Raw genomic sequence first — 57,671 nt, forward strand, 5'->3', positions numbered from 1 at the left:
GGATTTTGCATTGGAAAAAATCTATCCGGTCTTTTAACAAAATAAGCATAATTTACGGCGGGCAACTTGCCCGCCGTTATATTCAACTATTCGTCAAATAAATATATGCATCTTCCAAAGTGATATCATTATCCAGGACACAATTCTCATTTGGCTTTCCTTTGCTTAATACTTTCATATGAATTCCATTTTCTACATACTGCTTAGATGATATAGAATAATTGGCTTCTAACAAACGGGCTTCTTCTGCATTTTGTACCGTACAATTCCAAACACAGCCCTTTGCATTTTCCAGCAACCCACTCACGCTTCCAGAATATAAAAAACTTCCCTTTTTCATAATGGCAAGCTGTGTACAGGTTGCTGCTAAATCTTCTACTACATGAGTGGAAAACAGCACAGTTCTATCCTTTGAAAAATCAACCAAAAGATTGCGGATCCTGATTCTTTCTTCCGGATCTAACCCGGTGGTAGGTTCATCAATAATCAAAAAATCCGGATTATTAAGAAGTGCCTGTATGAGTCCGACACGTCTCTTCATACCACCAGATAATTGCCGCATTTTTTTATTCTGATGCTCTGTAAGAGAAGTCTTTTCCAGATAATAGGTAATTCTTTGTTCGAGGTCATTTCTGGCTACTCCTGACAGTCCCCCCATATATACAAGACATTCTTTCACCGTAAGATTCGGATATAAGTCGATTTCCTGTGGAAGATAACCAATCTTTTTCTGTATTTTCTCATAATTTCCCTCGTTATACAGAATTCCATCAAGGGAAACCATTCCTTCCGTTTGTTTTAAAACAGTTGTAAGAACCCTCATCAAAGTGGTTTTTCCGGCACCATTCTCACCCAAAAGTCCGTAAATTCCCTTAGGTATTTCAAGAGATGCCTTATTTACTGCAACTACACCATTTTTAAATCTAACTGTTAAATCATTTATTCTAATACTCATAATCTATCCTCTTTTCTTTAAAGTCATTGGTAATACTGCAAATAAAAACAGCCCCGCTATAAAAGACACAAGCGTTCCATAAATCCAACTCTCGGACATTAATTGAGTAGGTTCACAAAAGCTGAAAGAAAACAATCCCAGATTTCCGAAAAATGAACTTCCCGCTTTTGATATAAGTCCAATGACAATTCCAAATAAACATCCAATACCTGCCCACATATTTCGAAGCAATGTACACAAAATCACAGAGCATATACTCCAAAGCCAGATAGTTCCAAACATTGCAATGAAATATAAAAGAAATATCTGAATACCCGAAATGCCTTCGTTTACACTGCCCGGTTTTTGCCAGAAAAACAAAACATATCCAACACAGGAAAGTATTAATAAATATAATATTTGAACGCCCACTCTCTGCGATATTACTTTTAACTGCTTTTTTTGATCATACAAATGAAATACATCGGCACGCTTACTTTTTACTTCCATCAAATATGTGTCACTACAAAAAATAATTGTTAAAAATGCTATTGGCGACTGAATCGCTGAACCGATTTCTTCATAGTATATAATCGGATGAATAGCACACAATATCAGTATAAATGCACATGAATAAAAAATCTTATATAACGACAGGCAGTTTTTTAGTTCCGTTTTCAATGAACCCTCCTCCTTTTCCAGATTGTAACAGAAATACATACTAATATAACTGATGAAATTACAAGAATAATCTGATTTATGTTTGACATTTTGGCTACATGTGTTTCAAAAAATCTGCCAGGGAATCGCACCATAATAGAGAACGGTCTCATATAATAAATATCATTCTTCATGGTCAGCATATTTGAATATATAATGTGTAAAAACAAGATTGGTGCTGCCGGAAGCGGATTTTTAAATATTACTGCTGTAATTGTATAGACACAACATATCATCAAAAGATTCGGAATAATATAGATCAGAGAATTCACGCAAAAATCAATTGGTGTTACTGGAAAGCCCGATTCTAAAGACGTTTTCAAACACAGCATAAAGAATATAACATTCAAAATCACTAATACTCCCAGCATACTAATGAATCCGCTTATTACTTTCCCACATATATATTGGACTGCCGTAACAGGCTTTGTATGTAATAATTCATAGGTACTTTTTCGTGTATCCTGAATAAATAAAAATGATAGCAAGACTGTTGCAAAAAAGGCCATATGCAATCCTGCAAAATCCGTAAATTTTTTGGCAAAGTACCAGGAAAAAGAATGTTCGGATAATTTCCGCTCGATATAATGATTGATTTCTTCTGCTGTCCCCTTATGAATTTCAAGGTCCTCATAAGCATATATTGCATTATAATAGCCATATTGGGATTCCAAAAACTCAGAAGCAGTCTTTACATCCATATTCTGAATTTCTTTCATTACATGATCTGCTTCCTGCCTGCTAAATCCAAAACCATTTTTGGAGGTGTCCATTAACGTCTCTTTGATCGTATCTTCCCACTCCCTTCTTCTTTCTTTATCATCAGATGTGGGAATGTACCCATCCATGACATCAGCATCTTCCAATGCTACGTCATTTTGTGTGATCTGTTCATTCTGTTTGATATAATGAATTTGCAAATACGATGACAGACATTGATACATACTGGCAACTATAATAATCAAGCCAATCCACAAAACAGGGTTCTTTAAATAATCAAGTATACTTCTTTTTATGATTGTTTTCATTGTATCTCTTCCTTTCTTTATTTCTTTAACAACATCATACAAATCAATTCTCAATAAATTCACAACAAAAAAGACTAAAACCACTTTATTTGCGATTTCAGCCTTATAAAGTATTTTTATTCAGCTTTGAAAAGAGCTTCTACATGAGCACCGCCTTGTCTGGCATTATATATTTTCAAATTTCCTCCATGCTTTTCACAGAAAATACGAGAAATATACATACCAAGGCCAAAATGCTTTAAATCATCTTGTGGATTCTTATGATAAAATGGCTCTGTTACTTTTTCCTCAGTATCCACAAATCCTATTCCATCATCTTCAACAGAAATTATAAGAAAACCATCCTTTTTCTTTATCTGCAAAGCAATACTTTTTTGTGCATATCGAACCGCATTTTCCAGTAAGTTGTCTGTCACTTCCATGACAAGTTCCTCATCCACTTTCACAATGTTTTGTTCCTGCACTCTTTCTACCTTACATAATTTACTTTCCTTCTTGGACAGCATGGCAGCTTCTGCCTCAATCTTTTTTGCCAGTTCCGATAACTCTATCTCTGAGCATTGCAGTTCCCTCTGTTCTAAATGGGACATTTTTCTCATGTTTTCCGTGAAATGCTCTATACGGTCAATCTGATACATGCCTGTTTGTAAGATATCAATAACATCCTCTGTTTTTATACTCTCGGCAGAAACAAACTCTAAGAGCATTTCCTGATACCCACGCAATATGGAAAGTGGAGAACGTATATCATGTGCAATTGCATTCCGCAAAGCCTTCTCGTCATCAATCATTCGCCACATCTTTCTGTTGTTATCTGCTAAATCACTTCGCATCATTTCAAATTCTTTACACAAAGTTCCCATCTCATCTTTATTTTCATAGGACACATGAAAATCCAGTTCATTATCTGCAATCATTTGTGAGGCATCTTTTAGTTCCTGTAGAGGTGTCTTTAACTTATTTTTATAAAAAAAGAATACCGCAACAACACTCCCAACAATCGAAAAAATCAGTACCGAATATGTTTCCATAAAGTCACACATTTCCGAAAGATGATAGTCCAAACGATTCATCTGCGATTGATTAGGTCTTGATATCTCAATCTCGTATTTCTTTCCATATTGCTGAAACACGTCCGTATAATCTGCATAATCAATATATTTTTCCCATATTTTATTCTGCATATTTCCTGCAAAATGAACTGTAAATCCAGATAACAGAAATGCTGCCGTTAAGCTGATCACAAAATAAAGCAGAATTGTTTTTTTCAGTGACAAGTTTCTTATTTTTTCCATCGGTATCCAATCCCCCATACAGTTTCTATGTATTCTTTTTCTGAATAATCCGCTATTTTTTTCCTTATACGCCGTACTAATTCCGTTATCGTTCTACTGTCCCCTTCCGCATCATATCCACAGACTTGTGCATATATACGTTCTTTATCAAACACCTGCCCTGGATGCATGGATAAGAATTCAATAATCTGATATTCAATTTTTGTGAACTCCATCCTGTGTCCAGCTATAGCTACTATTTTTTCAGAATAATCAATCAGCATTTCATCCATGAAACGGTATTCCGTTTTTTGTTGATGCCTTTCTTCTCTCTTTATGTTTGTGACAATCCTTGCTTCCAACTCCCGAAGACTAAATGGTTTCGTAATATAATCATCCCCACCTGAAAGCAACCCATTAATTTTATCATCTTCGTCAACTCTTGCTGTCAGAAATAAAATTGGACATAACACTTTACTGCGTATCAGACGACATACTTCAATCCCATCCATGCGTGGCATATTGATATCCAACAAAATAATATCCGGTTTCATTTTTATTTTATTTAATGCCTCCATTCCATCTGTAGCCGTAATGGTTTCATATTGTTTCATATTAAAATAACTACAAAGCATTTTCACCAATTCTTTATCATCATCGACAACTAAAATCTTGTATTTCATCCAAACCACCTCCAGTATCCATATTATACGATAAAAAACAATGAAATCACAACAAGAGTACATGAAGAACGTAAGCACAATATATCTTTTTTCTCAATTCCTGCTCAATTTCCCCTCAATGCCTTTTTCCTCCGATTTTCGTATGCTTATCCCACAGCAGAGCAGTACCACACCGGTACGACCTGCTGAATCAATCAATACGAAAACGGAGGTATTTTTTATGCGAGAACTCAGAAACACCAAAATCATTGCTGTAGATCATGGCTACGGCAATATGAAAACAGCAAACACCGTCACCCCAACCGGCATCAAAGCCTATGAAACTGAACCAATCTTCACCGGGAATATTCTGGAATACAACGGCATTTACTACCGGATCGGCGAAGGACACAAAGAATTTATCCCGGATAAAGCTATGGACGAAGAATATTATCTTCTGACGCTAATGGCTATTGCAAGGGAACTGAATGTCTTTTCCATCCGTGAAGCAGATGTTCATCTGGCTGCCGGACTTCCTCTGACATGGATCAGAAATCAAAGAGAAGCTTTTCGTTCCTATCTGCTCCAGAATCCAGAAGTCCATTACCGTTTCAACGGCAAAGAATATCATCTCCGCTTTGTGGGATGTAGCCTTTACCCACAGGGATATCCGGCTATTGTAAACCACCTTGGAAATTTCAAGGGAACTAATCTCCTTGCAGATATCGGAAACGGAACCATGAACATTCTGTATATCAACAATAAGAAAGCACAAGAAAGCCGATGCTGGACAGAAAAACTTGGTGTAAACCAATGCATGATTGCTGCAAAGAACGCTGTTCTGGACAAATTTGGAGTGAAGATTGAAGAATCTACAGTAGAACAGATTCTGCGGTTTGGAACAGCTGACATTTCAGCACCATATATGGATTGTATCAGTTCTATTGCCAGACAGTATGTGGCAGAACTTTTTTCCACACTCCGCAAATATGAATACAATCCTGACCTAATGCACCTGTATGTAGTTGGCGGCGGTGGATGCCTGATCCGTAACTTCGGAACGTATGACAAATTACGAGTCACCATCATTGATGACATCTGCGCCACCGCCAAAGGTTACGAATCTCTGGCTTATATGAGCCTGAAAAGGAGGGGATAAACCATGCAGAACAATATCCGCAACACAAACCTGCGCTTTAATCTGGACAAAGAACAGCAACGGAGAGCCTGGGAATATTTACAGACGATGGACAGGCAGGATTTTAAATCTTACAGTCAGGTAATCTCTCTTGCACTGGTAGATTATTTTGACCGCTACTACCGCACACAGGCTGATCCTTATCTGGAAACAAGAGAACGGGAAGAACTTTTTGTGAAACAGATTGTAGATGCAGTGGAAAACAGTCTGAAACAGGCATTGCCACTTTTTCTTTCCGGACTGACTGCAGGCATGGCGCAAAGGGAGCCCCAAATCAGGGCATCCTTTCCAGCACCTGAAAATTCACAGCCAGATAGTGATGTAGACTGGGATTTTCTTGGGGAATAAACCCTTTTGATTGGAGGTGAACACATGACTGACTTTCTGACAGCAGACACCAACCTGCCATCTTATATGATGTTTCCCCGTTTCCTTCTGGACATGGAAATAAACGAAACTGCCAAAATGCTTTATATTATCCTGCTCGACCGGGCAAGGCTTTCCCAGAAAAATGAGGGGTGGTCAGATACAGACGGTCATGTGTTCATTTACTTTACGATTGAAGCACTGGCAGAAGTTCTCCACAAAAGCCAGATGACGGTTAAAACTGCTCTGGCAGTACTGGAAAAACAGGAGCTTATCTTCCGAAAACGGCAGGGTCCCGGACAGCCCAATCGGATTTATGTAAAACTCCCAAAAGAAACCATCCACTATACAGACAGATTTCTTTCCCTAAGACAGACAAAAAACTGTCCTATTGACAGACAGGATTCTTTCCCTGATACAGACAGAAAACTGTCTGGTAATAAGAAAGAGATAAAAAAGAACAATTTAGCAATAAGAGGGAGTAAGGAGCCACTCTCACCCTATGGAAAATTTCAAAATGTTTTTCTGTCAGAAAAAGAGCTTGAAGATATCCGGCAGACAATCCCTGACTGGAAGGATTATATTGAACGCTTATCCGGTTATATGGCTTCTACCGGAAAGCAATATCAGAACCACGCAGCTACCATCATCAGTTGGGCAAGACAGGATCATCCTGCTTCCCGACAACGAAATTACGAAAGTGAGGAATACGAAACATTATGACAAAATTTATAGAAAAACCAACAGCTATAACCCCAAACAGAGAGCTTCAGTCTGATGAATATTTTAACGAAACAGACCACCTGATCTACTGTTCCAAATGCAATACGCCAAGGCAATGCAGGCATGAATTACAGGGAAAGGTTCTTATTCCTTCCATCCGCTGTAAATGCCAGCAGGAAATCTTTGAGCAGGAAGAAGCCCAGAGAAAACTTCATGAAAAACAAATGGAAATAGAGCATCTTAAAACCAGCGGCTTACAGGACAAAGCACTCTATGACTACACTTTTGCCAGGGATAACGGCATCAATCCGGAAATAAAACTGGCACACAATTATGTAAGCAACTGGGAAGAGATGAGAGCAAATGCTTCCGGACTTCTCATCTGGGGTGATGTCGGTACTGGAAAATCTTTTTTTGCAGGCTGCATTGCCAATGCCCTTCTGGAAAAAGGCGTTCCTGTACTGATGACCAACTTTTCCCGAATTCTAAATACCCTTACCGGAATGCATTTTGAAGACAGAAACCAGTTCATCAACAGCTTAAACCGCTACAGTCTTCTGATTATTGATGATCTCGGAATTGAGCGGAACTCTGACTTTGCACTGGAACAGGTATTCAATGTGATCGACAGTCGTTACCGAAGTAAAAAGCCCCTGATCATAACGACCAATCTCACTTTATCAGAGCTGAATAACGCCGCTGATATCGCACACAAACGAATTTATGACCGTATTCTGGAGAGATGTATTCCTGTCCGTATCAATAACCGGAATATTCGTCAGGACAATGCAACAGCTAATTTAAAACAGGCAAAAAGAATTCTGTTAAACAATCATGCTCCGAACCAGAACTGAAGCAAAGAAGCATAACACGATAATTATTCTTCACTGACAGTGGTACTACTTTCTTTCCTTATTTATCACCAGAAACATGCCACTGTCAGTTATCCGAAACTATAGTACCAAACCATAAGATTTTAAAACCAATACTGCCCGGATACGGGCATAAAAAGGAGGTGCCAGATATGGCAGATAAAAAAATCATGACACCGGAAGAAAAAGCACTTTTACAGGCAAGACACCGCCAAGAAGAAGCCGAAGCAAGAAATCGCAAAAAAGAACGTGATGCCAGAACACACCGATTAGTCCAGGAAGGAGCCATTTTGGAAAGTATTGTTCCCCATATTAAAGAAATGGATTTGGATTCCCTGAAACGGGAGCTGATAATCCGGCTACGAGGAATGTAAACGCACAAGTTCTACTCCCGAAGGGCGCACTTACTCACCACCCGATAAATCGGGCGGTGGTATCCCCTACGGGGCTCGTGCGCTCTGCCGAGGGATTTTCCACTGTTGCAGGCAACATCGAAAGGAGGTGCCAGATATGGCAATTTATCATATGCAAGCCAAAGTTGTCAGCCGTGGTTCCGGACGTTCCGCTGTCGCAGCTTCTGCTTATATGAGCTGCAGCCGGATGTACAATGATTACGATGGCATCCAGCATGATTACACCAGAAAGCATGGACTCATTTATCAGGAAGTATTGCTTCCACCGATGGCTTCACCAGAATGGAAAGACCGTGAACAACTCTGGAATGCTGTGGAAGCTGCAGAAAAAACAAAAGACAGCCGACTGGCAAGGGAATTTGTTGTCGCACTTCCCGTTGAATTAGATAAGGACAGTAATATTTCTCTTCTAAAAGATTTTATTCAAAAGAACTTTGTAGATATGGGCATGTGCGCTGACTTTGCTATTCACGATACGGATGGACACAATCCTCATGCACACATTCTGCTTACCGTCCGTCCACTGAACGAAAACGGAACATGGCAGTATAAAACAGAAAAAGAATATCTCTGCATAAAAAATGGAGAAGAAAAAGGATTTACAGCTACTGAATTCAAAGCTGCTCAAAAAGATGGCTGGGAAAAGCAATACAGATATAAAGTTGGGAAAAAGAAAGAATATCTGACTTCCTCTGTTGCACAGGAAAAAGGATATGAACGGATTGATAAACACCCCAAGAGCAGCCGATATGGCAGACAGAATCCTATTTCCGAACAATGGAACAGTGATGAACAACTTTGCATCTGGCGGGCAAACTGGGCAGATGCCGTAAATGAAATGCTTGCACGTAATCAGATAAATGCTACCATTGATCACCGCAGCTTTGCAGATCAGGGAATCACCGAACAGCCAACCATCCATGAAGGCTACATTGCCCAGAATATGGAAAAGAAAGGCATGATAGCAGACCGCTGTGAAATCAACCGTCAGATTCGTGTGGATAACAAAATGCTCCGAGAATTAAAAGCAAAAGTAGCAAAACTGGCTGAAGCTGTAGAAAAGTCTATTCCAATAATTGCAGAAACATTGGAAGCAATCCGAAATCACATGATTTTTACACAATATCATTTGCTCCACAATGAGATGCAAAAAGAAGTGATCCATGACTGGATGAATCATTTTAATCCAATACTGAATAAATACAACACCGTTAAAAAGAAACTCAAAGCTAAAGTTACAGAGCGGAAAGAACTGAATGTGAAAAAAGAGAAAACCAGTATTTTGAATCCCATCCAGCATATAAAATTGAATCAACAGCTTACCACTATTACCGAAGAAATCGAAGAACTGAAATCAAGGAAAGAGCAGCTAATCTTCCAGGCAGAATGCTCTACCGATAAAGATATGACGAATCTATCCAAGAAATACGACCAGATGAATAACAATCTTGATATCCTAGATTCTCAGGACATCTCGCTCAAAAAACAGCTTGAAAAAGATGCCGCCGCTTTCCGGGAAGAAAAATTTCGTCCTGAACCTGAACAGTATACAGAATTGCTGGACACCAGAATCCAGATACGTCCTGATTTCCGGGATAAGCTGATCGAGCAGCTCAAAGGTACTTTTGGTAAGTATTATGACTATCACCGCCGTGATATTGCAGCCAATGAGGTGGATTATCTCAATGTGGAGGATCCTGATGTTTTTTCCCATTGTACCTGGGAACTTGAATATCAGAGGAAACAGGAGATGCGGCGAAATCAGCCTGCTCGATCTAAGAAAAAGTCACATGATATGGAATTGTAATTCTTCCTAACCCATAAATAACGAAAGGCCCCTATAAGGAGCCTTCCGGACTATGGGCTTCTCAAGTTTCCATAGTGCGATCACTGGATATATCTTAATCTCTATAAGCATACCCTGCCAAGAAATTATTAAATATACACAATTTCTTTTAACACAATCTCTTCCGCAGCATTCCGAATATTATTGACAGCACCAACCCATGCCATCTGATCACGGACTTTCGGTTCTTCTGTAATTGCCTGTCTTTCCATCATCTGATCTACCAGCACTTCCATTCTTTCATTCGCCTGTTGATCTACTTCATTCAAATGTGCTGTTAATTTGCCCGTCAGCAGATAAGAGGAATATAACCCTGGTCGATGTTCTTTTAGAAAACTTTTTCTAAGCATTCCGTATTTTCCATAATGTGATTCTTCCTGTTCTTTCAATTCCAGATCCGGCAAATAATAATCTCCGCATAATGTATAGCTGATTCCTGTTTTCTCATCTGTAATATGTTTTTTCATTTTATATTCCTTTCCGGCAAGTGTGCCCTGTAATAAATCGTGCTCCGTTTCCCGGTTAACATTGCCCCCTCCCATGAAGTATGGTAGAATAAAGCTATTAAAATGAAACCGGAGGTGCCACATGGCTATCAGTTCCAATAATGTTCAGGTCTATACTACCCTTTCCAAAGAACTTGTCGCTGAGATTGATAAGGATGCGAAAGAGAACTTTCGTACACGTTCCCAGCAGATCAATATGATCTTAACCGAGTATTATAAAACCAGAATGACAACCAATCATGAATCCGAGTAAAACACTGAATCTCCTGAAAGCACCGGAAATATCAGTGTTTTCTTATGTTTTCCCTTAATTATAAGGTTCATGCGATCCATAATTGTTTCCAAAACTGATATTCACTACAATAGGTTTTCCAAGACGGATGGACTGGCGGATCAGATAATCCACCCCTTCCATCAGTTCTGTTGTCCTGGGGAAGGAATTTTTGTCTGCATTTTTCATCTTTACAACCAGAAGTTCACTTTCATAAGCGACTCCACGATTGGCTCCACCGGATCCCCTGCCATTCCCTGCTGCGATTCCAAGCACTGCAGTGCCATGGCCAGTGTAATCTCTGGACGGAACAAGGCGCCTGCCCTGGATTTCACCCAGTGCAAGCGCCTTATTGATTTCTTCTTTTGTATATTCTGTTCCGATAACATAACCCTCCGGAGGATTGCCAGGAATGCTTTGGTCCCACAAACTGAGAATCCGGCTGCTGCCATCCTCTGTTCTAAAATCCGGGTGAAAAAAGTCAATGCCCGAATCTACGATTCCCACCAAAACTCCTCTTCCTGTAAGCCCGCTTACTCCATTTTGCAAAGGCAGGATACAACTGGCTTCCTTTCCCTGAAATGTTTCAAAATATAACTGTTTAGGCTTTTCAATAAATTCGATCTGTTCCCTGTGGGAATAACTGTCTATTTCTGATTCCGGCAAGGTTACAACTGCATAGCCTCCCAGAAGAGGGACTGCCAGGATCTGCTCTCCTGCCAGTCCACTCTGGGGACCACTGTACTTTACGATCACGTCCCATAATTTTTTCTCAGGATCATATCCTACATTCAGGTTCTTTGACTTGATCCGCTCTTCTGAAGCAGCTTCCATAGCAAGATTGAGAAGATTGTCAATTTTCTGGTCTGCCATACTTTTCTCTTTTCAGAATGATACTTACTTTATCCTATTCAAACCTGTCTGTTTCTATTAGTCTGTTTCTATTAGTCTGTTTCTATCAGTCTTTTGCAGCAGGATATTCTGTGCAAAGCAATCTGTATGCAGGCTCATCCTCCTCGATGGTTGGAAATCTTCCCAGTGGCTCATAGAAGAAATTGTCTGTATGATCGTCATTAACCATAGAAACTTCTCCGATCAGGGCTGGACCGCCCTCCGGAATAACAAATTCATGATACTGGAACGGTACCAGTGTAATAGATTCTCCATTATGGATCCTTACCGGCTCTCCTGCTTTTACTTTATACTGACGGCCGTCTCTGTAAATAAGCACATCATTTACCAGATCCTTTTCGTAAATGTTTCTTCCATCTTCTGTACGATGAACCTTTGACTGATCTGCATTGTAGAAAGTAAAGACTACATCGTTTCCACCACGGTTGATGATATCCTCTCTTTTATTCTCATGATAATGCATAGGGGAAACCTGTCCGCTATCACACATCATGATCTTCTCAGCATAGGTTTTCGGATATTTAGGATTGTGAATGTTTCCGTTACGGATGGTGATCAGGGCAAGCCCCAGTGTATCAAATTTCCCTTCGCCGTAATCTGTTACATCCCAGCCAAGCTCACACTCACGGATCTCATCATATTCATGATTTTTATCTGCCCATTCTTCCGGAGTAAAATAGAGGTAGGGCGGCAGTTTAAATCTGCACTCATCTAATAAAGCTTCCATTTTCTTGATTGTTGCATTAATTTCAGACCGTTTCATAGTTATATCTCTCCTTTTTAATATTTATTATGCCAAATTATACCAAAACACCCTGCTGCATCTTTTGAAACTCCCGGATTGCTTCCTGGATCTCTGCCTGACCGTCAAGAATGGTAAAATCCAACACATTCTTTTCTTTTGCAAACGGTGCCAGCTTATGGACTGTACCTCTTTCCTCATGGTAAGGCCTGCCATATACACTGGAATTAGCAGGCTCCAGACCGATCACATAATCTCCGGATGCGGTAGACTTCCATTCCATAAAGTATGGCAGATATTTCATATTGTAAGAAATGCGAAGACCAATTCCAAGAGGCTCATTCACCACCAGGACCTGGGTATCACCATCCGCATCTGACTGCATATCATGGATAAATACATACTCCGGTTCATTGTCCTTTGGAGGATCCATTTTATCATAATCTGCTTCGTGTCCTTCCCCGTCTTTATCACGGGCAGTCACCTTTGCAGTAGGGATATAAAGCCTGGTATTCTCATCCAGGAACGGATATCCCATATTAATATGATAAAGAAGCATTAATGGCTCATCTCTGTAGCCTTCATTTTCAAATTCATCTGTAACAGTAAAGGTTTTGCTTCCATATGTAGTGGAAATGCTTCTCCGTAGAACCATATTTTCCCCAAAAAGTGCCGCTTCCCGCATTTCGCCTTTTACCAACAGCTTGTACTGGCCATCTTCCCAGTAAGCGTCCGCCCCAAGATGCTCTGCCGGTGTGGTACGCATACGGCCATGCATAGGATAATCCACATGATCAATGGTACATGGTGCACAGATACTCTCAATACCGGAGGTAAAAAACAGCCCTCCCATAATGGAACGGATCGCCTCATCCCCATTTGTATCATATTGATTTCTGCCCTGCAGCCCTGGCTTGGAAAGGAAATTAATATTGATCCCTTTATAGCTTAACTGGTTTACATCCAAGGCTTTATCTGCCATTACCTGCAGTTCCATACACCCGTTTTTGATCTCATAAGCCGAAAGCCCATGGCTTCTGCCTTCTGTATATGTGATAGGACGTACATAAGCAACCTGCTGCATGCTGCCTACATATTTCATTAAGTTCTCTTTTTTCATTTTGTACCTCCTGTAACCGATTGGTTACTCAAGATTTGCATGATACTGCCAGAGAGCCTTCATATCAATATTGCGGCTTTCCACGATCATCTTTGCCAGAATATCCCCAAGAAGCAGTAAACACTGTTCAAACAGGGAAGTCATGATCTGGCAGGAATCGATTTCATCTTCCAGATACAGCTTTGTACGTACCGGGATCCTTACCATATAATCTGCAATCTCTTTCATCTCGCTGTTTGGGTTAGAGCCAATATGTACAATCTTGCAATCCACGGTTTTTCTTGCCTTTTTTGCAATTCCAAGCGGAAAAAGCGAGCCGCCGGAGCCTGAGCCAACAATCAGAAGATCCTTCTTCGTGATAGCCGGTTCTGTAATCTCACCAACATAATGAGCTTTGATTCCCAAATGTGCCAGCCTTTTGCATACGCATTGAAGAGCCAGCATCACACGGCCAACTCCCACAAAAAATACCTGGTCTGCGTTTAAAATGTCCTCTGTCAATCGTTCCAGTGCAGCAGCATCAATGCTGGCCATGGTTTTTTCCAGTTCTGCAAAAACATCTTTACAGGTTTTTTCATAATCCTCTTTGAATCCCATCTTGTTCCCTCTCTTTTATGTTATAAAATTTATCCACTGATCAGAGCCGGCTTATGCTAGATCAGGCCTTTTAAGTCTGGCATCATAAGATTTCCCTGCGAAGCTGCTCTAATCTGGCAAAGCTTCCTGAAAGATCATTTCGATCCAGACAGGTTGTACCTGTTACAAATACATCTGCCAGATCCTTTCCATAGGTACGGATATTATCTGGTGAAATACGTCCATCCAACTCGATCTTGGTATCAAGCCCTCTTTCATTGATCATCTGGCGCAGCTGGCGGATCTTCCTGTCTGCATAAGCCACCTGCTTTTCCCCTTTCAGGAAAGCGTAGCCTGGATTGATCAGCATCAAAAGCACACTGTCACATTTATCCAATACATATTCTACGGTAGATAAAGGTGTGGACGGTTTCAGTGCAATTCCTGCCTTTACGCCTTTCGCATGGATCCGGTTGATCATGCCGTCAATATGTGGCTGTGTCTCTGCATGGAATACGATCTGCTGCACTCCTATATCCAGAAGCTCATCCACAAAAAAGTCCTGATTCTCCACCATCACATGACAGTCAAAAAACATATCTGTTTTCTGGCGCAGCTGCCTTACTGTATCCAGACCCAAAGGCATGCTTGGACTGAAATGGCCGTCCAGAATGTCCACATGAAGCACCTGGATCCCTGACTGCTCAAGGATACGGATCTGGCTTTCCAGATTACACATATCCAGACAGATCAGAGACGGTGATATAATACATTTTTCTTCCCAAACTGACATAAGGTTTCCCTCCTGAATTTATTTGATGAACCGTTGTAACTGTAAGGGTACGAAACAGCCACGAACCGGTTCTGTAATCCTGTTATTTATTTTCCCTGATATAAGCTTCGATAGTTTCCCTGGTTGGAAGGGAATCAATGGCACCTTTACTCTGTACGCAGATGCAGCCGGAAATGTTACCATATTCCATAGCATTTTTAACGATCTGTGCACTCAGGTCTGTACTCTTTTCCACTCCCTGGATACGAAGAGAAGAGAGAAATGCACCCCAGAAAGCATCTCCTGCACCGGTAGCATCCACAGCCTTTACCTTACGACCTGCTACATGGATCACTTCCTCTCCCAGATATGCACAAGCTCCCTCAGAGCCTAGGGTTTCCACTACCATTGCGATCTGGTTTTCTTTCATCAGATCCTGAATATGCTCCTGTCCACCCAGCATTTCCACTTCTTCCTCTGAAATCTTCAGGATATCCACATACGGAAGTATGGCCTTTACTGCATCTGCACATGCCTGCTGATCATCATTCCACATAAGATTGCGGTAATTCACATCAAAGGATACCAGTTTTCCAAGATCATGACCTGTTTTCAAAGCTTTGATTGTGGCTTCTGCCACAGGACTTGCTGATAAAGAACAGGAACCTGCATGTATGATCACAGAATCTGCAATATCCGATTCTTTTACTTCATCCGGAGAAAGCAGCATATCTGCCCCTGGCTTTCTGGCGAAAGTAAAGGTTCGTTCCCCATCCTCCTGAAGCGTAACAAACGCAATGGTGGTAATCGCCTGATCTGTAAGCTCCGGCACATTCTGTTTCACCTGATTTTCTTTAAGTGTATCCATGAGAAAACGTCCAAAATCATCATTTCCCACCTTACAGGTAAGGGAAGCCTTTAATCCGTTTTTCACAACTGCAATGGCCACATTGGCAGGAGCTCCCCCGGCCCTGCGAAGATAACTGGCAGGCTCGCTTCCAGGTATCATATCGATCACCATTTCTCCGATAGAATATAAATCCATCATCTCATATACCGCCTTTCACATTAAGTGTCAATAATCCTTCGTGTATTACCTGATCCGTGGATACAGCTCTTTCACACTGTAATACAGATCATGGAAAATCTCCTGTTTTTCATTATATATTTTTACATTTTCAGGGATTGGCTCCACAACCTCCGGACTCATGGTCACAGCTGCCTGGCAGCCCTCCTTAATATCTTTAAAAAATCCGACTCCCACAGCCGCAAGGATCGCTGCTCCCTGGCAGGCTTCTTCCTTCACATTTGTGGAATATACCGGCATATTCAGCACATCCGCCTGGATCTGCTTCCAGGTCACTCCTCTTGCAGCCCCTCCGGATGCGATCAGCCTGGATCTGTCCACCTTCATTTCATCCAGGATATACAGGCATTCTTTCAGATTAAACAAAATCCCTTCCATAGCAGAACGTACCAGATGTCCCTGCTGATGCATCATGCTTAATCCAAAGAAAACACCTTTTGCATAAGGATCATTATAAGGCGTCCTTTCACCTGCCAGATAAGGAAGAAAATATAAGCCATCCGCTCCTGCAGGCGTAAGTCCGGCTTCCTGATCAAGCTTTGCAAAGCTCTGATCCGTTTTCAACATATTATTTCGCAGCCAGCTTAATACACTTCCGCCGTTCAGCGTACCGCTTTGAACAACCCAGCGCTTTGGAACTGTATGACACCATGTCTGGATCCGCATTTGGGGATCAAAAATCGGCTTATCCACAACCACCGCCAACTGGGAAGAGGTACCGATATTGCAGGTAATAAACCCTTTTTCAATAATCCCATTGCCTGTAAGGGCAGCCATACTGTCCCCGGCACCGCAGATCACCTTCGTGCTGGTAGAAAGCCCGGTCTCCTCTGCAGCCTTTGCTGTCACATGTCCTGCAATTTCATAGCTTTTATGCACAGACGGCCAGATATCTTCTTTTAGATCCAGACGTTTGAATAATTCTGTACACCAATGATAATTCTTTACAGAAAATCCCAGTGCAGCCCCTGCATCTGTGTATTCTGTGCTGATTTCTCCACAAAGACGGAAGCTGATATAATCCTTTGGAGACATAACATACCGGATCCTGTCATAGGTTTCCTTCTGATGCTTTTTCAGCCAGTACAGACTGCTGATCATCATCCCTGCACTTGGCTGGTTCAAAAGCTCCTCTGTCATCAGATCCCCGGCAAGAGCACGGATTTCCTTAAGATCTACACTGCTTCTCTGATCAAGATGGATGATTGCATTACATGCCAGCTGTTTGTTCTCATCCAGTGCCACCATTCCATGCATCTGTCCGGAAAAACCAATCCCAGCTATGTCCCGGCCCTGGAGCCCGGCCTCCTGCAAAGCTTTTTGAATGGACTTTTTAACAGCCTCCCACCATTCCAGCGGATCCTGTTCCGCATAAGAAATCTGCGGGATCTGTATCCCGTAACTGGCATTTCCTATCCCTGCTGTTTTTCCATTTTCATCCATGATCAGTGTTTTTGTACTGGATGTTCCCAGATCAATACCCATGAAATAGTTCATAACTAATCTCCTATTTTTCTATTATTTCTATTTCAACACTATTGGTATCTACAACAAGCGTCCTGTAATTTTCAAGATCTATCCCTTACTTTTTATTAAAAGTAACCTTTCCTTCAAGAAATTCAAATACCTTAGTGCTCATCATCACTTCCCGTAATTCTTCCGGATCCATCTTCGCTGCAGACTTGTATTCATCTACATCCGAAAAGCCTGCTGCCTCTGCCTGTGTCTTGATCTGCTCCTTGAGTTCTTCATCTGTAACAGCCAGATCTTCCGCATCTGCGATCGCCTGCATGGCAACCAGCTTTTTACTGTAATCAGCCCCCAGCTTTTGAATATATTCTTCATAAGTATCCTCTGTCAGACTTGAATCATAATATTTCATAAAATCAGCCAGCGACATCTTATACGTATCTGCATAATTCTGCAGCTGATCCTTTAAAGTGGAAGTATTCCGGTTCACAAAAGGAGTGGGAAGTTCTTTAACAAAGGTACTGTTCTTCAGCAGGTAATCTCCTATATCATTCTCAATCCCGCTGGTATCCCCTTCATTGGCCTCCACCGGGATGGAACTGTAATCTGCCAGCTCCACATAGGAACCTGCATCAAACTGTGAAAGATAAGATGCCTTTGATTCTGAATCATCCTGCTGTCGCTGTTCTTCCTGCCCTTCCTTTGCCTTCCCTGCTGCCGGAACCTGCACGGTTCCAAATAATGATACTGTCATAGCGCAAATGATACAAAACCGAACTTTTTTCTTCATTGCAATTCCTCCGATGTCTCAAAATCAAAAGTATTTTCCTGTCTGCTGAAATGTTATTTGTGTAATAACCGCATTACAAAGTAATTTCCTATTGCTGAAGCAAAGAGCAGGAGAAAAGACTTCTCCTGCTCTTTAAAGAAAATTATTTTACAATAATATCTCTGCCTTTAGTATCTGAATTCAGATATACGGCTACGATCAGGATGACACCAATAATAATATCTTTCCAGAGAGGATCTACTCCCATCATGTTAAGTCCTGATGTAATTGCAGTGATGGTAATAACACCAATCGTTGTACGGAGCACGCTTCCACGGCCGCCTGCCATGGATGTTCCGCCCAATGCTATGGAAGCAATGGCTGAAAGTGTAAGTGCATCACCGATGGTAGGCACCGCTGATTTCTGTTTGTATGCATAAAGCGCACCTGCCAGAGAGCTGCATGCACCGCTGACCACAAAAGCCATGATCTGTGCTTTATCTGTATCCACACCTGCAAGCCTGGTAGAACGGATATTGGCGCCTACTGCAAAGATCGCCCTTCCGGATGGTGTATACTGCTGGAAAATATAGAGCAGGATCACTACAACGACTGCAAATAAGAAAATAATGGGGATCCCTGCAATCTTACTTGTCATCCAGGTAATTTCTTTTCTGTATTCCATTCCTACTGCCACAGAACCATTGGGGCAGAAATACAAAGCGATAAATGCCCATAAGTTCTGAGTACAAAGAGTTACGATAAAGGACGGAATCTTTAATTTTGTTACGATCACACCATTCAACATGCCAAGGAGCACACCGATCACCACCATGATAGGGATGATCCAGTTGCCGAAACGGCTTACATAAAGACCTGAAATAACGCAGGTAGCTGATACCATGGCACCGGATCCCAGATCAATACCACCTGTAAAGATGATAAATGACAGGCCTCCTGCCAGCAGGATCAGCGGAGAAACCTCAACCAGAAGGTTCTGAAGGCTGTATGCACTGATAAAGGTAGGATTTAAAATTGTAAATACAAGGAATACCAGCACAATACTGATAACTACCATGTACTGTGATAAATTGGATAAACTGAATTTTTTCTGCTTCATTTCTCTTCTGCCCTCCTACATCATAAAATGTACAACTTCCTGCTGGGAAGGTTTGAAGTCTACAGGGCAGTCAAAGGATCCGCTGATCAGACCGTCTCTGAAAACAATAACATTACTGGATAAACCAAGACATTCATCCAGAGTATCACCAATTACAATGATCGCATGACCGGCAGCTGTCATCTCACGTACCAGACGGTAAATCTCCTGTTTTGCACCTACATCCACACCTCTGGTAGGATGATTCAGGATCAGCACCTTACAGCCACTTTCAAGAACCCTTGCAAAAATAACTTTCTGTGCATTACCGCCGGAAAGCTGTGAAATACGTTCCTTAGGTCCGGTACATTTAATACCTGCTTCCTTGATCCATTTCAGTGCTGTCTGACGGATCTTCTTTCCGGACAGAAGGCCTTTGCTCTTCATATGCTCCCAGCTGGATATGGTAATATTGTCTTCAATGGAAAGAATGCTGACCATTCCTTCATCTCTTCGATCCTTAGGTACTGAAAGGATCCCTGCTTTCCTTGCCTGATAGGAGTTGCCGAATCTGACTTCTTTTCCCTCTATCAGGATACGTCCTTCTGTAGGTGCTACCTGTCCCACCAGACAGTTACATACATCCTCTGCACCGGATCCGTCCAGACCTGCAAGTCCCAGCACTTCTCCTTCATGAAGCTTAAAGGAAATGTGGTTAAATACACCAAAAAGACTTAAATCATCTACCTCAAGAACCACTTTATCTGATGGCACGCTCTGCTGTGCCTCCACATAAAACTCTCCTGTAGTCGCTCTTCCTACCATCTTCTCATACAGAACATCAATATTCGCTTCTGCAGTAGGAAAAACAGCTGTTTCCTCACCATCCTTAAATACGTAGATCGTATCTGTGATCGCAAGGATCTCATCCAGATGATGGGAAATAAATACAATACCATTTCCTGCTGCCTTCATCTTCCGGATCTGTACATACATCTCCTGGATCTCATCATCAGAAAGCACGGTGGTAGGCTCATCAAGAAGGATGATCGCATGTCCTTCTGCTGCTTCTGTTACAACATCCAGCACTTTTGCGATCTCAACCATCTCTCTGGTTGCCATATCAATATCACGGACCTTTTTACCAGGTTCCAGTTTAATGTCAACACGCTCCAGTGCTTTCTTTGCATCCTTGTTCATTTCTGCCCAATTTACAAGTCCTGCTTTGGAGTACTTTTTCTCACGGCCCAGGTAAATGTTCTGGGCAACTGTAAGATTTGCTACCAGGGACTGCTCCTGGAATACCATTCCAATGCCCTGCTTATTCGCATTGATGATGGATGTTGCTACATAAGGCTTACCCATGTAAAACATCTCTCCCATGGAAGGAGTCTCAACACCACTGATCAGCTTCATCAGAGTAGATTTACCGGCTCCGTTCTCACCGATCAGGCCGATCACCTCGCCGCTGTGGATCTTCATATCAATATCATGCAAAACAGTATTGGATCCATATGTTTTGCCAACGCCTTTTGTTTCAAATAAAACTTCACCCATATGTATCCCTCCGTTTACTTCACTACAGTCTTTCTGTTATGCTCTACTGTAAGCGTAACAGCGATAATAATGATAATACCCTGGATGACCTTTTTAAGGTTTGTATCAACGCCCATCAGGGTCAGCCAATTTGCCAGCTCCGTATAGATCAGCACACCTACAAAGGTCTGAAGGGAACCGCCCTTACCACCGCTTACGGAACCACCGCCAAGTACGATAGCTGTAACAACCGGGAACATCTGGTTCAATCCAAGGTTAGACTGTCCAAGCTTTAATCTCATACACTGAAGTACACCTGCGATGGCTGCTGTACATCCGCATAAAGCGTACACCTTGATCTTGGTACGTGTAATATTAATCCCTGTAGAAGCTGCTGCCGCTTCATTGTCACCGATTGCAAATACTGCACGACCGAATGCAGTATAGTTCATAATGATCGCTCCTATGATAAACACAGCAAATGAAATCAATGTAATGTATGGAATCCCGAAAAGCCTTCCCTGAGAAATAGCAATAAACATAGGATCCTTAACCTGAATTGGTGTACCTCTGTAGATCAACACTGCTGCGCCTGTCATAATACAACCAACTGCATAAGAAACAATAAAGCTTGCGATCCTTCCTTTTGTATGAAGGAATCCAACTACTGTACCCACTGCCAGCCCGATCAGAATAGCAATAAGCACACCGAAAATACCGAAATTATTTGAATTTGAATTATTAACAACAAGAAAAGCAACTAAAGATCCGGCAAAGCCCATATTTCCTTCAATGGAAAGGTCAATGCTTCCAAGAAGAAGGACAAAGCTCAGACCAACGGAAATTACCAGCGGAATAGACATCTGGAACATAATATTTACAATGTTCGCCCAGGAGAAAAAGTTTTTCTGGGAAATGCCTCCGATCGCAGTCATGATAACCAGCAGGATCAGAGGAGCATATCTTCTGACCTTATCCATTTTTGCATTGTCTTCTGCCTGGGTAACGAACTGCTGACTAACTGTCATTTTCTTTATTAAGTCACGCCGTTTATTATTCATAGAACATCCTCACATCCAGTTTTTAACAGATGAGGCGAAATGCGGCATGCATTTCGCCTCTCTTGTCATAATCCTATCTTGCTGCCGGAACTCTCCCGGGCAGCTTGATTATTTATTCTGCTGCTTCGTCTGCTGCTGCACCATCTTCCTGATATTTGTCGATGCAGAAGCTAAGGTCTGAATAATCATATCCAGGATCCTGAGTCTCGATGAATTTGGAGATAATGTCATCTGCGTTGTCAGCTGTTACAAGTGTAGTCTTGCAGAAGATCAGACGTTCTGCAGGATCCATACCCTCTACGTCAAGGCTGCCAAGAGCTGCCTGGATTGCGTAAGATGCGCCATAACCAGCGATGCAATATCCATCGTTTGCATTTGTGATAACAAGGTCACCGTCTTTAACTGCGTTAAGAGCTGCTTCGATACCGTCACATCCGCTAACTTTGATCTCGCCGTTCTTTCCAGCGTTCTTAAGAGCTTCAACAGCACCAAGTGCCATTGTATCGTTTGCGGAGAAGATACCTTTCAGATCCGGATAATTAACGATCCAGTTCTCTACAAGTGCCATAGCGTCTGACTGGCTCCAGCTTGCTGTCTGGCTGTCAACTACTTCGATGTCCGGATAATCTTTTAATGCTTCCTCAAATGCTGCATGTCTGTTGGTAGCGGAGTCATCACCAAGAAGTCCCTGAAGCTCTGCAACCTGGCCTTCACCACCGATAGCCTCGAACAGTGCAGATGCGGTAGCTTTACCGATTGCCATATCATCCAGCATCAGAGATGCTACAAAGTGAGGATAATCTGCCGGATAAAGGCCCTCAGCCCTGTGTGCAAGGATAGATACATAAACGCCTGCATCTTCACATGTCTCAGCAATATTTACTGTGTTTGCTGTAGAAGAAGGGTCAACTACGAAGATTGCCTTGTCGCCATACTGTGCAATATAGTCCTTGATTCCCTGGATCTGCTTGTTGTCATCGCTGTCGCAGGTAAGGATATCTGCCTCAACTCCGTAATACTCTGCTGCCAGCTGAGCTCCCTTAGCTTCCTGTGCCCAATACTCATTATCCATGGAATGGATGCAGATTGCCAGATGATACTCGGATGGATCAACACCTTCCGGAGCTGTGAAGCCTGCTGCTGATACTGTAGAAGCAGTAGCTCCCATTAACATTGTTGCTGCTAACATTGTTGCCAATACCTTCTTGCTCATAAAAAATACCCTCCTTATTTTTGCTACGGCATCTTGTATGTCGTTGCCTTTGATGTTTATATCTTAATTCATTTAATTAATAATGTCAACAAACTTTTAAATTCATTTGGTCATTTTGTCGAATGTTACAATTAATTATATTTGAATTTATTCACATTCAACAAAAAAACTGTTACTGTAGTGCAGTGTATGCATTGAGAGCTGCTCCGATCACCCCTGCTTCTGCATCTGGTGACGCAGGGACGATCCTAAGGGAAGCCCTTGGCTCCGGTGTTCGCAGGTTTTCTTTTACATTCCGGATAAAGTACTCCATAGGGAAGCCGGGCATCTGTGTCACCCCGCCGCCAAGCACAACACACACAGGATCCAGGATCGTTACCTCTGTAGCTGTGGCAAGGGCGCACATACGCACCACATCCAGCACATCCGGCTGATCCCCGTACTTTACAAAGATGTCAGAAACCTGACACTTATAATGCTCTCTGGCAATCTCTGCCAGTACTTTCCCACAGGCACGCAATTCAATGCATCCTTTTTTCCCGCAGCCGCACATCTTTTCAAGACCGTCCACAGGAATATGTCCCAGCTCACAGGATGAGCCGGTATAGCCTTTGTATACCTTTCCATCAATGCTCATGGCGTTTCCAAGGCCAGTGCCAATGTACACGCCGATCACGATCCCTTCCTGCCCCATATGGTTCTTCCACAAATCATACAAAAGAGAGGTATTCACATCCCGCTCCATAATCACCGGAAGTCCCCACAGGTTTTCCAGAATTGCTTTCAGCGGAAGATTATCAAAGCCCTGGATATTTGGGGAATTGTAGCATATGGTCCGGTCCCGGTTCATCAGGGAAGCAAGAGAAAGGGAAATGCACATAAAGTTTGAAACTCCCCCGTTCTCTTCCAGCACCGGATCCAGCAGCTGCTTTAAATATTCCCCCTTATCTCTGGCATCTGACAGTCCTTTGGAAGGAATCTTGTCAAACTGCTTCAATGTATAGTCCTTTGTCACCACTCCATACCGCAGATTGGTGCCTCCAATTTCCACACAAAGAAAAAACTTTTCATCCATATCCTTCATACTTCACACCTGTCCTAAAAGTTATGCCCGGTCTGCACTTCCCATAATATCGATCTTATGGAGATACAGTTCCTTCATCAGCGGGCGGATCTTCAAAGTAAACGCACGGCTGTCAATCGCTCCCGGTTCTTCATCCAGGATACGTCTGGTATTTGCCAGCCCACAAATCCATCCGTCTGTAGCAATATTAACCTTGCACACAGCAAGCTTGGACGCCTTGCGTACCTGATCATCAGGGATACCCACTGTCTTTTCAATATGTCCTCCATGCTCATTGATCATATCCACATATTTCTGGGAAATATTGGAGCATCCATGAAGCACGATGGGGAAGCCAGGTTCCTTGTCAGAAATATACTGAAGGATATCATAGCGCAGTTCCGGCAGGGTTCCGTCTTCATTGGGAACCATTTTCACCAATCCATGGCAGGTTCCTATGGAGATTGCCAGACTGTCGCAGCCGGAACGGCGGATAAAATCTACTGCCATTTCCGGATCCGTATACATACTTTCATCTGTACCTTCGGTTCCATCCTCCTCCTTTCCTTTTAATATGCCAAGCTCTGCCTCTACTGTAACACCATGTGCGTGGGCATATTCCACCACCTTTTTGGTCAGTGCGATATTCTCCTCAAAAGGCAGGTTGCTTCCATCGATCATAACGGATGAAAAGCCTCCTTCAATGGCCATCACGCACTGTTCATAGGTCATGCCATGATCCAGATGAAGGGCTACCGGAATCTGTAATCCGGCTTCTTTGATCCGGTCTGTTGCTACCTGGGCAAGCCTTGCAGTCATTTCATGTCCCAGCTGACGGTGAAGATTAGGTGATACCAGCAGGATCACAGGAGATTTCTTCTCGATCACTGCATCGATCATGCCATTCAGCTGTTCAATGGTTACAAAATTCAAAGCCGGGACTGCATAGCCTTCACGGTATGCCTTTGCAAACATCTCTTTCGTATTTACAAGCCCCAGTTCCTGATAAGTGTACATTACTGTTTCCTCCTTGTTTTGGTCATATACTTCAGACAGACCTGCTCATCCAGGCTGTCCTGATTCTGTCTATATTCAGTTTCTGTCCCTGTCTTAATGGCTGATTCCATCCAGCTCCACGTACTCTGGCAAATCACCGATCAGCGGAAGGATATAATCCATATAAGCTTCTTTGATCTGATGGCGGTTACCCTCCAGGTAGGACAGATCCATCACTCTTTCCACATCAGCCACCTGTTCCAGATCCAGTGTCTGTATCTCGGTCCTGTATGGGCTGCTGCTGATCCTGGTAAGTGTAACCATTTTCCCGCTTTCTCCGGCAAAAGCACGCTTCACAGCTTCGCTTCCAAGCTGCTGTGCCTCTGTTTTGTCAATCTCAGAAGCATCATGTGCGCCACACCTTTGCATCAATCCCAGGTCAATGCAGCGGATCTTGCAGGTAAAATGTTTCCGCAGAAGATGATTCAGGTAAGGGGTGATTCCTCCCATATTTTTGGACGGATCATCTGCTTTATTAACAGTTGTATCCTCAAAAAGATATCTGACGTCTGCTGTCTTGACTCCTTCTGCCACTACTGCAAAGCATTTGCCTTTTTTCTGTATAACCTGGGCCACATCATTTACAAACTGTTCCGGGTCAAAAACCACTTCCGGTACATAGATCAGATCCGGTCCCCATCCAGTTTTCCCGGCTGCGGCTGCAGCTGCAGCCAGATATCCTGTATTACGACCCATCACTTCCACTGCCATGATCAGATCTGTATCGTAGGTATACATATCATGAACCAGTTCTGATATGGTGATCACAGTATGACGGGCAGCTGATGGAAAACCAGGTGCATGATCCACAATGGCAATATCGTTATCCACTGTCTTAGGGATCACCATCAAACAACATGGATAACCAGCCTTTTTCAGGTGCTCACACAAACGGTGGCCTGCTGCTACAGAGCCATTGCCGCCATTAATAAAAATGTAATAGATCTGATATTTTTTCAGAGTTGCAAGAATCCGGTCATAATCCTCTTCCGTATCCTCCCGCACTGTATATCTGCAGGAGCCAAAAGCCATGGACGGTGTATTACGCAGACGCAAAAGCTGCATTTCATCCATATCTGTACAGTCATACAAATGGTCATGAAGCAGGCCATCAATTCCATGCAGGCTTGCATACAGCTTGTCGCCTTTTTCCAGAAGTTCCTGGCATTCCCGGATCACACCGGCGGCAGAACAGTTGATCACTGCCGTAGGTCCTCCGGATTGTATATACAAAGCATTTCTCATGTGTCAGTCTCCCAGGCCTTTCTTCTTTTTCAAAATCAGTTCTCTAACTGCCTTTTCTATGTATTCTGCTGAAATCCCAAACTTATCTGCCAGGAACTTTTTATTTCCAACCTCACCAAAGGTATCCGGTACTCCCACTCTGCCAAAAGCTGCATGACAGTTCTCTGCCAGCACCTCTGCTACTGCACTGCCAAGTCCGCCATAAATATTATGATTCTCAGCAGTCAGGATCGCCCCTGTTTCCCTGGCGCAGCGGATCACCAGCTCCTGATCCAAAGGTTTGATGGTAAACATATCTACCACACGCACCTGGATATTTTCTTTTGCCAAATTCTCTGCTGCTTCCAGTGCATAACCAACTTCAATGCCGCAGGCGATCACTGTAGCATCTGTACCATCCCTTACAATATTTCCTTTGCCAATCTGAAATTCTTCTGTGCCGGAATAGTAAACGGTCTTTCCTTTTCTTGGGAAGCGCAGATACATCACACCATAGGTATTTGCCATTTTCTTCAGGATCTCCTGGAGAAGATAAGGCTCGTCAATATCCATAATGGTCATCCCGGGAAAAGATCGGTAGATTCCCACATCCTCAAAGGGCATATGGGTACCACCGTTGGTTTCTGCGGTGATCCCAGGGTCTGAACCTATGATCTTCAGATTCGCCTTATTGTAGCAACCTGATAAAAAGGTCTGGTCTGCACATCTTCGGGAAGCAAAAGGTCCAAAGCTGTGTACAAATGGGATCTTCCCTTTTATGGACATCCCGGCAGCTACACCGATCATATTGGCTTCCATGATCCCCATATCAAAGGCCTGCTGTGGAAACTCCTGAAACAGTCCGGCTGTTCCCATGGCTCCGGCCAGATCCGCATCCAGGTATACCACCTGGGGATTTTCATCCATCATTTCTGCCATTGTCTTATAAAAAACCTTTCTCAGTTCCTCCACAGTTACGCCTCCTCCTTTTCTTTCAGCCTTCTGTCAAGCTCCTGATAGAAGTCCGGCAGATTTTCTTTCTTCACTTCTGTGGAATGGCAGTTCGCCATCTCCTCATAATAACGGATTCCGGCTCCCTTCACTGTATGTAAAAGAATCACGGAAGGTTTGTCCTTCACTGCTTTTGCTTCCTGGATCGCCTGATAGATCTGTCCGGTGTCATTTCCATTCTGAACAGAAACCACATGATAACCAAAGGCTCTGAACTTATCCTCAATACTGCCAAGACAGCACACCTGGTCTGTAGGTCCATCCAGCTGTTTGCCATTCACATCTACAAAAGTGATCAGATGATCCAGCTTATGATGTGCTGCAAATAATGCAGACTCCCACACCTGGCCCTCATCCAGCTCTCCATCTCCCAAAATCATATATATATAAGAAGTTTTCCCATCAAGCTTGTCTGCCAGTGCTGCACCTGCTGCCAGGGATGCCCCCTGCCCAAGGGAGCCTGTGGAAATATCCACCCCAGGAGTTTTCAGCCGGTCTGTATGGCTTGGAAGAATGGTATTTCCTTTGTTCAATGTATCCAAAGCCTCTTCCGGAAAAAAGCCTTTGGCAGCCAGTACCGCATACATAGCCGGTCCGCAATGTCCTTTTGACATAACTACAAAATCCCGGTCTGCTTTCCCCGGATCTGCCGGATCCACCTTCGCCACTCCGCTATAAAGGACTGCAAAAGTGTCTGCAATGGAAAGTGATCCACCTATATGGCCCTTCCCTTCAGATGCAATAGCCCTTAAAATATTCTTTCTGATTTTGACTGCCAGACGATCTGCCTGCACTTTGTCAAAACTCATATATATCCCCCTTTCTGTCTTGGTTGCTTCATTTTGATTGTTTTTGATTGTTTTATCACTTTTTCTTTTTAGATATTAACATAAAGCCTGTGAAATATCAATATATTTTTGGTTTTTTGTTCATTCTTTTTATATATTATATATTATCGCTCATTTTCGCTCATTTTTAATTGACGAATCGCTCATCATGGTTTATAATGATCGTAATGAGATTGCAAAGCGCAATGCAATCCGTATAATTAATTAAGATGATTTCTATGTAAAGGAAAGGAGTATTACATGACACACAGCGAAGTATTAAAAATGGTAGACCACACATTACTGGCACAGACAGCCACCTGGGAGGAGATCCGTCAGATCTGCGACGATGGGCTTCGTTACGGCACAGCTTCCGTATGTATCCCCCCCTGTTATGTTGCTGCAGCAGCAGAGTATGTACAGGGCAAGCTTCCTATCTGTACAGTGATCGGCTTCCCAAACGGCAACCACACCACAGAAGCTAAGATCTATGAAGCCAAGGATGCCATTGCAAATGGTGCATCCGAGCTGGATATGGTGATCAATATTGGCGCATTAAAGGCTAAAAATTACGCTTATGTGCAAAATGAAATTGAAAAACTAAAAGAAGTATGTGATAATAAAATATTGAAAGTAATTATTGAAACCTGTCTGTTAAATGAAGAAGAAAAGATCAAAATGTGTGAGATCGTCACTCAGGCAAAGGCAGATTATATCAAGACCTCCACCGGGTTCTCAACTGGCGGCGCTACCTTTGACGACATTGCACTCTTTGCTAAATATGTTGGACCAGATGTTAAGATCAAAGCTGCCGGAGGCATCTCCTCTTTTGATGATGCAGAGAAATTTATTTCCCTTGGTGCTTCCAGGCTTGGCACAAGCAGGCTGGTAAAAATAGAAAAATCCCTTTCCTGACGGGATATATAATGGAGATGTTTATGCTAGCTACGGAACGTAAGAAATTAATATTGGATTATCTTGACCAGAACCATACTGCATCCACGCAGACACTTTGCGATCTTACAGGTGCTTCCCTTGCCACCACCAGAAGGGACCTTGCACAACTTGAGGAGAAGGGTCTTCTTACGCGTACACATGGCGGCGCACAGAAGCCGGAGCAGTCTGCTGCCCCCGAAAAGGACGAATCCAATTATTTCCAGGTTTTCTCCTCCATCAAAATGGCAGATGACCAGTTCGAGTGCAAGAATGCTATTGCCCAGAAGTCCATTGACCTTATCCATTCCGGCGATATCCTTTTTGTAGGAGCCGGTTTTACAGGTTCTCTTCTCTGCCGTCACCTGAACAAAAGTGACAAGAAGGGGATCACAGTTGTTACCACTAACATTACCGGTGCGCTGGAGCTTGCTTCCAATCATGATATCGGTGTTTTTCTCCTTGGAGGCAATATCCATCTTGGAAGCAACCATATTGAAACCCTGGACGAATCCATCATACAGAATCTTCGGAAGCTGTATTTTGACAAGCTGTTTTTCACTATTGACGGTGCTGACCTGGAATACGGTTACTCCATCACCAACCGGGCACAGCTTCCACTGTATAATTATCTCCTTCAGAATGTGAAAGATATTTACATGCTGCTTAATGAATCCAAATTCAACAAACGGGCATTTACCCATTTGTGCAGCCTGGACAGTATTCCCAATGTGATCACCAATGGGAATGCGCCTTCCCAGTACATTGAGTATTTTAAAGAGCATGATGTGAATGTATATTTCGCATAAATTTCCATAATCGTTTTTTCCTGCCGGATCATCTCCTTTGATGGTCCGGCTGTTTTTTGTCTGCCAGGTAATATTGTGGCTGTTATTTTATATCTGTCAAGTGATAGTCTGACTGTTTTTGTCTTGCATATGGCTTTTTTTTGCTATATAATACAATTGAATTAAGTAATAAATTGAAATAATCGTTTTATTTAAGGTTGTTATTCATCTGAACATTGTATTCACCCATTATGACTTGAGTGTGAGAACACCAAAATCCAGATTACAGTGTTCATCCTATAAAATGTTCTGAGAGGTATGACTGATGAAAGAAACCATGCGAGGCCTGAACCAGGGAAATATCCAGAATCTGAACCGCAGCCTTTTGCTGAATCTTCTGCGACGTGAAAAAGTATGTGCCAGAACCACATTGGCAGAACATTCTGGTCTAAAACAGGCAACAGTTACACATATTATCAATGACTTTATGAACTGGAATCTTGTAAAGGAAGTAGGATTGCTCACCGGCGTGAAGGGGCGCCGCTCCATTGCCATCTCCCTGAACACAGAGGATCTTGCGGTAGCCGGGATCCGGATCGCCAGACAGAATTTCTCTGTAGGGCTTTTCAATCTGTACGGTGAAGCCGTTATGATCCGCAGAACCAGTATTAAGCACGGGCAAAATGCCAGGGAGATCATGGACATGGTGTTCCATGCAATGGACAAAATGATCAAGCAATTTCCAGATAAAAAGATCCTTGCACTAGGGCTTGCCATCCCCGGCCCTTACAACCGTGTGAAAGGCCGGATTTCTGTTGTTACCGAAGTGGAAGGATGGGCAGACATTCCGCTGAAGGATGAATTTATGGAGCATTACAAGATTCCGGTGATCATTGAAGAGCATGCCAATGCAGCTGCGCTGGCTCAGTTCTGGTACAGCAAAGAGACGAATAATACTGATGTGCTGGTATATGTTGCTTTTGCCCAGGGTATTGGTGCCGGAATCGTGAACAACGGTGCCCTCCTGACAGGGTCTACCGGTGCTGCCGGCGAGATCGGACATACCACCATTGATATCCACGGCCCCAGATGTTCCTGTGGGAATTACGGCTGTCTGGAAGGCTATTGCTCTTCCATTACCTTTGTAAAAAAGCTGAATGAGGCCTTTGGCAAAAAAGATGAGCTTACTTTCTCAGATGCTGTTCTGCTGGTAAGGAAAAAAGATCCCACCGCAGTAAAGCTTTATATGGAAATGTGTGATTACCTGTCTATTGGCATTATTAATGTGATCAACAGCTTTAACCCTAGAGCCATCGTGATCGGAGATGAGATGGCTCATGTGAACCCCACCCTGATGCTGGAACGGGTAATCTCCAATGTACAGAAAAGAGTAGTTCCCCAGACAATGGAAACCACCTCCATCCGGTTAAGCTCTTATAAGCAGGACTCTATGGTTTATGGCGCTGCCATCATTGCAATCAACGATATATTTCAAAATCCTGCATACTATTTTGATCCGGAACAAGATCCACAAGGCACAGATGGCACACTGCACAGCCACTTCCGAAATGTGCGCTTTTCCTTATGAAACCAGCAAGAAAATCTTCCCCGCTATTTATCCTGCTGCTTGTGCTGTCCCTTTTCCTAAGCCCTGATGTCCCAGGCAATACTTCCGTACTTCCCGGGGCCATGCAGGTCCAGGCAGCCGGTTTTACAGGCTGGAAAGCAAACCGCACAGGGAAATATTATTATCAAAACGGCAAAAAACAAAAAGGCCTTCGCCGGATCAGGAATGCTTATTATGCCTTTGATTCCAGCGGAAGGATGCTTACAGGCTGGCAATACATCCGTGGACACTATCGTTATTTCGGACGACAGACCGGAAAAATGCGTACAAATGTGACTGTCCAGGGACGTAAGATCGATGCCCACGGGATCTGGACTCCTGTAGTTGTACTGGATCCAGGGCATTCCGGTGTGACTGCACAGGGAACCGAGCCTTTAGGTCCAGGCTCCCTAGAGCAAAAAGCCAGGGATAATCCTGGCACACAGGGTATAGCCACTGGTGTACCTGAGTACCAGCTGACCCTGACAGTAGCCCAAAAGCTGTCCGTTCTTCTAAAGAAACAGGGCTGCAAGGTCTTCCTTACCAGAACTGACCATAAGACAGCCAAAAGCTGCAGGCAGCGGGCTGCCATTGCCAATGGCAAAAAAGCAGATGCCTATATCCGGATCCATGCAAACAGCTTCACCTCCCAGCAGGCAGCAGGCGCCCGTACTGTGTGCGTAACAGCTGCCAATCCTTATCTTACCTCAAAGCAAATAAAAAGCAGCTATACTCTTTCAGAGGCTGTTCTTAATGCCTATGTGAAGAGTACAGGCTGCTTTAAAGAAAAGGTATGGGAAACGGACACCATGACCGGTAATAACTGGAGCAAGGTTCCCACTACCCTGATCGAGCTTGGATATATGTCAAATCCTGCAGAAGACCGTCTGATGCAGACGGCTGCTTATCAGCAGAGAATGATCCGCGGGATTTCAAAGGGCATCCGTACATTTTTCCTAAAATAGAAAAGGTATCGCCAAATCATCCCATCAGATGATTAAGCGATACCCTTTTTTTACCACTTCAAACTCTTTAAAATCTGTTACTGCATGTTTTCACTTTCTTACAGGTCAGTCTTTTTCTTTGCAAGCTCAAACTCTGCTTCAATCTCAGCAGATGGTTTCTTTGTAAGAAGACTGACTACCACGATCATCAATGTTCCAACCAGAAATGCGGGAAGCAGCTCATAAATCCCCCAAACGCCACCCATTGGCCGGATCAGGTACTTCCATACAAAAACCATAACTCCCCCGGAAATCATACCTGCCACTGCTCCAGGGAAGGTTGCACGCTTCCAGAACAGGGCACACATCACTACCGGGCCAAAGGCTGCACCAAAGCCTGCCCAGGCAAAGGATACAATACCGAATACAGAGCTGTCCGGATTCTTTGCAAGAAACAGACCAAGAACTGCGATCACAATAACGGTTGTCCTTGCAGCGATCATACTTGCCTTCTGGGACAGCTTCAGATGAAAAGCTTCCTGAAGCAGGTTCTGGGAAACACTGGAGGATGCTGCCAGAAGCTGGGAATCTGCTGTGGACATGGTACTTGCCAGAATACCGGAAAGGATCAGTCCGGCAAGCAGAGCCGGGATAATCCCATAGCCGGATAACAGGTCAGAAATCCTGACAATGATGGTCTCTGTATCTGCTCCGTGAAGTGTATCAAGAATACCTTTGCCACTTAATGCACGGCCTGCAATACCGATCACAACAACCAATGCCATGGAAATGGAAACCCATACGGAAGCAACCTTTCTGGAAAGCTTCAGCTTTTTCTCATCCTCAATGGCCATGAAGCGAAGCAGGAAATGAGGCATTCCGAAATATCCCAGTCCCCAGGAAACAGTAGTAATAATATGTAAAAGCGTATATGGTTCACTGGTTCCAGTCTCTTCAAGATATGTGCTTCCAAAGGAAAGATACCCTGGAAGGGATTTGGCATTGTCAAGCACTGCGCCAATGCCGCCTGCCTGTACAGTGGCAAAAATAAGGACTGTCATAATAGCCACTGTCATAATGATACTCTGGATCAGGTCTGTGATGGATGCTGCCAGAAAACCGCCGGTAGCTGTATATCCTACGATCACAAGAGCAGAGATCACCATTGCGGTCATATAATCCATGCCAAACAAAGATGAGAAAAGTTTGCCACAGCCGGCAAAGCCTGCTGCTGTATATGGTACAAAAAAGACAATGATCACCACTGCTGCAATAGCTGCCAGAATACTTCTCTTATCATGGAATCTGTTTGAAAAAAACTGAGGAAGTGTAATGGAGCCGGTGATCTGGGAATATCTGCGGATCCTTCTTGCTACCAGTAACCATGCCAGATAGGTACCTGCTGCCAGACCGATAATAGTCCATCCTACATCAGCCACACCAGACAGGTATGCCAGTCCAGGAAGTCCCATTACCAGATAACTGGACATATCTGAGGCTTCTGCACTCATGGCCGTTACAAAAGGTCCCAGCTTTCTTCCTCCAAGGAAGAAGTCGGATGTGGAAGATGTCTTCTTGGCACAGTGAAATCCAATGGCCAGCATCCCCAGTAGATACAGAAAAATCGTGATCAAAATACAAATGGTTGCCTGTGTCATAATAACTCCTCTTTCTTTTCCATATTTTGGTGTTTTGACACCAAATCTTCAAGTCGAGCAGCCGCGAGACTTGGCGCGTGATTCTGGTCAGCGTAAGCTGACATATTCTTTACAGAATCACTGCGCATCCTCGCGGAGCGTTTATCTCAGTCGGAGATTGGACTCCCACTGAGACGAACTTGCTGTTACTCACCACATGAAAGAGGTGGGAGTCTTCTCGACTGAGATAAAATTTATTTTTCATTTTAGCACGATTCTGTACGTATGAAAAGCACTTTTTTACTGCATTGCAGGAAAATTTTTATATTTTAATGTAGGAAAGTATTTGTAATGTAGAAAAACACTTATACTTATAATACAAGAAAGTATTTTCAAAAAGGGATTCAAAGGTGTTTTTATGCATCTGCACACTACAAATTTCGTTTTGTTTATGATATAATCCAGAAATAAAACAGACACCGCCGGAAGCATATTTTAAGTATCCGGCATAAGAAAACCTTTCAGATATGGATTTCCTTCTGAAGCCTGTAAAAAAGGAGTGTTTCCATGAGACGACATACAGATGAGATAAAGATAGCAGTTAGTGCAGCACTGTTCTGCGGTGTTATGCTTCTGATCTACGTGGTAGTTCCCCAGAGCATCCGGATCCCCACTGCCACCACTACATTAAAAGAAGCCCCGGCAACAGCTGCCGAGGCTGAAGCTGCCACTGGCAGCGCATCCTCTGGATCGGATTTCCCGATCTATAACCAGGAAAGCAATTATCAGGACAATCCCTCAGGTGAGGATACTTCCACAGATAATACTTATACCCCTGACACACCATCCGATGAACCGGATACCTCCAATCCGGATGGTGCTTCTGATGAAGTGATCGACGATACTGTAACAGGAGATGATACCTCTGAGGATACACCTCCTGCTGATGATCCTTCCGGCGGCGTAGATACCTCCGGTGATATCAGCACTCCGGATACCTCCGGCGATACATCTGGTGATACATCTGGCGACGCATCTGGTGACGCGTCTGCAGATCCTGCTGCTTCCGGCGATAATGTAATCGACGACTATGCAGAATATTAATGATCACAATGCAGAAAAGTCATTCACCCTCCTGTGCCTGCACAAAAGTAAGTGAATGACTTTAAATTCAAGAATGCCTCGGCTTTATTTTAAAACCTCCAGGAAGTCAAAGGGCTTCTCATCCTTCAAAAAATGCATCAGCATATACGCACACATGATGGATACCCTTTCTTCCCGGAGGATTCTTTTTACTTCTTCCCGATCCGCAAGCACCACCTGGATCTCCTCTGAAGCCTCCTGGGCATCTGTGCTCACTGTGCCGCTGGCATATCCGTATACAGCAGCACAGGATTCATCTGACATCCCTACTGAAGTAAAATAAGGCTTCTGATATGCCTCATCTACTTTCAAAGGCGTAAGGGTCAGACCTGTCTCTTCATAAAGCTCACGAACTGCACTGTCATGGTAGTCTTCGCCCTTTTCCACCAGCCCGGCCGGAAATTCATAAGCATAGGTACCGATGGGATACCGATACTGCCGGATCAGTACAACCTTGTCCTTTTTCTCCCCATAAAGGCTGTAAATGATCACTCCATCCGGAGGATTCTCACCTGTGGAAAGCTTCATTTCCTTTTCAGACTTTGCCCTGGATGCCACAAAATAATCCACAGGTGTATTATGGATACTGGTTGCTTTTACATTGTAAAGATTCAAATATGCATTATCTGTCAGCTTCCTGACCTGGTTGATCTTGCCCATAATGACCTCTTTTCCCTGTATCAGTCACCTCGAAGGACTACACGGATCCTCTTATAAACAAAGAATACGATCACTGATACAATTGTATATTTCACTAAGTTAAAGGGAACAATGATCAGCGCTACAAAGCCCAGAAGGCTGTTTACAGAGCTGTGTACAGCAGTTCCCATCTCCACGAAAGCCTGTACCGGCATACCAAATGCCTTACCGTAAGCCGGAAGCAGTACAAATGCATTGGCAAAGCATGCCAGGATCGTTGTCAGCACTGTACCTGCAGCCATACCTGCCACTGCATGCTTTCTTGTCTTTACGTGATGATATCTGTACAGAAGACCTGCCGGAATCACATAAGCACATCCCATCAGGAAGTTGGCTACATCCCCTACTCCTGCAGTCATGGTTCCCCTTGTAACAAGGTGTACCAGGATCTTGATCAGCTCTACCAGTACGCCAGCCAGCGGTCCCATAGCAAAAGAACCGATCAGTACAGGGATCTCAGAGAAGTCCATCTGGTAAAAAGATGGTGCCAGAAATGGGAGGGGAAATTCAAAATTCATCAAAACTCCTGCCACTGCTCCCAGCATCGCCACCTGCACAATAGTCCTTGTGCGGCTCCTCTCCATTGTGTTTCCGCCTCTTAAAACCTGTTCACTCATAAAAATCTCTCCTTTGAAATTATTCTGAAAGAAAATTTCCAGTGGAAGATGTCTCTTATAAAGCCGGCCAATGACCTGCTTTAAAGATCCATGGTAACAGAAAAGCCCCGGAATCTCTCCCGGGGCATCACGCACTAATCTTCGTACAACATTCATACGTATCTGTGTGTTCTTCTCTCATCCAGACTATACTGTCGGTCCTGGAATCTCACCAGGTCAACCGCCTGCAGCGGGTCGCGGACTATACCGCCGGTAGGGAATTTCAGATCGCTTCTCTGATCACCCTGCCCTGAAGAAATTTTCTTTTTACATGCAGGATTATACTCCATCCAACTACTAATTTCAATAGGGTTTGACATTTTTATTAATACTAATTTCAATAGGGTTTAACATTTTTATTAATTATATACCACCTATATATCAGTTCCTGTTTTTCCTAGCCTTCTTTTTGGTTCTTCTGTAAATTTCCTCCATAAAGGCCGTATCCGCTTTCGTCAGCTCACGGAAACCATAATTGGCATCAAGAACCAGCTGTTTCATTTTCTCTGCCTCATCAGGGCCTGTAAGAACACCGGCTTCCAGCAGATACTTTGTAACCTGACCCTCTGTCTCCGTATAATCCTTTGGCATACCGGCACGTATCAGCAGCTGATAGGTAGATCTGTACAATGCCTGTACTCTTCCCGATGGCGGCAGTCCGATGCCAAGCCTGCTCCTCCGCCTTTTTCTCAGTCTGGTAAACAAAATCCCACATACAGCCAGTAAAAGGACTGTAGCTCCGGCAATCAGGATCTGATCAAAGTGATCTGACAGCCAGCCAAGTATGATGGTGCCTTTGCCCTGGTCTTCCCGCTCCCCTAAAGCAGTCTCTTCCTCTGGCACAGCAGCCTGATCCTGTACATCTGTATCAGCCTCTTCTGCCACCTCTGCCTCCATACCAGGAGTCACCTCCACCGGCGTCCAGCCCAGAAATGGCTGGTAGATCTCCACCCAGGCATGGGCATTGCTGTCTTCCAGCACAGCTGTATAATTGCCCTCCCCATCTGCTGTGAAAATCTCTTTTGGAGCAGCATACCCAACCACATACCTGGCAGGTACTCCAAGCATCCGAAACATCATAGTGGCGGCTGCTGCAAAATGCATGCTGTAACCTTCCTTTGTATCGTATAAGAAGGTTTCCACAAAATCCTGCCCCTCAGGAAGCTTATCCACATCCAACTCGTAGGAACACTGGCTGACCAGCCTTTTTACCACATACTGGCGGATCTGCTCATATTCATCTGCAATGTCCCAGTCCGGACGTACATCTCCCATGTCCGACTGACCCCAATGCTCTTCTTCTTTCTTTTCGGCACATTCCTTTTTCAGCTGCTCCAGCCCCTGATCCGGCACCTGAAGATCGCGGGTGCTGCAGTAAGCCCTGTAGGAAGCCTCTGTCTCATTCAGCACGCCATCTGTCTTCTCACCGTCACGATAGCCTTCCATGGTCTCTTTGTAGGCATCCCGCCAGTAAAAAGAAAAAATATCATCCTGAGCAGTCTGTCCTCCCACATAGTCGTCCCCGCCATAGATCTGATAATTGTCATTCAGGAAAGCATTGTATGGCACATATGTATATTGTATATTGGCATTTTTATTTTCCACAGTGATCTGGGCGGCTGTCACCGGCTGATCTGCCGTTGTTTCATAATACATCATCCGCAAAAAAGGCAGATTCTGAATATATACAGAAGGATCCCCCTCCGTCTTCCAGGCCAGCACAGTATCCTGAAAGCTTTCTCCGTCACCAGGCTCAAAGCTGCTGCCTGTATAAGTTTCTCCTACAAAGCCTTTCAGATAAACGGTTTCCTCCGGCTTCTGGCTGCAGGTCACCTTCAGTGCATCCACACCTGTGAAAAAATAGCCATCCACAGCGCCTAATGTGCCGTTTTCCACACCTCCGCCTACCCCTTCAATGGACAGATTCAGATTGCCACCGGAGATTTTAGGCAGGATCTGCCATAATGACTGGAGAAAACGGCTCTGGATCCTTGTTCCTGCCTTGGACAACTGGGGGATGGAAGTACCTGACAAAGGTCTTGCGATACACCAGGCAGGCACAGACACCGCCAATGCGATCACCACAGCTGCTGCCCCGCACTTCCATCCCATCAGATGGCTTCTTGCAGCAGTAAAAATCAGCAAAAGGATCATCAGAAGCAAATAAAGCCACATACTTCCCGGCCTTCCGCCCGCTGCTGCAGTAAGGGCAAACACAGGAAAAAACACAGCCAGCACTGGCAGCCATTTCTGCTCTTTTACCATAAAGGCTCCCAGGATCCCTGTGATGATAAAAATCAGCACCATGAAAAACAAAACAGTACCGCCACTGGAAGCTTCCAGGGTATTCAGATTGCCTGCGTAAACCTGATTGATCTTCCGGATCACACTGTTGGCAACGCTGTAAAAGCCACGGATCAACGAATCCTGCCCAAAAAAGCAGAAGCCTCCCAAAAGCACTACCAGTCCAAGCCCTGCCAAAAACCTTTTCCCATCCAATCTCTGATCCAGATAGAACCAGGTAAAAAACAGGCTGAAAGCAGCCAATCCTGCAGCCAGCATCCAAAAGACTGTGGAAATGGAAAATGCAGAAATGACTCCTCCAACAAGAGCAAAGCCAGACAGAAAAAGCGCCAGAAAAGAAAAAAGAAAGTTCTTTTTTCCTATATTCTTTTCCTTTCTATCCTGCACATAAGAAGTATCAAACACCAAGATTTCCATACATCTGATCTCCCACATATATTTCTCCGGTAGTCAAAATCCGTACCGGCAGAACCTCTTTTTCATTTTCCAGGAAAACCTCTGCTTTGCCATCCTCTGCCTTGAAATAAGGGATCATAAGAAGCTCCCTCAGTCCATAGTACAGGGAATCTGGATCTTCCACCATAAACTTTTCCATATGATCTTCTGTTATCCAGCAAAACTCAAAGGCAACCTGATGTTCCACAAAATAATTGCCCAAAGAAGCGGCCAGATCCAGGAACCGGTCTTTATCCGCTGGTGTAAACTTTTCCGGATCCTTCACATGGGTATCCAGAAAAACCGGAACCCGAAGATCCATAGGCATGCTGAACTCCTTGACCATAAGTTCTTCTGCCTTTGCGCTTAGCTTCCAGTGGATATTTTTCATAGCATCGCCCCGCTGGTAAGCCCTTGTATCAAAAATCTCCTGACTGTCAGAGCCCAGCCTTGCAAGCACATTTTCCCGCTGTTCGCCCTGCCCTGCCCCGGTTTCAGGCTCTTTTTCAAGAACAATAGGGTGGATCCTGGGAAGCACAGCAAAAGCCCCCTTTAACAAAGGCGCTGATATTTTCCCATAAAAAACTCCCAGATAATCATACAGCCGCAGTTCACGGACCTGTACTTTCACAATCCCGCAATGCACAGGCTGTACCTGGAACTGCCACTGATCCTTTCCTTTTCCGCCGGCAGCCACATGCACTGTTCTTTTGCTTTCCCGGCCTTCATTCACAGGATCGGACAATATAACCCCGGCCTGTATATCGGAAACCGGAAAAACGGCAGGATTTTGAATGGTCAGCACTGCTTTTGCCTGATCACCCCTGAATATGAAAGCCTGCTCCAGTTCCAGCCCTGTTTTTATTTTTTTTGCTGTCAGATGCGCCCACACTGCCATAGCCATGGCAAACAGGATCTCAAAGGACAAAAGGAACCAGGAAAATCCGCTACCATTCACAAGCACTGTCAGAAATGTAAGTATGATCAGCAAAAAATAGACAATCTTTCTCTTCATCAGCCTTTCTCCGGACGGGGTTGCTTCACAGAGGCAAGGATCTCCTGGGTGATCTTTGAGGCAGTCCCATGATTCATGCCGGCTTTGGAGCTTGTTTTCAAACGATGGACCGCTGCAGCCGGAAATACCTTCACCACATCTTCCGGAAGCACATACTCCCGGCCTTCTATGTAAGCATTGGCCTTCGCCAGCTTTGTCACTGCAAGGGCACCTCGTGTACTAAGTCCCAGTGTTACCAGCTCGTGCCTTCTGGTGGCATTTACAAGTTCTATAATATAAGAGCAGATGGTAGGATGAACGAAAATCCTTGCTGTGGCTTCCTGCATCTTTTTCAGCTCTGCCCCATCTGTAACAGCACAGACCGCTTCCAGAGGACGGATATCCGATTGAGCCATCAGGATCTCCATTTCATCCTCTGGTGAGGGATATCCCATCTCAATGCAGATCATAAAACGGTCCAACTGGGACTCCGGAAGCATTTGGGTTCCGGCAGAGCCAATAGGGTTCTCTGTGGCAATAACCACAAAGGGATCTGGTACTTTCCTGGTAACACCATCTACTGTAACGGTACCTTCCTCCATAACCTCCAGAAGAGCGGACTGGGTCTTGGCTGAGGTACGGTTGATCTCATCTGCCAGAAACAGATTGCACATCACAGCTCCCGGCTGATACATGAATTTTTCTGTTTCTTTTATATACATGGAAAATCCGGTAATATCTGAAGGCAGTACATCAGGTGTAAACTGAACACGATTCTGCTTAAGGCTCATTGCCTTTGCAAAGGCCAGGGCCATAGAGGTCTTACCTACTCCCGGAATATCCTCGATCAGTACATGGCCGCCTGCCAAAATAGCGGTCATCACCTGCCGGATGCATTCATCCTTTCCCAGAATTACCTTGCCCACTTCCTGCATGATCCTGTCTGCATTGGTATTTTTCAACGTATTGTTCCTCCCGTTTTGTTCTTTTTCGTAATACGATTTTTTAATGATTGATCATAATGATACTTGATTTTAACCGCTGTTTATTTCTGTTTATTTTTTTTATTTCTTTTTATTCTTATGATGTCTCCTGAGCAGGATCACAAGAATCAGGACCACCTCTGCGGCCACCACCCCTGCCATCATAAACAGGAACCAGGGCCATACGTCCACGATCCGTCGCGCCATTGCTGCAGGCCTGAGCTGGGATACGGTTTTGCTGTTTTCTTCTCCTGTATATTCTATCCTGTGTCCCCGCACCAGAAGTCTGTGACTGTTGATGGCGTATGGGGTGCATGTAACCAAGGTCACATAATCCTGCCCTTCTACAATATCCAGGTCACTGGTATCATCCGGATCCACCACCTTGATCTGGTCTACCTGATAAGCCAGGATCTCATCCAGTACGTGGATGTAGAAGGGATCTCCTTCTTCTACTTTGTCCATGTCTGTAAAAAGCTTGGCTTCCGGCAGTCCTCTGTGCCCGGTGAGTACGCTGTGAGTGCTTTCGCCCCCCAATGGGAACGAGGTTTCCGGAACATAGCCCACCCCTTTTGCAAGGACTTCCTGAGAAGTTCCGTAGTAAATCGGCAGGTTCACATCGATCACCGGTATGGTCAGGTAGCCGATCACGTCTCCGATCTCCATCATGGTCGTATGGGTGCCGCCCTCTGTGTCGGTGCCATCTGCGTCTGTATTGCCATCGTCTCCGGCAGCTTCTGCAGCTTCTTTTACTGCTTCGCTTGTTTCGTCCTGAACCACAGCGTGTCCCAGCTGCTGGTTGTATTGTTTCATGGATTCTTTTACTGCATCTATTTTTTCTTCGTCCATATCCTGGATCTGATCATCGTAGTCCTCTATGGCTTCTGATGCGTTTTTCTGGGCAAGGATATTGCTGATGATAGGATATGCAGTCAGGCCAAGGCCTGCCAGGATCAGGATCAGGCTGAAGATTGTGACCAATCTTGGTTTTTTCATCGTATTCACCGTCCGTCTTAGGTTTCTGGCGGTTTATCTTTTAGATCTCCGGGTCAGAAAACCTTTTGTATTTGTTTTTGTTTTACATATTTTAGATTCTACCACAAGTCGCTGGTTACTGCCATGCAACATATTCGTGAATAATATTAAAAAACCCATATATATCAGCTGGGAGATGACTCCCAGCTGATATAGCCTCCGGCAGGATTGCAGAGGTGCGCATAAGATACAATTGATCCATTGATCGTAAATGACATTGTTTCTGAACAGTAAATCTTTTGCAAAACATTACACACAAAGTCAATTTTTTCTTGACAAATTTCGCCAAAAATCGTACAATAAAGATGCTTGAAAAAGCAATATTACCAATGATAATTCTGTAAGATACAGAAGCTAATACCTAAATACAAAAGTGATATTTTTAAAATACTTTCCATGATTTTTCAAAAATACCTAAGAGATTTTCCCAAAAACACCTAAGATAAATGACAGCCGGTTGCACTGATTTCAGTGTACCGGCTGTTTTAAAAATCCTCCGGTCTGCATTTGCCGCAGCCGGAGGATTTTTTTTCACATATCCGTTTTCGTTAAGAGCATTATGCGTATAACCTCTTTAACAGATCACATTATGTGCTATTATTTTGCTGTTTTCTTTCTGGAAGCTGTGATCACAACCACACCAGCCAGTACAAGTGCTAATCCAATCACGCTGAACAGTACAGTACCCATACCACCAGTTAATGGAAGTGTGAAGCCTTTCTTATTGATCACAGTCTGGATCTGGATACCATCAGAAGCAACACCAGCATTTTTAAATTCAGTTTTCTCTACCTCATGTTTCACTAATGTTGTCTTTCCTGTTTCGTCGATATTATACTCTGCCTTGGTGGTTGTTGTATAGGCAATATTCAGTGTTACCTTTACCGGTGCTTTCAGAAGATTGTACTCTGCATTCGTCTTTGTCTCTACCAGATAATATTCACCATTCTTAAGTCCGCTCTGAGAAACTTTACCTTCAGTATTTGTTTTAAGAGATGTTTCATTGATCTTCTTCCAAGCTTTAGAACTATCAAGGCCTGCTTTCTTTACTTCATCTGCAGTAGCAACACCTGCTGTACCAGCATCAACAGCTTTGTACAGATCAAATTCTACATCTGCAAGAGGTGTTCCATCTGCTTTCTCAGCCTTCTTCTCAATTTGGATCTGGAAGGTATATACAACTGCTGTATCTGTGATCTTGTCGGTTGTAGGTGTACCAGGTTTGTTCGGGTTGTATCCATCATCGGTGTCCGGAAGAATCTTATTGGAATATTCCAGTGTTGCAGTGTTTGGATTACCTACTGTAGTTGTTACAGCTGTGTCAAGCAGTTCTGCATTATAAGTTACGATAATATTCTGTCCTGCATAAGAATCAAGATCTGCCAGTGTGAAATCAATGGTAAATCCGTTTCCATCCTCTGTAGCTGTTGCTGTTGCAGGGATTGTTGTGCTGCCTGTTTTATCTGTTACTTTTACTGAATTTGCATCATCTTTCAGGTTAGTAGGTGTATCTGTCAATGCAAATTTTTTCAGTTTTTTAATGTTTGCCGGTACAGATACTGTGATACGATATGGAACTTTATCCCCAACACTGTAATCAGCATCCTGCTTCCAGTCATTTCCGTTCTTTACTTGCTTGGTCATGTCTGGCTTATCATTGGTAACAGGAATCTCAATACTATCGCCTTTGGTTCCATTATAAGTTACTTCAGTACCATTTACATCAAACACATAAGTAGCAGCACCGTCCATAATATAACCTTTATTATCTGCACCTACAGAAGTCTCAATAAAACGATATGTACCACTGGACAGATCTTCTACACTAATCTTACCTTCTGTATTTGTAACCAGATTCAGCTTAGCACCTGTGTTGTCTCCTAATGCAGTGGATTTCTTTGTGATATCTGTCCAGGAATCTCCATTCTTTTTTTGAAGAACAAAGGTTACACCTTTCAGTTTTGCACCAGCTTTTCCTGTTTTTACAAGACTTACACCACCAACGGCTGTACTGTTCTTAGGATAAACATGTACATCATATAACCAGTCATCTCCATCTGTAGTCATTGGTACGGAGATCAGGAATGGATCGCATGGACCTGTTACAATTGCCGGACTGGTAGTCTCCACTACAAGGTAAAGACCCAGAGGCAGGTTTTCAAATTTTGCAACACCGCTTGCGTCAGTCTTTACCTCATCACCATATTTTTCATTAGCAACGTCTGGTTTAAGCTGAACATTTTTTCCACTTCCTGTGCAATACTGTGACACAGCCGGAAGACTTTCTGGAGTTGAACTGTAATAGTCAGCAAGTTTAGTTGCATCTGCAACCTGGTAAATAGTAAATCCCACATCTTTGATGGCAACTGCTCCTGTCGGAACCTGTGATGCATCTTCTTTACCTGTAGCTGGATCGCCTTTACCAGCCTCATCGGTATACTTATGAATAGTAATGGAACCTGTTGTTTTTGTTGTGTCGAATACTGGTGTTTTGTCAGCTGCAAAAGCAGAAACTGACATACTTCCAAGCAACATTGCTCCGGTAAGCAGACCGGCAAGCAGCTTTTTGAATTTCTTCATACTCATATCCTCTCTCTCTTTTTCTTTTTATACAGCGCTGCTGTTTTTATGTAATTTTTGTTATAAGCATCCGCTGTTTTTATATCTCTCACACATTTATTGTTGCACCATCTGTCTGCTTCTTAGCGGTCAGGAAGCTTTGCCCTCCTTTCTCCGCTTTTGTAACAGATAAATGATTACAGCCAGTCCGATGAGAATCCCACCGGAAAATCCAAGGATCAGTCTGCTCCAGCTTCCTGTTGCAGGAAGGTTGAATTTCTTCTGATCCGCAACCTGAATGGTAATGGTATCTTCTCGCAGCATGTCAGAAACATCCTTGTTGTCTACAAGAATCTTATTATCCTCTCGGTTAAGCACTACTTTGATCGGGGAAGCCAGAAGGCTGTACCTCTCTGGAGCCTGAATCTCTGTGATCTGATAAGTTCCATCCTCCAGATCTTCAAATGCTGCCAGGCCAAGAGTGTCAGACTGATCGGAAGTTGTTTCCTCTCTTGCTCGAAAGCTACTATCCACGCTGCCATTCTCCAGAAGCTTCTCCAGACGGAACTTGGCTCCTGCCAGTTTAGTCGGATTGTCTCCGGCAGTACCTGCCTGAATCTTCAGGATCTGTATTCTTGTCTTTGGAAGCTGATATGTATTGGTAATGATCTCTTCTCCTGCATTTTCATCAGTAAAATTGATCCTGTCCTTGAAAGTAACGGTTTCATGATCCTGCAGTACGAAATTATAGGTTACCGCAAACCGGCCTGCTGAAAACTGTATCGTATTTTCGTTTTCAATAGATGTAACTGTACCATCTTGACCCACACTGACTTCTACTACCCGGTACTGCCATTCTATTGGGGACTCTTGTGTATAGTCCACATATTTATCCAATCCTGTAAAGGAAGTCTGCCATTTTCCGGTGTACATATTGCCTGCAAGCTCTGTATAAGTCTTTGCATTTTCATCTGTAGATACAGGTGCCCAGGTATCAGTATTAGACTGTCTTCTCTGAAGCTGTACATAGATCTTCTTAGGAAGTTTCCCTTTATAATCACTTCTGTCTGCATTCTTCCAAAGCTTCTCTACAGAAATGTTTACAACTGGTTTTATTGTATTTTGGAAAGTAGTCTCTACAATAGTTCCGGAAGATTTGATATATCCCTTTGCTGCTGTAGTTCCCTTAGGCTGTTCGATTCCATCTATCATAATGCTGTCCAGAGTAGAACCATCATCTGTGGAAATCTCTTCTACTTTTAAGAAGGTTCCTACCGGAATCCCGGTAATTTCACATGAGCCCGGTTGTCCATCACCATTCAGCTTAATGGTATACTCCTGTGTAATAGGCTTATCTTCCAATCCCAGGTCACCCACATTGGAAAAGGTAACACGGAATTTATACTCGCCTGACAGTTGTTCGCCATAAGCCGCTTTTTTGATAATCTTCAGGGTACCGGTCTTTACTTTATTGTAAAAGACTGCTTTCAGTTTTGTTGCTGTTGTTGTATTGTCAGGATTTGCATAAGAGCGGAATACAAAAGTACTTTCAGTTGGTTCAGTTGGCTTTGTACCATTATATGCATTAGCCTGCGCCTGTCCGTCTGCATCATTTTCGTTAATATACTGTTCTGTTCGTCCGTCATCAATGGCTGTGCCAGTATGGTTTGTCATGCTTGGTATAGAACTTGCATTGGTAACAGTAGTTCCGGTTCCCATTCCGGCAACTGCCTGTCCATTCTCATACATGGTCCAGGTGGTATCAAACAGGTCTGAATCAACTTCCTCCTTCAGGGCTATGTAGCTTCCTCTTCGGAATTGATCTTTGAAAGTAATGGTTTCATGATCCTCCAATACAAACTCTCCATCATCACCGATCACACGGGCATCACGCTTAGTTGATGTAGAGGTATAGGTAGCTCCCTCCGGGATCTCCAGCTTTCCGCTTGTGGCAGAGCCATAATCCGGGATCTCGTACTGTTTGGTAACAAATCCGGTGGGCTCAGAAATCTCAACTGTAGGCCTGAACACAAAGTCTTTCAGGTAGAAATCTCTTGGATAGTTATATCCGAACCGAATCTTGCTAAGCTTCGTCTTGTCAAAGCCTTCATCCCAGGACATCTTGCTAAGATCCAGCTTTACTGTTACCCATTCTTTACTTTTCATGGAAACCGCCCCATAGGTACGACCGGAGAGTGTATCCGTGCCAAGATTACCGCCTAAGTTTCCACTGCTGTCTACAAACTGCAGATACATGTTGGACAGGGATGGAGTATCCATGTAATCATAATAGAACTTAATCTCCAGATAAGCCATCTTTGAAATGTCCACCGTACTACCCAGTGTCACTTCTCCATATCGCTGATCTCTGTAATTGCTGTCCGCATCATCCTCTTTTGCATGCCAGTGAACGCTTCCTGTAAAATTGCTGTTGCCACTTTCATCCTTCGCAAATATATTGTCTTTATGAGTTGGAGCAACAGTATAATCCTGTTCTGCGATCCTCAAAGGCTTTGCAGCGTTTGAAGTCACTTTCTTTTCTCCATAATGGGTTGCCAGATTCTTGATGGAGAAGTTAAAGATAGAAGTATCTTTAAAAAGATCACTGAACAGGCTGTTCACACCAGTAGTGTCTACCTGTTTCTCCACCTGCAGCTGGTTCTCATCCGGGAAGTTGAAGGTAACCCTCATATTGGATTCCCACATACCACGCTCCATATAGAACATGGTCAGGGTATGTTCAGCTGTTTTCGCTCCAGTCAAAGTAAAATCTGTTTCTTTAACCGGACTTCCATCTCCTGCACTTGCCTTTACATCACTGACGGTAGCTTTTAATGTAGCAAAATCAAGAGTTCCTGTAGCAGGGCTGTGGGCGCCACCCACATCCAGCGCGAGTTTTCCGTCAATAAATACCCACACATCATCATCACCGGAGAAATTAAACTCAATAGGTACGTCTTTACCATCTTTGTCTTTAACCGTTCCGTCCTTTGTCAATCTGAAATTGAATTCCAGCTTAGCACCAAAACCGTAGTTATATTTGTTAGCACTACCAGGTAAAGATGTTTCATTGAACGGGAAGAAGCCATGCTTTTCCTGTTGTACACTGGAGCTGTTCAGGTTCTTGCAATTCTCATGCAATTTTCCCGTATCCTGCAGGTGATATTCTCCTGTAGCAGAATCCTGTCGCATCAGCAGGGTAGTTTCATTACTGTCAAATACCCAGTACTTTACGCCATTGTTATCCAGGTCTTTCTGCTTGAAAGGGAATGCCACATTGTGGTAAACATCTCCGATCACGGCATTTTTGCTGTTATTTCCCAATAGGAAATCTTCATTAAACAACGGAAGGACTGCATTTCCTTCTTTTGTTGTTACCAGATTTCCATCTGCCAATGTATCCTTTACAAGACCCTTGGCTATACTTTTGTAATCGTCATTATTCTTTCCGTTAATATCAAGTGCTGAGTTGTTTGTTGAAAAGAAATTATTGTAATTATCATATCCATACAGATTCAGTGTGGATGCAATGCCATTAAATTGATATCCCCATCCTGAAATGCTTGGCTGGAAATGTCCAACATAAAGAGGGATTGACGAGGTATTTGCCCAATAGTAGTCACTCAGTGCCTGGTCAAACTCACGGTGTGTTACCCAGTTTCGATAACTTACACCATTTCCTCCAAGATATTCGTCACGGTTATTTCCATTTAATTCATAGTCTGTATAATAATCATAAAAGGTAGAATTTACATACAGGGTATCTGATGCTCTGGTAAAGTTATCCTGTGCAATATCTACTACATCTTTACTTTTCTTTGCTTCTGCATTTCGGATGGTATATACTTCATCCCAGTAACCGTCTCGCTGACCACCGTCATATACTACTGTATCTCCTGCATCAGCATAAAAGCAGGGATTTACCAGATCTGTTGGAATGGTCAATGTGTTCGTACTCTCACCATGCTCGCCAAAATCCGTTGCATTCTTAGGCGTAAATCCGAAAAATGCAATGGTTGTATACCCTTCCGGTAATTCTGCTTTGTATACATCCTTCCAGGTATGTCCATTTTCAGAATGAGAGGATACAAGGGTCATATTCCCTGTAATAGCTTCTTTGCCATCTCCAGAGATATAGTATTTAAAAGTTCCATCCTCTGCAGGTATGCTGTATGCCGCACCAGCACTTCCCTTATATGACAATTTGGAATAGGTAGCATCAAAATAAACGGTTCTGCTTCCCAGTACACCCCAGGTGGAGTTCTCGGCTGTGCCTGCATATTTGTAGCAGTCTGTAGATCCTTCTGCATAAAGTACACTTTCTACGCCATCTTCTCCAATACCCTGTCCATAAAAATTGGAATAGGTGTCGCCCAATACATTCCCGGAAGCGTCTGTAAACTGTACATAAGAGCACGCAGCATCTGGAATGATAACAGAATAGCCGTTTGCCTTGCCATTTGCATTTCCTGTCATAGCAACAGACTGTACCTGCTGCAGCTTACCGCTGCTGTCCTTCTCATAAAAAACAGCATTTACACCAGAAAGAATCTGCTCTGTCTTATTTTCAAAGTACATAGTCTTCCCTTTAAAGGAAGTGTGATCATTCGGATCAAATGGGGTGTAGTCCACCCATTGTTCAGTTGAGGAATTATACAGCTTATTCAGAAATACACTTTCATCCGTCCATTTTTCTCTAAAGGGTATACGCTCGTTCTTCCAGTTATCAGCTTCAAATGCCTGAAAAAGCATGGTGTAAAGACCTGCATATGGTTTTATTGCACCGGTCACTTCAAGTGCATATACCTTCATCCCATCATAGGATGCCTTTGTATCCGTCATCACTGTAAGTGTACCTTGGCTATCATTCTGATTTGCCTGTGTCCAAGCCTTCACCGTGTACCACCCATTACTGATCCAGTCTGCTGGTGCAGCAAAGTATACCATCCCGGTGGATGGTGTTGTATTATCTGCCCAGGCCAGTGTAATGGCTGCGGCTCCGCTCTCCAGCACGCTGATCAGCTGCTTACCTGCATCTTCTCCAGCATCCCCTTCTGTGTCAACCTGGGACTCCGGATCCTGAGAAGTTTCATCCTGGACATCTGCAGTCTCGCTTTCCACAGGAATAGCTCCCGGAAGCGCAGACAACACATCCAGCTCCGCATTTGTTGCTGACTGCTGTTCTTCTATGTTCTGGGGATCCGCTTCCTGCTGTGCATCTACGTCCTGAAGACTGGTTTCCTGCAGTGCCTCCGGCTCTATGCCAATAGTCTTATGATATGTTTCTTCCTGTGCATGGTAGGAAATACCTACATAAAAATCAGCGGTATCCCCAGCCGGCAGCTGGAAGGTAAGATAATCCTCTGAATCATTCTGCACTCGTGTCACTGTCAGATCTCCATCTGTCAGCCCATTGGGGATCACGCTGCTGTCACAGGCTTCGCTGCTTAATGCTTCCTCTTCTGTCTTTCCCATAGAAACGAAAAGGCCGGAAACCGGAAGTCCGGATCCCATGTCTTTCAGATCCAGCTTAATGGTACTGTCTGCTGTAGCATCCGTATGAAGATCCTGTGCTGTCACATGTACACCATAAAGCTGACCGGATAAAGCGATCTCTGACTCTGCAGAAGTATTCTCTGTATTCTCATCTGCTGAATCTGTATTTTCATCTGAAACATCCTCTACCTCTGTATCAGAAGCGTCCTCTGCCACATCCTGACACCCGGCCTCCAGAGTTTTGGTCATAGAAATACGCACCAGGGATGGCTGCTCCTGGCTTTCTTCCCCTGATGTTTCGTCCTCCTGGTTGTCCGCCACTTCCGGATCTGCACTGATGGTATCCCCGGATGCTTCTGCACTGCTGTCCCAGGTAAGCGTGATCTTCCCTGTATCATCTGGAAGGGTCACATCCTGGGACTGTTCTTCCTCTTCCCAAGTAACACTGGCCTTCAGATCAGCTTTGTAAGAATAGCTTTCGTCCTGTGTCTTATAAACAAAAGCTGCATAAAAATCCGCACTGCTGCCTGAAGCAAGCTCATACTCCAGATAACATGCGGTAGTGATCAGATTTCCATTAGCGTCTAATACGTATTCCCCATTATCATCCTTCAGGTACTCCTGTACCCGGGAAACGCTAAGTACATCCGTTCCATTCAAAGCTCCTTCAAGCTTTGTGGGTGGAAGGGTCACCGCCCCGGATGAGGGTTCTTGTTCCGGAACGGTCTCCTGCCACTGCGAAAAGAGGGATGTATACAATATATAGGCCGGACTGTCGTCCTGATCATCCGTCATATACAGACGGATTCTCGCTTTGCCCTGCCGGGTACTGGATGCGTTGGAAGTAATATGTACCCATCTTGGCTGTCCCTGAACTGCTGCTGACGCTTGGGGGGCATCTGCACTTTCAAGGATAACCGCTGCAGCTGGCTGGACTTCAGTCTCTGTGTCAGTAATCATTGCTGAATCTGTTCCCTCATCCGTACCGGATGAAAAATCAGAAACAAATTCGGCTGTATCAGTATCTGCATCAAATGCAGAAAAATCAGTATCCGTAGTTTGGTTCTCATCCGAAATCTCAGTACCGGAGAATCCGTCTTCATCCTCAGAAACAGCTTCCACATCCTCTGCCTCATTACTGATGAACTCAACTCCTGTGGTCTCATCCTCATAGGATGAACCGCTGACATTTACCAGATTTGAAATATCAGGTGTTGTTATGATCATCGCAGCGCAAGCGATCAGCGCTGCTGCTTTCTGCCATGTTCGCTTTTTCATGTTCCTCACCCTTCCAAAATCGCTGTCCTAAGCCGGACGGCATTCACACTGACTTCTATTGTTAATTATAGCTGTAGAATTACAGCAATGGAATATTACATTTCCCAGAAACGTATAACTTTTTGTAAAATATAAAAAGCTATTATAAAGAATAGGCTTGTTTTTGGTAAAAAAAGCTGCTTTTCCAGGAATCAGCCCAAAATAAGCAGCATTTTTATTCATGTCAATATTTAACGTAAGTATGCCTATACAAATGAATAGCACAAAATATCAAAATATGCTACCCTATATCCTCCCCATTTCCGGATGTTTTGCGGAACTTCTCAGGGCTGCATCCATAATATTCACGAAAGCTTTTGCAGAAATAGGAGGCATTGGTAAAGCCGGTCTCCTTGCAGATCTGTACGATCTTCTTATTAGTGGTACAAAGAAGCTCTTTGGCTTTCTCCAGACGAAATTCCCTGATAAAATGAGTCAGGCCTTCCCCTGTCTCCTTCTTAAATATGTAACTCATATACCCAGGTGAAAGATACACGCCCTTCCCCAGGATCTCCACACTAAGCTCATCTGCATAATGCTCATACACATAGCTCTTAACCTTTTCTACATCGCTTCTGGCACCACTCTGATTAGAAAACATGGTATCCTCATAAAGCTGGATATTCTGCTCCAGGATATCGATGATCTCCTGAACTGTAGTGCACTGATACAGCTTCTCAATGGCATCTGCACATTTGTCCGAAGAGAAATTCATATCCTTATACATTTCCTTTACAATATTCGAGCAGGAAAACTTCACAAAAATATGAGAAAACTTCCCTCCCTGCTGCTTCTGTCCGGCAAACTTACGGAAATGCTCCCACAAATGGGTCAGATCCCGAAGCCGCACATCATTCTCCATCTTTTCCAGCAGATCAACCACCACATCATAGTTGTCCTTGCCTTCCCAGTTGATATCCGGCATATAAACCCACATATCCGACCTGTAAAAGCGGTTCTCCATAAGTATTTCTACTTCCTGATAGGCATCTGCCATATTGAAATCGGATGTAATCGTACTGGAAACAGCCACATAGCATTCTGCATTCATAGTATCTTTCATAAATCCATGGATATGCTGTCCCAGCACAGAATAATCCACCTTTACCTTGTCATCAAAAAAGAGAAGAGAACTGGTGGCACTCAAATTCAGATAATGGAATGGAAGCTTCAGTTCAGCGGCCAATTCCGTCTCAAAATCCTCTGCATGCTCTTCAAAAAAGTCTGTGGCAGTCTCTATCAGGATCATCTGACGGACCTGCTCCCACCAGGAAACATCCAGCGTAGCCATAGCTTCCGCCTTAATATCCTGTCTGCCTGTATTCAAATATTTCTGGAGATAAAACTGCTCCATAAAATCCTGATTCTTCTGCATCAGTACTTCTGTCTGCTTCTTCTCATCAATGGCAATAAGCGTCTTGTCGATCACATTATAAAATTCTGACGGATTCACCGGCTTCAGCACATAGCCCAACACTCCGTACTTGATCGCCAGTCTGGCATATTCAAAATCACTGTATCCGCTGAAAATAATGATGGCCATCTCAGAATCAAACTGACGCACTTTCTCCATCAGCTCCAGTCCGGTCATAAATGGCATCTTTATATCACTTAATAAAATATCCGGCTTCTGGCTCCTGGCAATCTCCAACGCCTCTTTGCCATTGCTTGCTTCCAGGATCTCCAGGTTATAGTCTTTTCTTTCGAGAAGGCTTCTGATCCCTTGTCTTTCGATTCTCTCATCATCTGCGATCAAGATCTTTCGCAATTTCTACTCCCCCTGTATTTAGAACAATAAGTGTACCTTTTTATTATATTTATTTTTTTCTCTTATGACAAGCTTTTCGTAGATTATTTAAAAAAAATGTTATTTTTTTCTCTGCGGATTATTTAAGAAAATGTTATTTTTTTCTCTTTTACATGCAAAAAGAAGCCCTTGTGGACTTCTTTTTGCTTCATTATATAAGAAGGTATTTATCATGCTTTTTTATATAAAGAGTTATTTATCATGCTTTTTCTTCTTAAGGATCACCACAACAGCTGCAACGATCACTGCCAGTACAAGCACTGCGATCATAGGAAGGATCGGTGTGTTATCCCCGGTCTTTACATTGGTTGTGCCGCTGGATGGCGGTGTGTTATCTGATGGTGTATCAGGTACAGGTGTAGCTGTTGGTTCCGGAGCTGGTGTATTGGTAATCTCCGGTGTAGGTGTCACTTCTTCCGGCTGATTCACCACACTTAAAACCTGCACATTTCCGGAAGCCTGTACATATACTCCATTTACCACTGCTGTCTGTCCTGCCCGTGTGATCTTGAATGCTACAGGCTGGGAAAGCTTTACAAATCCGTCAGGAGCTTTCTCCTCGGTAAACTGGTAAGAACCAAGAGGAAGATCGGTAACTACGATCTGTCCGTTCCCGTCTGTTGTAAGCTGAGTCTTAAACTCTTTCCAGTAGAAGCTTCCTCCTTCATCAGATCCGGAAACTGCTCCCTGGGGAATCGTCTCTCCTGCCTCTGGGTAGACCTTCTGCCATAAAGCAAATACTGCTTTTTCCAGTGTTTTCCCATCTGGATCTGTCTTATTCAGGATCACTGCACCGCCTGGGAAGGTGGTCTTAGGATTCAGTACCGGATCGTACTTCTCTGTACTGTTCTCACTGTAAGGAACCGGTATGATCACCGGCTGCATTACCATAATATCCTCACCGCCGGTCTGGGCAGCCAGATAAATCCCGTTCTCTACATTCTTATAAGAAACAGTGCCATCTGTACCAGCCTGCGCCACAGTACCTGTAAGCTTCTTGGATTTGGCAAAAGCTGCCAAACCTTCGGCTGCCTTTTCGTATTCAGAGGCTGTTTTCAGACCGGATACATTAATGCCGCTTCCTGCAAAAGAATCCTTGTACACAAATCCATCATTCTCATACCCTGCTATCTGATAGAGAGTCACTTCAATGCCAGCCGCTGTCTGGGCAAGCCTGAGTGTAATACTGCCTTTTTGTTCCGCTTTGGCACTTACTGTGCCAAGCAGCATGCTGCAGCAAATCGCAAGACAGATAACTGCTGCCTTTACTCTTCCTTTTTTCACTTTTCCTCTTCCTCCCGTACGTCCTCATCCTTCTTCTTTCCCCTGGTGATCCGACACACAAGCCAGATCAGGAAAATGCAGAAGAGCCCCACGCATACTCCTGCTATGATCAGCACGGTACGTGGTGCCATCATCTCCTGGTTATTTTGCTCCACAGGCATCTGAACGGACAGCTCTGATGGAACATTTGATGTACGCTCACCTCTTACCAGAAGCCTGTGGCTGTTCACCCCGTAAGGGAAACAGGTAAGAAGTGTGACATAATCCTTGCCGTCTATAATCTCTATATCTTCCGTCTCATCAGGAAGGACTACCTTCTTCTGGTCTACCTGATAAGCCAATACTTCGTCCAATACATGAATGTAAAACATGTCACCCTCTTCCAGATCATCCAGATGGGTAAACATCTTGGCTGATGGAAGCCCGGTGTGCCCTGACAGCACACAATGTGTGGAAGCTCCGCCTACAGGAAGGGAGGTGCCGGGCATATGTCCGATTCCTTTTTCAAGCACATCCTCTCCCGCCCCGTGATAAATAGGCAGATAAACCTGCAGCTTCGGGATCTCCAGAAAACCAATGGCATCTGTTACTGCAAGCAGGTCATCATAGCTGACAGCGGATACGTCCCCGCCTTCTTCCTCCAGCTCCTGATTATACTTTGTGGCCATGTTCTTCATCTTGGTAAGGCTATCCTTATTCTCTACATCTACAATATCGCAATAATCTTTGATTTCATACCTGGCCGTATATTCACGATACCAGTTACTTACGGTCGGATATGCTCTTACAGCCACTCCTGCCAGCACCAACAGCACACCAATCAGCAGAAAAAGCCGTCTTTTTTTCTCATTCATAATCTCCGGTTTTCCCCTGTCAGTTTATTGTAACTTTTTCATACGCCTCTGCTCCGGCGTTTTCCTTCCAAAGCACCCGGTTGGCTTTATCAGGTACTTTAATTATAGTATAATCAAGTACACGTCTTTGGAAAATATAAAAATTTTAAGATAAATATAACATATTTAGGAAATTACGTGTACATCCAACTGACGATATGGAATCCGGATACCCTGACGGTCAAATTCATCTTTGATGGTTTCGTTCAAACGCCATCGCACCGTCCAGTAATCTTCTGTAGGTACCCATACACGAAGCCCCAGGGTCACTGCACTTTCTGCCAATTCATCTACGTATACCAGCATTCCCTGATCTTCCCGGGTGCCCTTGTCATCTTTTATGATCTGTTCCAGTATCTGCTTTGCCTTGTGCATATCTGAATCATAGGAAATCCCGATCTTCAGCTCCAGCTTCCTCATATCCCGTGCTGTCAGATTGACCACTGTATTCCCGGACAGGGTGCCATTCGGGATCACAATATGCCTGTAATCCACAGACAGCAGGGTAGTATAACAGATCTCGATCTTATACACAGTCCCTTCCCAGCCATTGGCCTTATCTACAATAATGTAGTCTCCTACCTGGAAGGGCTTGAAGATCAGAAGCATCACCCCTCCTGCCAGGTTGGACAGTCCACCTTGTAATGCAAGACCGATGGTAACGCCTGCAGTACCTAAAAGGGCGGCTACGGACGATTCTTTGATACCGAAATTCATCCCGATCCCGAAGATCAGCAGAATATATAAAAGGGCTTTCAGGAATGAACACAAAAACTGTACCGCCCCTTTATCCATCCCGGTCCGTCCCAGGGAGCGTCTCACAAGACCAAGCACCCACCGGATCAGGCGGCTTCCAATATACAGAACCACAATGGACAGAACCACTTTGATCCCAAAGCTGATCAGCTGGGGCGTGTGTTCATCCAGATATTTCTGAAACTGGCTTACATGATCAGTAAGCTCCTGTGCGGTTTCTTCCATAAAATCCTGCACCTCCCCGCCGGATCACAATACTTTTTTGTTATTTCTGAAATCCTTTCATGGAAAGGCTGATCCGTTTCTTCTTAAGATCCACGCCGATCACCTGTACATCCACAACATCTCCTACACTGACTGCTTCCAGGGGATGTTTGATAAACTTCTCGCTCATCTGGGAGATATGTACAAGACCATCCTGATGAACCCCGATATCCACAAATGCTCCGAAATCGATCACATTCCGCACAGTTCCTTTCAGGATCATCCCTTCTTTCAGGTCCTCCATATTCAGTACATCTGTGCGAAGGATCGGACGGGGCATTTCATCCCTTGGATCTCTTGCCGGTTTCTCCAGCTCCTTTACAATGTCTTTCAATGTGATCTCGCCTATCTCCAGTTCCCTGGCCAGCTTTTTGTAGTCATGGATCTGGGAAGAGATCCTGCCCAGCCCTCCGGATGTAATATCTTTTGGTGTGTGTCCCAGCTTTTTAAGAAGGGCATTTGCTGCCTCATAGCTTTCCGGATGCACGCTTGTAGCATCCAATGGATCATCACCTCCTGTGATACGCATAAATCCGGCACACTGTTCAAAAGCCTTAGGACCCAGCTTTGCCACCTTCAGAAGACCTTTCCTGTTGGTAAAACGGCCATTTTCTTCTCTGTAGGTCACAATGTTTTTTGCAATGGCTTTACTGATGCCTGAAATATATTCCAGCAGGGAGGCAGATGCAGTATTCAGATCCACACCTACCTTGTTCACACAGTCCTCAACCACTCCGGACAAAGCTTCTCCCAGCTTTTTCTGGTTCATATCATGCTGATACTGACC

Annotated in this window: 49 protein-coding genes and 1 riboswitch (1 of these 50 running past the window's edge); of the genes, 12 read left to right on the forward strand and 37 right to left on the reverse strand. The window is 43.8% G+C overall.

Annotated elements, in window-relative coordinates:
• Positions 1-82 precede the first annotated feature (82 nt).
• From AB5916_RS12865 to AB5916_RS12885, 5 genes are all read right to left on the reverse strand, one after another.
• A complete protein-coding gene (locus tag AB5916_RS12865) occupies positions 83-955 on the reverse strand; it encodes an ATP-binding cassette domain-containing protein (protein WP_005348496.1) in 873 nt (290 codons plus the stop codon).
• Between the two features lie 3 nt (positions 956-958).
• Entirely contained in the window at positions 959-1,615 is a 657-nt protein-coding gene (locus tag AB5916_RS12870) for a hypothetical protein (RefSeq protein ID WP_008705633.1), read from the reverse strand.
• Entirely contained in the window at positions 1,612-2,682 is a 1,071-nt protein-coding gene (locus tag AB5916_RS12875; protein ID WP_006857839.1) for an ABC transporter permease subunit, read from the reverse strand. Before AB5916_RS12875 ends, AB5916_RS12870 begins: the two co-directional genes overlap by 4 nt.
• A gap of 116 nt (positions 2,683-2,798) precedes the next feature.
• Complete coding sequence (locus AB5916_RS12880) at positions 2,799-3,977, reverse strand: HAMP domain-containing sensor histidine kinase (protein WP_005348491.1); 1,179 nt, start codon at positions 3,975-3,977, stop codon at positions 2,799-2,801.
• Entirely contained in the window at positions 3,965-4,639 is a 675-nt protein-coding gene (locus AB5916_RS12885) for a response regulator transcription factor (RefSeq protein ID WP_014080778.1), read from the reverse strand. Before AB5916_RS12885 ends, AB5916_RS12880 begins: the two co-directional genes overlap by 13 nt.
• Before the next feature lie 220 nt (positions 4,640-4,859).
• Here AB5916_RS12885 and AB5916_RS12890 point away from each other — a divergent pair, with 220 nt between their 5' ends.
• From AB5916_RS12890 to mobQ, 6 genes are all read left to right on the forward strand, one after another.
• Positions 4,860-5,777, forward strand: a complete 918-nt coding sequence (locus AB5916_RS12890) for a ParM/StbA family protein (protein ID WP_015530849.1) — start codon at positions 4,860-4,862, stop codon at positions 5,775-5,777.
• A 3-nt stretch (positions 5,778-5,780) separates the two neighbouring features.
• Complete coding sequence (locus AB5916_RS12895; RefSeq protein ID WP_005348488.1) at positions 5,781-6,164, forward strand: hypothetical protein; 384 nt, start codon at positions 5,781-5,783, stop codon at positions 6,162-6,164.
• A 24-nt stretch (positions 6,165-6,188) separates the two neighbouring features.
• The gene (locus tag AB5916_RS12900; RefSeq protein WP_005348487.1) at positions 6,189-6,905 is read left to right on the forward strand and encodes a replication initiator protein A; all 717 of its coding nucleotides are present in this window, start codon (positions 6,189-6,191) and stop codon (positions 6,903-6,905) included.
• Positions 6,902-7,759, forward strand: coding sequence for an ATP-binding protein (locus AB5916_RS12905; protein WP_055214936.1), 858 nt, complete (start codon positions 6,902-6,904; stop codon positions 7,757-7,759). The genes AB5916_RS12900 and AB5916_RS12905 overlap by 4 nt, the downstream gene beginning before the upstream one ends.
• Positions 7,760-7,929: 170 nt before the next feature.
• The gene (locus AB5916_RS12910) at positions 7,930-8,151 is read left to right on the forward strand and encodes a DUF3847 domain-containing protein (protein WP_005348485.1); all 222 of its coding nucleotides are present in this window, start codon (positions 7,930-7,932) and stop codon (positions 8,149-8,151) included.
• Between the two features lie 136 nt (positions 8,152-8,287).
• A complete protein-coding gene (gene mobQ / locus AB5916_RS12915) occupies positions 8,288-9,997 on the forward strand; it encodes a MobQ family relaxase (RefSeq protein WP_173735258.1) in 1,710 nt (569 codons plus the stop codon).
• 128 nt (positions 9,998-10,125) lie between these two features.
• Here the strand turns inward: mobQ and AB5916_RS12920 are convergent, their stop codons facing one another.
• Positions 10,126-10,503, reverse strand: a complete 378-nt coding sequence (locus AB5916_RS12920; protein ID WP_055214965.1) for a TnpV protein — start codon at positions 10,501-10,503, stop codon at positions 10,126-10,128.
• Between the two features lie 121 nt (positions 10,504-10,624).
• On the opposite strand from AB5916_RS12920, the gene AB5916_RS12925 reads away from it, so the two are divergent.
• Entirely contained in the window at positions 10,625-10,795 is a 171-nt protein-coding gene (locus AB5916_RS12925) for a hypothetical protein (protein ID WP_172679468.1), read from the forward strand.
• Between the two features lie 54 nt (positions 10,796-10,849).
• Here AB5916_RS12925 and AB5916_RS12930 read toward each other — a convergent pair whose 3' ends face one another.
• From AB5916_RS12930 to AB5916_RS13010, 17 genes are all read right to left on the reverse strand, one after another.
• Entirely contained in the window at positions 10,850-11,686 is an 837-nt protein-coding gene (locus tag AB5916_RS12930) for a S8 family serine peptidase (RefSeq protein WP_368191299.1), read from the reverse strand.
• Between the two features lie 85 nt (positions 11,687-11,771).
• The gene (locus AB5916_RS12935) at positions 11,772-12,488 is read right to left on the reverse strand and encodes a D-lyxose/D-mannose family sugar isomerase (protein WP_158422389.1); all 717 of its coding nucleotides are present in this window, start codon (positions 12,486-12,488) and stop codon (positions 11,772-11,774) included.
• Between the two features lie 37 nt (positions 12,489-12,525).
• A complete protein-coding gene (locus tag AB5916_RS12940; protein ID WP_368191301.1) occupies positions 12,526-13,587 on the reverse strand; it encodes an aldose 1-epimerase family protein in 1,062 nt (353 codons plus the stop codon).
• Between the two features lie 24 nt (positions 13,588-13,611).
• Positions 13,612-14,184, reverse strand: coding sequence for a sugar isomerase (locus AB5916_RS12945; protein WP_158422391.1), 573 nt, complete (start codon positions 14,182-14,184; stop codon positions 13,612-13,614).
• An 82-nt stretch (positions 14,185-14,266) separates the two neighbouring features.
• Positions 14,267-14,956: a ribulose-phosphate 3-epimerase gene (locus AB5916_RS12950; protein ID WP_158422392.1), complete on the reverse strand. Its 690-nt coding sequence runs from the start codon at positions 14,954-14,956 to the stop codon at positions 14,267-14,269.
• Positions 14,957-15,038: 82 nt separating this feature from the next.
• Positions 15,039-15,983 carry a carbohydrate kinase gene (locus tag AB5916_RS12955; protein ID WP_368191303.1) on the reverse strand — a complete coding sequence of 315 codons (945 nt, stop codon included), beginning with the start codon at positions 15,981-15,983 and terminating at the stop codon, positions 15,039-15,041.
• Positions 15,984-16,028: 45 nt separating this feature from the next.
• Positions 16,029-17,519, reverse strand: a complete 1,491-nt coding sequence (xylB, locus tag AB5916_RS12960) for a xylulokinase (protein WP_173727837.1) — start codon at positions 17,517-17,519, stop codon at positions 16,029-16,031.
• Between the two features lie 85 nt (positions 17,520-17,604).
• Positions 17,605-18,246, reverse strand: a complete 642-nt coding sequence (locus AB5916_RS12965) for a hypothetical protein (RefSeq protein ID WP_368191305.1) — start codon at positions 18,244-18,246, stop codon at positions 17,605-17,607.
• A gap of 178 nt (positions 18,247-18,424) precedes the next feature.
• Positions 18,425-19,381, reverse strand: coding sequence for an ABC transporter permease (locus AB5916_RS12970; RefSeq protein ID WP_173727835.1), 957 nt, complete (start codon positions 19,379-19,381; stop codon positions 18,425-18,427).
• A 15-nt stretch (positions 19,382-19,396) separates the two neighbouring features.
• On the reverse strand, positions 19,397-20,917 hold the full coding sequence (locus AB5916_RS12975; RefSeq protein WP_158422397.1) for a sugar ABC transporter ATP-binding protein: 1,521 nt from the start codon (positions 20,915-20,917) through the stop codon (positions 19,397-19,399).
• A 14-nt stretch (positions 20,918-20,931) separates the two neighbouring features.
• A complete protein-coding gene (locus AB5916_RS12980; protein ID WP_158422398.1) occupies positions 20,932-21,957 on the reverse strand; it encodes an ABC transporter permease in 1,026 nt (341 codons plus the stop codon).
• A gap of 112 nt (positions 21,958-22,069) precedes the next feature.
• Positions 22,070-23,170: a sugar ABC transporter substrate-binding protein gene (locus AB5916_RS12985; RefSeq protein ID WP_173727833.1), complete on the reverse strand. Its 1,101-nt coding sequence runs from the start codon at positions 23,168-23,170 to the stop codon at positions 22,070-22,072.
• Between the two features lie 172 nt (positions 23,171-23,342).
• Positions 23,343-24,254 carry an allose kinase gene (gene alsK, locus AB5916_RS12990; RefSeq protein ID WP_368191308.1) on the reverse strand — a complete coding sequence of 304 codons (912 nt, stop codon included), beginning with the start codon at positions 24,252-24,254 and terminating at the stop codon, positions 23,343-23,345.
• 21 nt (positions 24,255-24,275) lie between these two features.
• Positions 24,276-25,250, reverse strand: a complete 975-nt coding sequence (locus tag AB5916_RS12995) for a ketose-bisphosphate aldolase (RefSeq protein WP_368191309.1) — start codon at positions 25,248-25,250, stop codon at positions 24,276-24,278.
• 93 nt (positions 25,251-25,343) lie between these two features.
• Complete coding sequence (locus tag AB5916_RS13000; RefSeq protein ID WP_368191310.1) at positions 25,344-26,534, reverse strand: diphosphate--fructose-6-phosphate 1-phosphotransferase; 1,191 nt, start codon at positions 26,532-26,534, stop codon at positions 25,344-25,346.
• 3 nt (positions 26,535-26,537) lie between these two features.
• Positions 26,538-27,485 carry a transketolase family protein gene (locus tag AB5916_RS13005; protein WP_262583078.1) on the reverse strand — a complete coding sequence of 316 codons (948 nt, stop codon included), beginning with the start codon at positions 27,483-27,485 and terminating at the stop codon, positions 26,538-26,540.
• A gap of 2 nt (positions 27,486-27,487) precedes the next feature.
• Positions 27,488-28,333, reverse strand: a complete 846-nt coding sequence (locus tag AB5916_RS13010) for a transketolase (RefSeq protein WP_158422403.1) — start codon at positions 28,331-28,333, stop codon at positions 27,488-27,490.
• A 279-nt stretch (positions 28,334-28,612) separates the two neighbouring features.
• Here AB5916_RS13010 and deoC point away from each other — a divergent pair, with 279 nt between their 5' ends.
• The 4 genes from deoC (at position 28,613) to AB5916_RS13030 (ending at position 32,643) form a co-directional block, all read left to right on the forward strand.
• Entirely contained in the window at positions 28,613-29,266 is a 654-nt protein-coding gene (deoC, locus tag AB5916_RS13015) for a deoxyribose-phosphate aldolase (protein ID WP_368191311.1), read from the forward strand.
• 23 nt (positions 29,267-29,289) lie between these two features.
• Complete coding sequence (locus tag AB5916_RS13020) at positions 29,290-30,093, forward strand: DeoR/GlpR family DNA-binding transcription regulator (RefSeq protein WP_368191313.1); 804 nt, start codon at positions 29,290-29,292, stop codon at positions 30,091-30,093.
• A gap of 304 nt (positions 30,094-30,397) precedes the next feature.
• The gene (locus tag AB5916_RS13025; RefSeq protein ID WP_368191314.1) at positions 30,398-31,660 is read left to right on the forward strand and encodes an ROK family protein; all 1,263 of its coding nucleotides are present in this window, start codon (positions 30,398-30,400) and stop codon (positions 31,658-31,660) included.
• Positions 31,657-32,643 carry an N-acetylmuramoyl-L-alanine amidase gene (locus AB5916_RS13030; RefSeq protein WP_368191316.1) on the forward strand — a complete coding sequence of 329 codons (987 nt, stop codon included), beginning with the start codon at positions 31,657-31,659 and terminating at the stop codon, positions 32,641-32,643. Before AB5916_RS13025 ends, AB5916_RS13030 begins: the two co-directional genes overlap by 4 nt.
• Before the next feature lie 98 nt (positions 32,644-32,741).
• Here AB5916_RS13030 and AB5916_RS13035 read toward each other — a convergent pair whose 3' ends face one another.
• Positions 32,742-34,280 (reverse strand): sodium/proline symporter, encoded by a 1,539-nt coding sequence (locus tag AB5916_RS13035; RefSeq protein WP_368191318.1) that lies wholly within the window; start codon positions 34,278-34,280, stop codon positions 32,742-32,744.
• A 546-nt stretch (positions 34,281-34,826) separates the two neighbouring features.
• Here AB5916_RS13035 and AB5916_RS13040 point away from each other — a divergent pair.
• Positions 34,827-35,363: a hypothetical protein gene (locus AB5916_RS13040; protein WP_368191319.1), complete on the forward strand. Its 537-nt coding sequence runs from the start codon at positions 34,827-34,829 to the stop codon at positions 35,361-35,363.
• A gap of 84 nt (positions 35,364-35,447) precedes the next feature.
• Here AB5916_RS13040 and AB5916_RS13045 read toward each other — a convergent pair whose 3' ends face one another.
• The 13 genes from AB5916_RS13045 to AB5916_RS13105 all read right to left on the reverse strand — a co-directional run.
• Positions 35,448-36,062, reverse strand: coding sequence for an NUDIX hydrolase (locus AB5916_RS13045; RefSeq protein ID WP_158422410.1), 615 nt, complete (start codon positions 36,060-36,062; stop codon positions 35,448-35,450).
• Positions 36,063-36,082: 20 nt separating this feature from the next.
• Positions 36,083-36,718 carry an ECF transporter S component gene (locus tag AB5916_RS13050; protein ID WP_368191321.1) on the reverse strand — a complete coding sequence of 212 codons (636 nt, stop codon included), beginning with the start codon at positions 36,716-36,718 and terminating at the stop codon, positions 36,083-36,085.
• 165 nt (positions 36,719-36,883) lie between these two features.
• Positions 36,884-37,019: riboswitch (FMN riboswitch) on the reverse strand.
• A 119-nt stretch (positions 37,020-37,138) separates the two neighbouring features.
• Positions 37,139-39,478, reverse strand: a complete 2,340-nt coding sequence (locus AB5916_RS13055) for a transglutaminase family protein (protein WP_368191323.1) — start codon at positions 39,476-39,478, stop codon at positions 37,139-37,141.
• Positions 39,459-40,511 (reverse strand): DUF58 domain-containing protein, encoded by a 1,053-nt coding sequence (locus tag AB5916_RS13060; RefSeq protein WP_368191324.1) that lies wholly within the window; start codon positions 40,509-40,511, stop codon positions 39,459-39,461. The genes AB5916_RS13055 and AB5916_RS13060 overlap by 20 nt, the downstream gene beginning before the upstream one ends.
• Complete coding sequence (locus AB5916_RS13065) at positions 40,511-41,425, reverse strand: AAA family ATPase (protein ID WP_368191341.1); 915 nt, start codon at positions 41,423-41,425, stop codon at positions 40,511-40,513. The genes AB5916_RS13060 and AB5916_RS13065 overlap by 1 nt, the downstream gene beginning before the upstream one ends.
• 129 nt (positions 41,426-41,554) lie before the next feature.
• Positions 41,555-42,469, reverse strand: coding sequence for a class C sortase (locus AB5916_RS13070; protein WP_368191326.1), 915 nt, complete (start codon positions 42,467-42,469; stop codon positions 41,555-41,557).
• A gap of 636 nt (positions 42,470-43,105) precedes the next feature.
• The gene (locus AB5916_RS13075) at positions 43,106-45,088 is read right to left on the reverse strand and encodes a SpaH/EbpB family LPXTG-anchored major pilin (protein ID WP_368191327.1); all 1,983 of its coding nucleotides are present in this window, start codon (positions 45,086-45,088) and stop codon (positions 43,106-43,108) included.
• A 129-nt stretch (positions 45,089-45,217) separates the two neighbouring features.
• Positions 45,218-51,841, reverse strand: coding sequence for a fibro-slime domain-containing protein (locus tag AB5916_RS13080; protein WP_368191328.1), 6,624 nt, complete (start codon positions 51,839-51,841; stop codon positions 45,218-45,220).
• Positions 51,842-52,121: 280 nt separating this feature from the next.
• Positions 52,122-53,648 carry a response regulator gene (locus AB5916_RS13085; RefSeq protein WP_158421129.1) on the reverse strand — a complete coding sequence of 509 codons (1,527 nt, stop codon included), beginning with the start codon at positions 53,646-53,648 and terminating at the stop codon, positions 52,122-52,124.
• A gap of 231 nt (positions 53,649-53,879) precedes the next feature.
• The gene (locus tag AB5916_RS13090) at positions 53,880-54,971 is read right to left on the reverse strand and encodes a prealbumin-like fold domain-containing protein (RefSeq protein WP_368191329.1); all 1,092 of its coding nucleotides are present in this window, start codon (positions 54,969-54,971) and stop codon (positions 53,880-53,882) included.
• Positions 54,968-55,825 (reverse strand): class C sortase, encoded by an 858-nt coding sequence (locus AB5916_RS13095; protein WP_158421131.1) that lies wholly within the window; start codon positions 55,823-55,825, stop codon positions 54,968-54,970. The genes AB5916_RS13090 and AB5916_RS13095 overlap by 4 nt, the downstream gene beginning before the upstream one ends.
• 165 nt (positions 55,826-55,990) lie before the next feature.
• Positions 55,991-56,845 carry a mechanosensitive ion channel family protein gene (locus tag AB5916_RS13100; protein ID WP_368191331.1) on the reverse strand — a complete coding sequence of 285 codons (855 nt, stop codon included), beginning with the start codon at positions 56,843-56,845 and terminating at the stop codon, positions 55,991-55,993.
• A gap of 40 nt (positions 56,846-56,885) precedes the next feature.
• A protein-coding gene (locus AB5916_RS13105; protein WP_368191332.1) for a Tex family protein crosses the window boundary here: on the reverse strand, positions 56,886-57,671 show its 3' end. Its footprint extends 1,374 nt past the window's final position; only the last 786 of its 2,160 coding nucleotides appear in the window; its start codon lies off the right edge, out of view — the gene reads right to left on this strand; it ends in the stop codon at positions 56,886-56,888.

This window comes from Blautia sp. 1033sp1_1033st1_G9_1033SCRN_220408, from assembly GCF_040929965.1.
Taxonomy (GTDB): Bacteria; Bacillota; Clostridia; order Lachnospirales; family Lachnospiraceae; genus Blautia_A; species Blautia_A ammoniilytica.

Bases quoted from the DNA above. Each gene is read 5' to 3' on its own strand.
- AB5916_RS12865 (WP_005348496.1), bottom strand. From the start codon at position 955: ATGAGTATTAGAATAAATGATTTAACAGTTAGATTTAAAAATGGTGTA.
- AB5916_RS12875 (WP_006857839.1), bottom strand. From the start codon at position 2,682: ATGAAAACAATCATAAAAAGAAGTATACTTGATTATTTAAAGAACCCT.
- AB5916_RS12880 (WP_005348491.1), bottom strand. From the start codon at position 3,977: ATGGAAAAAATAAGAAACTTGTCACTGAAAAAAACAATTCTGCTTTAT.
- AB5916_RS12885 (WP_014080778.1), bottom strand. From the start codon at position 4,639: ATGAAATACAAGATTTTAGTTGTCGATGATGATAAAGAATTGGTGAAA.
- AB5916_RS12890 (WP_015530849.1), top strand. From the start codon at position 4,860: ATGCGAGAACTCAGAAACACCAAAATCATTGCTGTAGATCATGGCTAC.
- AB5916_RS12895 (WP_005348488.1), top strand. From the start codon at position 5,781: ATGCAGAACAATATCCGCAACACAAACCTGCGCTTTAATCTGGACAAA.
- AB5916_RS12900 (WP_005348487.1), top strand. From the start codon at position 6,189: ATGACTGACTTTCTGACAGCAGACACCAACCTGCCATCTTATATGATG.
- AB5916_RS12905 (WP_055214936.1), top strand. From the start codon at position 6,902: ATGACAAAATTTATAGAAAAACCAACAGCTATAACCCCAAACAGAGAG.
- AB5916_RS12910 (WP_005348485.1), top strand. From the start codon at position 7,930: ATGGCAGATAAAAAAATCATGACACCGGAAGAAAAAGCACTTTTACAG.
- mobQ (WP_173735258.1), top strand. From the start codon at position 8,288: ATGGCAATTTATCATATGCAAGCCAAAGTTGTCAGCCGTGGTTCCGGA.
- AB5916_RS12920 (WP_055214965.1), bottom strand. From the start codon at position 10,503: ATGAAAAAACATATTACAGATGAGAAAACAGGAATCAGCTATACATTA.
- AB5916_RS12925 (WP_172679468.1), top strand. From the start codon at position 10,625: ATGGCTATCAGTTCCAATAATGTTCAGGTCTATACTACCCTTTCCAAA.
- AB5916_RS12930 (WP_368191299.1), bottom strand. From the start codon at position 11,686: ATGGCAGACCAGAAAATTGACAATCTTCTCAATCTTGCTATGGAAGCT.
- AB5916_RS12935 (WP_158422389.1), bottom strand. From the start codon at position 12,488: ATGAAACGGTCTGAAATTAATGCAACAATCAAGAAAATGGAAGCTTTA.
- AB5916_RS12940 (WP_368191301.1), bottom strand. From the start codon at position 13,587: ATGAAAAAAGAGAACTTAATGAAATATGTAGGCAGCATGCAGCAGGTT.
- AB5916_RS12945 (WP_158422391.1), bottom strand. From the start codon at position 14,184: ATGGGATTCAAAGAGGATTATGAAAAAACCTGTAAAGATGTTTTTGCA.
- AB5916_RS12950 (WP_158422392.1), bottom strand. From the start codon at position 14,956: ATGTCAGTTTGGGAAGAAAAATGTATTATATCACCGTCTCTGATCTGT.
- AB5916_RS12955 (WP_368191303.1), bottom strand. From the start codon at position 15,983: ATGATGGATTTATATTCTATCGGAGAAATGGTGATCGATATGATACCT.
- xylB (WP_173727837.1), bottom strand. From the start codon at position 17,519: ATGAACTATTTCATGGGTATTGATCTGGGAACATCCAGTACAAAAACA.
- AB5916_RS12965 (WP_368191305.1), bottom strand. From the start codon at position 18,246: ATGACAGTATCATTATTTGGAACCGTGCAGGTTCCGGCAGCAGGGAAG.
- AB5916_RS12970 (WP_173727835.1), bottom strand. From the start codon at position 19,381: ATGAAGCAGAAAAAATTCAGTTTATCCAATTTATCACAGTACATGGTA.
- AB5916_RS12975 (WP_158422397.1), bottom strand. From the start codon at position 20,917: ATGGGTGAAGTTTTATTTGAAACAAAAGGCGTTGGCAAAACATATGGA.
- AB5916_RS12980 (WP_158422398.1), bottom strand. From the start codon at position 21,957: ATGAATAATAAACGGCGTGACTTAATAAAGAAAATGACAGTTAGTCAG.
- AB5916_RS12985 (WP_173727833.1), bottom strand. From the start codon at position 23,170: ATGAGCAAGAAGGTATTGGCAACAATGTTAGCAGCAACAATGTTAATG.
- alsK (WP_368191308.1), bottom strand. From the start codon at position 24,254: ATGAAGGATATGGATGAAAAGTTTTTTCTTTGTGTGGAAATTGGAGGC.
- AB5916_RS12995 (WP_368191309.1), bottom strand. From the start codon at position 25,250: ATGTACACTTATCAGGAACTGGGGCTTGTAAATACGAAAGAGATGTTT.
- AB5916_RS13000 (WP_368191310.1), bottom strand. From the start codon at position 26,534: ATGAGAAATGCTTTGTATATACAATCCGGAGGACCTACGGCAGTGATC.
- AB5916_RS13010 (WP_158422403.1), bottom strand. From the start codon at position 28,333: ATGAGTTTTGACAAAGTGCAGGCAGATCGTCTGGCAGTCAAAATCAGA.
- deoC (WP_368191311.1), top strand. From the start codon at position 28,613: ATGACACACAGCGAAGTATTAAAAATGGTAGACCACACATTACTGGCA.
- AB5916_RS13020 (WP_368191313.1), top strand. From the start codon at position 29,290: ATGCTAGCTACGGAACGTAAGAAATTAATATTGGATTATCTTGACCAG.
- AB5916_RS13025 (WP_368191314.1), top strand. From the start codon at position 30,398: ATGAAAGAAACCATGCGAGGCCTGAACCAGGGAAATATCCAGAATCTG.
- AB5916_RS13030 (WP_368191316.1), top strand. From the start codon at position 31,657: ATGAAACCAGCAAGAAAATCTTCCCCGCTATTTATCCTGCTGCTTGTG.
- AB5916_RS13035 (WP_368191318.1), bottom strand. From the start codon at position 34,280: ATGACACAGGCAACCATTTGTATTTTGATCACGATTTTTCTGTATCTA.
- AB5916_RS13040 (WP_368191319.1), top strand. From the start codon at position 34,827: ATGAGACGACATACAGATGAGATAAAGATAGCAGTTAGTGCAGCACTG.
- AB5916_RS13045 (WP_158422410.1), bottom strand. From the start codon at position 36,062: ATGGGCAAGATCAACCAGGTCAGGAAGCTGACAGATAATGCATATTTG.
- AB5916_RS13050 (WP_368191321.1), bottom strand. From the start codon at position 36,718: ATGAGTGAACAGGTTTTAAGAGGCGGAAACACAATGGAGAGGAGCCGC.
- AB5916_RS13055 (WP_368191323.1), bottom strand. From the start codon at position 39,478: ATGGAAATCTTGGTGTTTGATACTTCTTATGTGCAGGATAGAAAGGAA.
- AB5916_RS13060 (WP_368191324.1), bottom strand. From the start codon at position 40,511: ATGAAGAGAAAGATTGTCTATTTTTTGCTGATCATACTTACATTTCTG.
- AB5916_RS13065 (WP_368191341.1), bottom strand. From the start codon at position 41,425: ATGCAGGAAGTGGGCAAGGTAATTCTGGGAAAGGATGAATGCATCCGG.
- AB5916_RS13070 (WP_368191326.1), bottom strand. From the start codon at position 42,469: ATGAAAAAACCAAGATTGGTCACAATCTTCAGCCTGATCCTGATCCTG.
- AB5916_RS13075 (WP_368191327.1), bottom strand. From the start codon at position 45,088: ATGAAGAAATTCAAAAAGCTGCTTGCCGGTCTGCTTACCGGAGCAATG.
- AB5916_RS13080 (WP_368191328.1), bottom strand. From the start codon at position 51,841: ATGAAAAAGCGAACATGGCAGAAAGCAGCAGCGCTGATCGCTTGCGCT.
- AB5916_RS13095 (WP_158421131.1), bottom strand. From the start codon at position 55,825: ATGAATGAGAAAAAAAGACGGCTTTTTCTGCTGATTGGTGTGCTGTTG.
- AB5916_RS13100 (WP_368191331.1), bottom strand. From the start codon at position 56,845: ATGGAAGAAACCGCACAGGAGCTTACTGATCATGTAAGCCAGTTTCAG.